This is a genomic window from Pseudomonas putida, from assembly GCF_022627325.1.
Lineage (GTDB): Bacteria > Pseudomonadota > Gammaproteobacteria > Pseudomonadales > Pseudomonadaceae > Aquipseudomonas > Aquipseudomonas putida_X.
Window position 1 is genome coordinate 1 of record NZ_JAETZZ010000006.1, and the last position, 55,573, is coordinate 55,573.

Below are 55,573 nucleotides of genomic sequence, written 5' to 3' on the forward strand. Positions count from 1 at the left end.
TCGGACTGGTCTCGATACTGGATACGATCAACCGGCTTAGCCGCATAGCCTGAACCGCCGTGTACGGAACCGTACGCACGGTGGTGTGAGAGGACGGCGGGTGTGAACCCGCCTCCTACTCGATTGTGGGGAGGAAATATGCATTTGGGCTGCCAGGTGCTTGCCTTGGCTTTTCCAGCGCTCTTGAGATCGAGCGCCGCCCGCGCGGCGCTCGATTTGCGCGCCACCTCAGCGCGTAAGTCATGCACCTTGATGGACGAACGTATTTACAAATGGATGCATTGAGAAATTGACTGACGCAACTGGACGGCCATAGCCTCAGGTAGTACGGAAGCGTATCGACAGCCGTTGTCAGTTGTTGGATGTTCAAGCAGCCTGCGAGTTTTTGGGCATTACAGAACAAACATTGAGCCAGTAGGCACCGCTCCCCAATGACTACCTAGCCCTTCTTGCCCTCGACTGACTTGAAATGCTGGCCATAATCATTTTGCCGTTCGCACCCTTGTTTATAAGGATCCATGTCGCAGGCAAATTTCAGGTCCTGCTGATTGGGCAACAGAAAGAAATCTCCATTGGTGCAACCCGAGAGAAGCAGCATCAGCATCCATACCGACTTTTTCATTGCATATCCTTGAACAGGGCAAATCCCTTCGATTTTCTCCAGGCAATGATACGTGCGATCACACCCATGGCGCAGCCCTCGAGTTCGTTTGCCGGGTAATAGAGCAGATCCGAGCCGCTCGGGTGCTCGGTCATGTCGATAAAGTGTTCAAGCAATCGGTCCTGCCAGGCCGAGGTGCCAGAGGCCTGGAGCAGTTCCTCGATCACCGCCTTGAACTCGGCGCAGGTGTAATCGGCAAGGCTGTGCTTTTGACTGATCACCACTGCACCTCCGACGATAGCGCGTATTGCAGGACGCTCATGATTCGCAGGTTTTCAGCGTCGTACATTGCACCGCCCAAGGTGGGTGGGTCGAGGTGGCAGAGCTGATAGTTGCGCACGGCTTTGGCGGTTTCGCCGAACGGGGCGCGGGGTGGCCAGCCTTGTTTGATGCGGTTGAGTTGCGAGGTGACGAATTGATGAGAGTAGACCGGGTCCTCGGCGACGGCCATCCAGAAGGACTCGGAAAATTCGTCGAAGTTGGCGAAGCTTTGTTCTGCCAGCTTCTGTGCGATGTACTCTGGAAGGTGCATAGCCATGAAAGCGTTTCTCTCTTGAAGTGATGCATGGATCATGACTGTGTTTGTTTGGGTTGGAAATGTTCACCGTACTGCACTGAGTGTGAGGATTTTTCTAAAGGTTTGTAGGAAAATTCTTGCTCTAATTAGGGTGCCCCGCCGAAGCGGGGGTATATGGTTTAGTTATCCTTGAATCCGGGCTTTCCGTTAGCTGCACGCCAAGTTTTGATAATGTTCAGGACCGCTTCAGGCTCACCTTGCTCATCATTCTCGGGCCAGTAAATCAGGTCGGTTCCGCTAGGATGCTCGGTTATTGCAGAAAAGTGCTCCAGCAAAGGATCTAATACGTCATCCGGCTCCTCGGTATTGGCCCGGTATATTTCCTTTAGGAATTCAATGAATTCCAGCTCTGTATAGTCGTGGTAGTTGGTCTTAAGGCTCATGGTTTGTCTCCATAATGAATCCTATGATGAGCTGCTGGTGTCACAACCCTTAAGTTGTCAATGTCGTAGACCGCACCCCCTTCGCTGATGGGTACTACATGGTGTAGTTCAAAACTCTTCTTTTTCCCGTAAGCATCAGAGTAACGTGACCTAGGTGCGTTCCCTCTTTCCCGCATGCGGCTAAGGTTCTGTTTGGAAAATTGCTTTGAAAGCTCGGGATCATTTGCAACGATTTTCCAGAGTTTTTCTCGAAAAGCATCGTAGCTCGGAAATTCAATACCTCTAAGCTGATCGGCAATATGTGCCGGTATCGGCGCGCCTCCTTCACGGGCGGCCTCACCAAGCCAGATCCCTGTTACTTGTGCACCGACGCCTGTGACGGTACCTGGCTCATACCTTGGACTCTTGAAAACCACCAGAATAGGCGGCAATCCCGAGTCGATCGGGAAGGTGATGATCAGCCGTTCCTGATCGAGCAGATCCAGTGCCGGATAACCTTCCGTTTCATTACTTACAGGATTCAGGCTACTGCCAGTGTAAACAATCGTGCCCGGTGGAGCGGGTGGCAGGCTGGTGGAGCTACCTTCACCACCTCCGGGCGGGCTGGCGGGGGTCCAGGTCAGGATGCGCTGCGGGTTTTCAAGTACAAGGCTGTAAACCTGCCGTTCTGTATCAAACGTGGCCGCTCTTACGGCCACTGCTTTCCCACCGGGCACCACGTATAGGCCGATGTTATTCCCTTCTTCACTGCCAGCCAGTAAGTAAGGAACGTCTACGCTGGCTGACGAAAGTGCAAGGGCTGCCAGGTCAGGCCCGCCCGGCGGAGAAAGGCTGGAAAGAGGAGTGCTGATCAGGTAGCGCCTTTCAGCGTTACCGAGCGTCGAAGGCCATGCTGCCGAAAGAATGGCTACAGCCAAGGTGGCCGAAGGGGCAGCCAATCGACTTACTGCAGCGACGATCGTAGCGCGAAGGGCAACTGACGCGACCTCGACAGCGAAGCTCGCTGCCCCAATCGGAATGACGGTAGTCGCAGATGCAACAGAATGGGTGTCGTTGATATAGCTGATGCTTCTGCGTGCTACTTCCTGCCTGTGGCGTTCAGCCTCGGCAGCCAGTCGCTTCGCCTCGGCCGCTTGTCGTGCAGCTTCCTCTGCCGCCAGGCGTTCAGCTTCCGCCTTCTGACGTTCCACCTCTAGCTGACTGGCATGCTGGGCGCGTAATTGTTCAACTTCATTGGCGCGACGAACCAGATTCTGCGTACTGCTGGAGTACGCGCCGAGAAACCTGATCGACTCGCTCAGTGCCAGGGCTTGGTGATACTCCTTCCAGCGTGGACCGGCTCGTCTTAAACGTTGTTCGTCGACAAGATGCAAAAGTGCTTCAAGCTGAGGCTTTGACAGGGGGCCGTTGATCTGCGGGTTTTTTTGTTTAAATGTCGGGATCTGAGATTGCTTGGCTTGCACCATGCGTGTGGCGGTTGCCAAATAAGCATTGAGTGTTTGGGCTAGCGTCCATGAGCTGTCGATAGTGGTCTGCTGGCTCAATTCATGCTGCAGAACATTGGGTAAGCAATTGAAGTAAATCTGCCGTTCGGCAATGATTTGCGTTGTTCTACGCTCGGCAGCCTTGATGAGGTCAACCGGAGGGTGGCTCAGTTCCGCTCCATCCACTTGCGCTGCCACGGCACTGAGGTCGTCAGCCAACGCTTGGTGCTTGTGGGCTTCGATGTGTAATTTATAGGCACCCTCCCAGGATCGCTGTAATCGCGAAGAAAACGCCCTTGCGAACGCTTCATCCCTTTCAGTGAATACTCCAGGCTCCAGCAGCCTGCTCATCATCGAGTCGGCGCGCTTATAAAACGCTAGGGCGCCGTAATATGCGTTGGCATTTGGCACAATTTGCAGGTAGCCATCGCGGATTTGAGTGATGCGCGAGGTTAAAATTTTCTGTTGTGCTATCGCTTGGGAAAGTGGGTCAGGGAAGTTGGAAGCTTCAGTTGAAATTTGGAGCTTTAAGGCTCCCACTGTTTCTGGAAGTTTACTTAATTGCGGGGCATATTGCTCTTCGTAGTCTTTTTCAATAATTTGATATTCTTCGCTTAAGACCCTGCGCGCGGATATGATCCTTGAAATGTCTGACCGACTGGGGCTGGTTCCTCTTGGGGTTCCTTGGTTGAGCCCCCAGCCGCCGTAGCCTGGTCCCCCGCCGCCGGACAAAGGAGGGAGCGGTGCTCGGTCTGGGGCCTCCTCGTTCATCCAGAGCCCCTCATTCAGATTCAGCGCATTGCGGGAATCACGGAAGGGTTCACCAAATTTGATAGTGTCATCTTGAGCCATGTAGTCATCCTCCTGATCGCTACATGGCAAGCGTGCTACGGCTGGTTTTTCGTGTATGTCAGGCGCGGCTTGTCAATCGGTAGGAGACTTCCCACCGACTTGAAAGATCTGATTCAAATGTGTACTTCAGATACAGGAATTACCCGTTTTTCCTTAACGGCCTTGTAGGAAAAGCTCGAATAGATCTCTTTCACCCCCGGCAACCGCTGCAGCACTTCCCGGGTAAATTCCCCAAACGATTCCAGGTCCCGCGCCAGTATCTCCAGCAGAAAGTCATACCGCCCAGAGATGTTGTGGCAAGCCACAATCTCGGGAATCTCCATCAGCCTTTGCTCGAACGCCAGAGCCATCTCCTTGGTATGCGAATCCATCATGATGCTGACAAACGCCGTCACCCCAAACCCCAGCGACTTGGGCGACAAGATGGCCTGGTAACCGGTGATATAACCGTTGTCTTCCAGCAACTTGACCCGTCGCCAGCAAGGCGAGGTCGTCAGCGCGACCTGGTCGGCGAGTTCGGAGATGGTAAGGCGGGCATTGTCCTGCAAGGCCGCGAGCAGAGCGCGGTCGGTACGGTCGAGGCTTGAAGGCATGATTTGCCCTCCTGGTGTTGTATTTGTTGTTTTCTTTCCAAAACAGGCGCGAATGTGTGGGCAATTTTGGAAAATTTCAGGCAGCTCGGTGGCATAAGCTTATAACAAACCACCAGAGGCTGTTGCCATGCGCGACTCCCATAACAACACCGGTTTTTCCACCCGCGCCATCCACCATGGCTACGACCCGCTTTCCCACAACGGTGCCTTGGTGCCACCGGTTTACCAGACTTCAACCTATGCCTTCCCCAGCGTTGAATACGGCGCGGCGTGCTTTGCCGGGGAGGAGGGTGGGCATTTCTACAGCCGTATTTCCAACCCGACCCTGGCCTTGCTGGAGCAGCGCATGGCTTCACTGGAGGGGGGCGAGGCGGGCCTGGCGCTGGCGTCGGGCATGGGGGCCATCACCTCGACGCTATGGACCCTGTTGCGCCCCGGTGACGAGCTGCTTGTCGGGCGCACGGTGTATGGCTGCACCTTTGCCTATATGCACCATGGCATCGGCGAGTTCGGGGTAAAGGTCCGCCATGTCGACCTCAATGACGCCAAGGCGCTGAAGGCCGCGATCACCCCTAAAACCCGGGTGATCTATTTCGAAACGCCGGCCAACCCGAACATGCAACTGGTCGATATTGCGGCAGTGGCTGAAGCGGCGCGGGGGCATGACTTGCATATCGTGGTCGACAACACCTATTGCACGCCGTACCTGCAGCGGCCATTGGAGTTGGGCGCCGATCTGGTGGTGCATTCGGCGACCAAGTACCTCAGTGGCCACGGTGATATCACGGCCGGGCTGGTGATAGGGCGCAAGGCACTGGTGGATCGGATTCGCCTTGAAGGCCTCAAGGACATGACCGGTGCGGTGTTGTCGCCGCACGATGCCTCATTGCTGATGCGCGGCATCAAGACCCTGGCGCTGCGCATGGATCGTCACTGCGCCAATGCCCAGCAAGTAGCCGAATTTCTCGCGCGCCAGCCCCAGGTGGAGCTGATCCAGTATCCAGGGCTGCCATCGTTTGCCCAATACGAGCTGGCGCAGCGGCAGATGCGCTTGCCGGGCGGGATGATTGCTTTCGAACTCAAGGGCGGGATCGAGGCTGGGCGGCGCTTCATGAATGCGCTGCAACTCTTTGCCAGGGCGGTGAGCCTGGGCGATGCCGAGTCGCTGGCGCAGCATCCGGCGAGCATGACCCATTCCAGCTATACGCCCGAAGAGCGGGCGCATCATGGCATCTCAGAGGGGCTGGTGCGGTTGTCGGTGGGGTTGGAAGATGTGGAGGACTTGCTGGCAGATATCGAGCATGCGCTTAAGGCCAGCCACCAGGCTGGCTGAACTGGCCTTTCGCGGATAAAACCGTATACCTGCACTGCGCAGTCGCTATAACGTGCGTGGCCTCAGATTTCGTCTGGGTCATTGAGATAAGCGGCGTTTCTTTCAAGGATGTTCAGGCGTAACTCAAGAGGTTGCTGACCCTGCTTGCAGATGTAGGTAAACGGCACCCCATTGAAAGTACGCAGCATAAGAGGGGTTCGTCTTCCAGCAGGTGCCAGGCGCACGATTGCTTGGTCGGCGAGGTCTTCGAAGGGAATTGGCGTATCGTCGCAGTCGAGTAAGTCGAACAGCGTTGGGTAGGCACCCTTCAGTGGCGAGCGGAAAGCACCCACGCAGTCCTCGTCATGTATGTACAGCGCATGCCCGTGACGCACTTCTGAACGGACAAACAGCCGGTAGCCGTTATCTACCCGGCGGAAGTAAAGTTTCAAAGGCGGACAACTGACTGTGTTCGATACGTGGCCGAGGTAATGTGACTCGTCTCGTTTGACTGGTTGTTCAATTTTCTTTGGCTCATCTTTTCGGCGCGCTTCATTTTGTCCGGCTCGGCGAAGGGCTCTGCGAAATGTTCGACTGGCAAATCCGGCCGTCGCCAGGCCGCCCGCAGTCAGGCTGCCAGGGGGGCTCGTTGAAGTTTTTTCCAGTTCGGCGGGCCCACTGTGCAGTACGTCGAGGAAGTGCAACGTGCCATCCACGACTTCGACGGTGGCAATGAAAGAGCGTTGTCGATTAGTCAGCATAGGTCTACTCCGGTTGAGGGACTTATGCAGGATCCTGAAGTACTTGATTGGCCGGCAGTAGGAAATGCGGCCTGAGGCGGGGTGAAGAAGGCTGAACCTTTGCGGCAGGTTTGTCTGGAGGGGTGAAGCAGGAGGAGCGGCTAGCCACTCCTCCCTGGCAATCGATCAGCGCTTGAGCCCGTAGCTCTCGTCGAGCATGCCCGGCGAGTTCGGCGACTTCGGTGCATAGTCGCGTGGCACTTCAGCAGTGTCCTTCGGCGGGGTCAGGCGGTCACGTGGACCTTGGGTGCCTTCAGAGTGCAGGGCAGCCAGCAGGCGCTGACGGGTGACATCGTCAAGGGCCAGGTTGTTGGCGCCTTCGGCAAGGTGATCCTGCACGTCCTGGTAGCTCTGGGTCAGTTTCTTGACCAGCATGGCGGTGCTGTTGAAGTGGGTGACCACTTCGTTCTGGTAACTGTCGAAACGCTTCTGGATGTCATCCAGTTGGCGCTGGGTATTGCTGGGCGCCGCATTGGGCAACAGGCGGGCCACGATGAAACCGACCGCCACACCGATGACCAGGGCCAGGGTTGGCAACAACCAAACAAGGAGCGAGAGTTCCACGAGTCCTTCCTCTATAAACGGCTTTGCTTTACGTTAACGGCTCAGACCTGCGCTGTATACCGCGAGCGATCGCAAATCAGAACAGAATTCCTCACCTAGACGAATCGACCCTCTTCGAGGTCACGGAGTAGTGCCTTGCTTGTCCGCGAAACCCCCTTGTTCATCGATGGCCCGATCGGCCAGCTGGAAGCCTTGTACCTGGACGTGGCCGATGCCCGCGGCGCGGTGTTGATCTGCCACCCCAACCCGGTCCAGGGCGGCACCATGCTCAACAAGGTGGTCTCGACCCTGCAGCGCACCGCCCGCGACGCCGGCTACGTGACCCTGCGCTTCAACTATCGCGGCGTCGGCCAGAGTGCCGGCAGCCATGACATGGGCGCCGGTGAGGTGGCCGATGCCGAGGCGGCGGCGGCCTGGTTGCGTGCCAAGCACCCCGAGCTGCCGTTGGTATTGATGGGCTTCTCGTTCGGCGGCTTTGTCGCCACCAGCCTGGCCGGTCGCCTGGAAGCCCAGGGTGTGACGCTGCAGCAGCTGTTCATGATCGCCCCGGCGGTGATGCGCCTGACCGCAGAGTTCCCGCTGCCGCAGCGCTGCCCGATTGCCGTGGTGCAGCCTGACGCCGACGAAGTCGTCGATCCGCAACTGGTTTACGAATGGTCCGACGCACTGGGGCGCCCCCATGAGCTGCTGAAAGTGGCAGAATGCGGACACTTCTTCCATGGCAAGCTGACCGATCTGAAGGATCTGCTGCTGCCGCGCCTTTCGAACTGAGCCAAGCCTGAATAAGCGAACACCCATGACCACGCGCATCCTCACCGGTATCACCACCACCGGCACCCCGCACCTGGGCAACTACGCCGGCGCCATCCGCCCGGCGATCGTCGCCAGCCAGCAGCCGGGTGTCGACTCGTTCTATTTCCTAGCCGACTACCACGCCCTGATCAAGTGCGACGACCCGTTGCGCATCCAGCGCTCGCGCCTGGAAATCGCCGCCACCTGGCTGGCCGGTGGCCTGGACCCGGCCAAGGTGACTTTCTACCGTCAGTCCGATATCCCCGAGATCCCCGAGCTGACCTGGCTGCTGACCTGCGTCGCCGCCAAGGGCCTGCTCAACCGTGCCCACGCCTACAAAGCCTCGGTGGACAAGAATCTGGAAACCGGCGAAGACCCGGATGCTGGCGTGACCATGGGCCTGTACAGCTACCCGGTGCTGATGGCTGCAGACATTCTGATGTTCAACGCCAACAAGGTGCCGGTCGGCCGTGACCAGATCCAGCACGTGGAAATGGCCCGCGACATCGGCCAGCGCTTCAACCACCTGTTCGGCCAGGGCAACGACTTCTTCGCCCTGCCCGAAGCGGTGATCGAGGAGAGCGTGGCGACCCTGCCGGGCCTGGACGGTCGCAAGATGTCCAAGAGCTACGACAACACCATCCCGCTGTTCACCAGCGCCAAGGACATGAAAGACGCCATCTCGCGCATCGTCACCGATTCGCGCGCACCTGGCGAAGCCAAGGATCCGGACAATTCGCACCTGTTCACCCTGTTCCAGGCCTTCTCGACGCCGTCGCAGTGCGCCGAGTTCCGCGAAGAGCTGCTGCAGGGTCTGGGCTGGGGCGAAGCGAAGCAACGCCTGTTCCAGCTGCTCGACGGCCAGCTGGCCGAGAAGCGCGAGCACTACCACCAGCTGATCTCGCGCCCGGCAGACCTGGAGGACATCCTCCTCGCCGGTGCCGCCAAGGCCCGCAAGATCGCCACCCCGTTCCTCGAGCAACTGCGTGAGGCCGTAGGCCTGCGTTCGTTCCGCAGCAGCGTGCAGGCCAGCACCGAAGTGAAGAAGAAAGCCGCCAAGAGCGCGCGCTTCGTCAGCTTCCGTGACGAAGACGGTAGCTTCCGTTTCCGCCTGCTGGCAGCCGATGGCGAGCAACTGCTGCTGTCGCGCAGCTTCGCCGACGGCAAGAGCGCCGGTGCCGTGAGCAAGCAGCTGCAGCAGGGCGGTGAAGCCGACGTGCGTGTTGACGGCCTCGGCTTCAGCCTGTGGCTGAACGACGAGCAGGTTGCCGACGGGCCGCAGTTCGACACAGCTGAAGCCCGTGATTCGGCCATCGAAAGTCTGCGTGTAGCGCTTCAGCCGCAACAAGACTGAGGCATATTGCCTGTAGGAGCGGGCTTGCCCGCGATCACCGGCGAAGCCGGTGCCATACAGCGTAAAAGTGCCTTGAATGAGGCATATTGACGCAAGTCGCATTGCCATTAAGCGGGCCTGTCGCTACAGTGACGGCCCGTTTTTTGTTGCCTCGCTAACGAAATCATGACGCCCCTAGAACGATATCAAGCAGATCTGAAACGTCCCGACTTCTTCCATGACGCGGCGCAGGAAACTGCGGTACGTCACCTGCAGCGTCTGTACGACGATCTCGTGCACGCGCAGAACAACAAGCCGGGCATGTTCGGCAAGCTGTTCGGCAAGAAGGAGCAGACGCCAGTCAAAGGCCTGTACTTCTGGGGTGGAGTAGGGCGCGGCAAGACCTATCTGGTCGACACCTTCTACGAAGCGCTGCCGTTCAAGCAGAAGATGCGCACGCACTTCCACCGCTTCATGAAGCGCGTCCACGAGGAAATGAAGACCCTCAAGGGCGAGAAGAATCCGTTGACCCTCATCGCCAAGCGCTTCAGCGAAGAAGCCAAGGTGATCTGCTTCGACGAATTCTTCGTCTCCGACATCACCGATGCCATGATCCTCGGCACCCTGATGGAAGAGCTGTTCAAGAACGGCGTCTCGCTGGTGGCGACCTCCAACATCGTCCCTGACGGCCTGTACAAGGACGGCCTGCAGCGCGCACGCTTCTTGCCGGCCATCGCCATGATCAAGCAGTACACCGATGTGGTGAACGTCGACAGCGGCGTCGACTACCGCCTGCGCCACCTGGAGCAGGCCGAACTCTTCCACTTCCCGCTCAATGATGCGGCGCACCAGAGCATGCGCGCCAGCTTCAAGGCGCTGACGCCCGAGTGCACCCAGGCCGTCGAAAACGACGTGCTGATGATCGAAAATCGCCCGATCAATGCCCTGCGCACCTGCGACGACGTCGCCTGGTTCGACTTCCGCGCACTGTGCGACGGGCCGCGTAGCCAGAACGACTACATCGAATTGGGCAAGATCTTCCATGCCGTGTTGCTGAGCAACGTGGAGCAGATGGGGGTCACCACCGACGACATCGCCCGCCGCTTCATCAACATGGTGGACGAGTTCTACGACCGTAACGTCAAGCTGATCATCTCGGCCGAGGTGGAGCTGAAGGACCTGTACACCGGCGGGCGCCTGAGCTTCGAGTTCCAGCGGACCCTGAGCCGTTTGCTGGAAATGCAGTCGCACGAATTCCTGTCTCGCGCTCACAAGCCATAAGATCTTGGGGCCGCTTTGCGGCCCTTTCGCGACACAAGGCCGCTCCTACAGGAGATCGCATAACCCTTGTAGGAGCGGCCTTGTGTCGCGATGGGCTGCAAAGCAGCCCCATGGGCCTCAAGCCTCTTGCATGAACTGCTGCCGATATTGATTCGGCGACAACTCCGTGTGCTGGCGGAACAACCGCGCAAAGAAACTCGCATCGTCATAGCCGACCTCATAACTGATGGTCTTGATGCTCTTGCGCGTGCTCGACAGCAGCCCCTTGGCTGTCTCGATGCGTAACCGCTGCAGGTAGTGCAGCGGCTTGTCACCGGTCGCCCCCTGGAAGCGGCGCATGAAGTTGCGGATGCTCATGCCATGGTTGCGGGCCACGTCCTCGAAGCGGAACTTGTCGGCGAAGTGCTCCTCCAGCCAGTGCTGGATCTGCAGGATGATCAGGTCCTGGTGCAGCTTCTGGCCACCGAAGCCCATGCGCCCTGGCGTGTAGTTGCGCTGCACTTCGTAGAGAATGTCGCGGGCCACGGCGCGCGCCACATTGGCCCCGCAGAAGCGCTCGATCAGGTAGATGTAAAGGTCACAGGCTGAAGTAGTGCCGCCGGCGCAGTACAGGTTGTCGGCGTCGGTCAGGTGCTTGTCCTGATTCAGGCGGATCTTCGGGTAGCGCTCGGCAAAGCTGTTGAAGAAGCGCCAGTAGGTGGTCGCCTCCTTGCCATCGAGCAGGCCGGATTCGGCCAGCCAGAACACACCGCTGGCTTCGGCACACAACACGGCGCCACGGGCGTGCTGCTCGCGCAGCCATGGCAGCACCTGTGGGTAACGTTGCTGGAGGTTGTCGAAATCTTCCCAGAAGGCCGGGAGGATGATCACGTCGGCATCATCGAGGCCGCCATCGACCGGCAACTGCACATTGCTGAAGCTGTCCACCGGCTTGCCATCGGGGCTCACCAGGCGAATCTCGAACATGGGCTGCAAGCCCAGGCCCAGTTGCTTGCTGTAGCGCAGGCTGGCGAGATGGAAGAAATCCTTGGCTTGCATCAGGGTCGAAGCGAACACCTTGTCAATGGCCAGGATGCTGACGCGCCGCAACGACGCGGAGGGTTGGGTAAACATCATTGTCATTGTTCTTATAGGGTAGAGTGGTCAATCACCGGCTGGATCGTCTTATGTTTTTTGTCGAGCTGCAAGCTTCGAGCTGCAAGCGGCAAGAAAAAAGCAGCGAGTGCAACACTCACTCTGACTTGCAGCTTGCAGCTTCGCTCAAGGCGCGGGGTTGGGCTGCTCCTGATGAATCGCTTCGATCGCCGCCAGTAGCTCATCGCTCAGGTTCAGCTCCAGGCTGTTGAGGTTGCTCTGAAGTTGCACCAGGTCGGTGGCACCGATGATGTTGCTGGTCACGAAGGGCTGGCGGGTGACGAATGCCAGGGCCATCTGCGCCGGGTCCAGCCCGTGTGCCTGGGCCAGTTGCACATAACGGCTGCAGGCCGCCACTGTCTGTGGGTTGGAGTAACGGGCGAAGCGGCTGAACAGGGTCAGGCGACCATTTTCTGGTCGGGCGCCATTTTCGTATTTGCCCGACAGCATGCCGAAGGCCAGCGGCGAGTAGGCCAACAGGCCGCACTGCTCGCGGATGGCCACTTCCGCCAGGCCCACTTCGAAGCTGCGGTTGAGCAGGTTGTACGGGTTCTGTATCGACACCGCCCGGGGCCAGCCGCGGGTTTCGGCCAGGTTCAGGAACTTCATGGTGCCCCACGGCGTTTCGTTGGATAGGCCAATGTGGCGGATCTTGCCTGCCCGCACCTGCTCGTCGAGCACCTCGAGGGTTTCTTCCAGCGGGGTGAACAGGTCATGCGCTAGGTGCTGGTAACCCAGCTTGCCGAAGAAATTGGTGCTGCGCTCCGGCCAGTGCAGCTGATACAGGTCGATACGGTCGGTTTGCAGCCGCTCAAGGCTTGCATCCAGCGCCGCGACGATATGCTGGCGGTTGTGCTTGAGCTGGCCGTCGCGGATATGGCTGATACCGTTGCCGGGGCCTGCGACCTTGCTGGCGAGAACCCAGTCATCGCGGTCGCCGTGCTGGCGGAACCAGTTGCCGATGATGCGCTCGGTGGCGGCATAGGTCTCCGGGCGCGGCGGCACGGGGTACATTTCTGCGGTGTCGATGAAGTTGACCCCGCTGGTTTTGGCCAGCTTGATCTGGGCGAAGGCCTCGGCCTCATCGTTCTGCTCGCCCCAGGTCATGGTGCCCAGGCACAGGGCGCTGACATCGAGATCGGTACGGCCAAGCTTGCGGTATTCCATCGGGAAAACACTCCTAGGCAAAGACACCCATAAAAGCAGGTTGAAATTTTTCGCGCAATCTGGATAATTCGGCACCTCTCCGTGTGGCGGAAGTGATGCACCACCACGCAGGAAGAACCCCGTCGAACATTGGCGTGCCCGACCCGAGCCCCCAAAAGCGTCTGTGTTCGGCTGCGCGTTTGCCCTTGGCAAGCTGTGCACTATCCAGTAAGATTCGCCGTCTATTTTTCGCTGGGCGGCCTCTGAGGCTTTAGAGAATGAAAACTTTTACTGCTAAACCGGAAACAGTAAAGCGCGAGTGGTTCGTAGTCGACGCCGCTGGCCAGACCCTGGGTCGTCTGGCTACCGAAATCGCTAGCCGTCTGCGTGGCAAGCACAAACCAGAATACACCCCTCACGTTGACACCGGCGACTACATCGTCGTTATCAACGCCGAGCAAATCCGTGTAACTGGCGCCAAGTCTTCCGACAAGATGTACTACTCCCACTCCGGCTTCCCGGGCGGTATCAAGGAAATCAACTTCGAGAAGTTGATCGCCAAGGCCCCTGAGCGTGTTATCGAAACCGCGGTCAAAGGCATGCTGCCGAAGAACCCGCTGGGTCGCGACATGTACCGTAAGCTGAAAGTGTACGCGGGTGCTGCTCACCCACACACTGCTCAGCAGCCTCAAGAACTGAAGATCTAACGGGATAGTTCATTATGTCGGCGACTCAAAATTACGGCACTGGCCGTCGCAAGACCGCAACCGCTCGCGTTTTCCTGCGTCCGGGTACTGGTAACATCTCCATCAACAACCGTCCTCTGGACACCTTCTTCGGCCGCGAAACCGCTCGCATGGTTGTTCGCCAGCCGCTGGAGCTGACCGAGAGCACCGAGAAGTTCGACATCTACGTCACCGTTGCCGGTGGTGGTGTCAGCGGTCAAGCCGGTGCGATCCGTCACGGTATCACCCGCGCTCTGATGGAATATGACGAAACCCTGCGTGGCGCTCTGCGTCGTGCTGGCTACGTCACCCGCGACGCTCGTGAAGTCGAGCGTAAGAAAGTGGGTCTGCGTAAAGCGCGTAAGCGTCCTCAGTACTCCAAGCGTTAATACCGCTTCGGCAGTCGAAAAAAGCCCGGTTCCTTGGAACCGGGCTTTTTTTATGTCTTGAACTAACCTGTCAGCATGCCCGTGGTGTCCTGCCGCATAGACGCAGATCAAGCAAAGCGAGGGTTGTAGCCCATACCGGGGTTAATCACCTTGTCACTGTGTGGATTTGTTTCTTACCATGGCGGCCAATTTTGGGTGCCACAGACATTACCTAAGTACAGGCCTGATTCAACAGGCCAAGCAAGCTGATGGGAGAGGACTGAATGAGCAATGACGGCGTCAACGCAGGCCGGCGCCGCTTCCTCGTAGCCGCGACATCCGTGGTCGGGGCAGCGGGGGCAGTGGGGGCTGCGGTACCGTTCGTAGGGTCATGGTTTCCCAGTGCCAAGGCGAAGGCGGCTGGTGCACCGGTGAAGGTCAACATCGCCAAGGTTGAACCTGGGCAGCAGATGGTGGCGGAGTGGCGCGGTCAGCCAGTGTTCATCGTGCGGCGAACGGACGAGATCCTGGGGAACCTCAAAAAGGTCACAGCCGAGCTCGCCGACCCTGAATCGAAGGCCTCCGTGCAGCCGGAGTACGTCGACCCCCAGGTGCGCTCGATCAAGCCGGAAATCCTCATTCTCGTAGGCCTGTGCACCCACCTTGGCTGCTCGCCGACCTTCCGCCCGGAAGTCGCGCCCGCCGACCTTGGGCCGAAATGGGTGGGGGGCTACTTCTGCCCCTGCCACGGCTCCCACTACGACTTGGCCGGGCGTGTCTACAAATCGCAGCCAGCACCTCTCAACCTGCCAGTGCCACCGCACTCTTACGAGTCGGATGACATCGTCGTCATCGGCGTCGACCAGGAGAAAGCATGATGAGCAAGTTCATGGACTGGATTGATGCTCGCTTCCCCGCCACCAAGATGTGGGAAGATCACCTGAGCAAGTATTACGCGCCCAAGAACTTCAATTTCCTGTATTTCTTCGGCTCGCTGGCCCTGTTGGTGCTGGTCAACCAGATCGTCACCGGTGTATGGCTGACCATGAGTTTCACGCCCTCGGCGGAAGAGGCCTTCGCGTCCGTCGAGTACATCATGCGGGACGTGGAATACGGCTGGATCTTGCGCTATTTGCACTCCACCGGCGCCTCGGCGTTCTTCGTGGTGGTCTACCTGCACATGTTTCGCGGCCTGCTCTATGGCTCCTACCAAAAGCCACGGGAGCTGGTCTGGCTGTTCGGTATGCTGATCTACCTGGCGCTGATGGCCGAGGCCTTCATGGGCTATCTGCTGCCCTGGGGGCAGATGTCGTACTGGGGAGCCCAGGTGATCATCTCGCTGTTCGGTGCAATCCCGGTGATCGGCGACGACCTCACCCAGTGGATCCGCGGTGACTACCTGATTTCTGGCATCACCCTCAACCGCTTCTTTGCGCTGCACGTAGTAGCCCTGCCGATCGTCATTCTCGGGCTGGTCGTGTTGCACATCCTCGCCTTGCACGAGGTGGGCTCGAACAACCCGGACGGGGTCGATATCAAGAAGAAAAAGGACGAAAACGGTATCCCGCTGGATGGTATTCCGTTCCACCCGTACTACACCGTCAAAGACATCGTCGGCGTGGTGGTGTTCCTGTTCGTCTTCTGTGCGGTAGTGTTCTTCTTCCCGGAAATGGGCGGCTACTTCCTGGAAAAACCCAACTTCGAACAGGCCAATGCGTTCAAGACGCCCGAGCATATCGCGCCGGTCTGGTACTTCACGCCGTTCTACGCGATTTTGCGTGCGGTGCCCGATAAGCTCATGGGCGTAATCGCCATGGGGGCGGCGATCGCCGTGCTGTTCGTGTTGCCTTGGCTCGACCGAAGCCCGGTACGCTCAATGCGCTACAAGGGCTGGATCAGCAAGGTCTTCCTGCTGGTGTTCTGCATTTCCTTCGTCATCCTCGGCATTTTGGGGGTGCTGGCACCTACCCCAGGCCGCACGCTGCTGTCGCAGGTGTGCACCGTGCTGTACTTCGCCTACTTCCTGTTGATGCCGTTCTACACAAGGCTTGAGAAGACCAAACCGGTTCCGGAAAGGGTGACTGGCTGATGAAAAAGTTGATTGCAGTATTTTTGCTGGCAGTGATGCCTGCCTTTACCTTTGCTGCCGGATCGGGGCTGGAGCTGGACAAAGTCGATATCGACCTGACGGACAAGGCTGCGATGCAGGATGGTGCGCGCACTTTCGCCAACTATTGCATGGGTTGCCACAGCGCCAAGTTCCAGCGTTACGAGCGCGTAGCCGATGACTTGGGAATACCCCATGAGCTGATGCTCGAGAAACTGGTGTTCACCGGGGCCAAGATCGGCGACCACATGAACATCGGCATGAAGCCCGATGATGCCAAGACCTGGTTCGGTGCTGCGCCGCCTGACCTGACCCTGGTTGCCCGGGTGCGGGGTACCGATTGGCTGTACACCTACCTGCGCAGCTTCTATGAGGACAAATCGCGGCCTTATGGGGTCAACAACAAGGTATTCCCGAATGTCGGCATGCCCAATGTGCTGGTCGGGCTGCAGGGTAACCAGGTGATCGGGTGCAAGCAGGTGCAGAGGGTGGTCGATGGCAAGAAGCAATTCGACCCCTTGACCGGCAGCCCTTTGACCCATGAAGCGTGTGACCAGCTGACCATCACGCCGAATTCCGGTACCCTGACGCCTGAGCAGTTCGACGAGAAGGTCAAGAACCTGGTGACCTTCCTGGCCTATTCGGCCAACCCGGTCAAACTGGAAAGCCAGCGCATCGGCACCTATGTGTTGCTGTACCTGGCCTTCTTCTTCGTGTTCGCCTACTTGCTCAAGCGCGAATACTGGAAGGACGTGCACTGATCACGCAGTAGTTTCTGGTAGTTGAACGCGCCCTGGGCGCCCCCTCGTCTAAGCGAGGGGGCCTCCAGGGCGCGTTTGCATTTGCAGTTTCACAAGCATCCCCATGCGAGGAGGCGCTACATGGGCGCGACCATCAGGTTAGCCTGCTATTCCGACCCCGCTGATCATTATTCTCATCGGGTACGCCTGGTTCTCGCCGAGAAAGGTGTCAGCGTGCAGATCATCGACGTCGATCCCGGTCGTCTGCCACCCAAGCTGGGTGAAGTGAACCCTTACGGCAGCGTGCCGACCCTGGTCGATCGCGACCTGGCGTTGTATGAATCGACCGTGGTGATGGAGTACCTCGAGGAGCGTTATCCGCATCCGCCCCTGATGCCGGTGTATCCGGTGGCGCGTGGTAACAGCCGCTTGTTGATGCATCGCATTCAGCGTGATTGGTGCGTGCTGGCCGATACCGTGCTCGACTCGCGCAGCAGTGATGCCGCCCGTGCCGAGGCGCGCAAGGCGCTGCGTGAGAGCCTGACGGGCGTCTCGCCCTTGTTCAACGAGTTCGCTTGCTTCATGAGCGATGAGCAAAGCCTGGTCGATTGTTGTCTATTGCCCATACTCTGGCGTTTGCCGGTACTGGGTATCGAATTGCCGCGGCAAGCAAAGCCGCTGCTGGATTACATGGAGCGACAGTTCGCCCGCGAGCCTTTCCTGGCGAGCCTGTCTTCCGTTGAACGTGAAATGCGCAAGCTTTAAGGAGCCGTTGATGAACTCCAGTCGCCCCTATCTGGTTCGAGCACTGTACGAGTGGATCGTCGACAACGATTGCACGCCCCATATGCTGGTCAATGCCGAATACCCGGCAGTCCAGGTGCCGCAAGGTTTCGCCAGTGACGGCCAGATCGTCCTGAACATCTCCCCAAGTGCCGTGCGCAGCCTGCACATGGACAACGATGCGGTGAGCTTCGAAGGGCGCTTCGGTGGTGTTGCCCACTCGTTGTTCGTGCCGGTCGGCGCAATTCTGGGCATCTATGCCCGCGAGAACGGCCAAGGCATGGTCTTCGAGCTGGAGCCTCCGTTGATGGACGGTGAAGAGCCGGAAGATGAGGGTGTCGAGCCGGACGACGACGGCCCGCCGGAAGGGGGTGGCCAGCCGCCGCGTCCGTCTGGTCGGCCGAGCCTGAAGGTGGTCAAGTAACGAAAAAAGGCGATCCGTCAGGGTCGCCTTTTTCTTTGCTGCGCGGTGACGGTTACAGGTCGCTGATGGTGCGGATCTGGTCACGGTTAACGCGGGTCTGTTTACCGTCGAGCTGCTGGAATTCGTAGAAGCCGGACTCCTGATCGAACGTCGGCTCGTCAACGGTCTGGAACTCGCGACCGTCGTTCAGGGTAATCAGGCTAGGGGTGGAGCAGCCGGCCAGGGTGGCGAAGGCGCCGATCAGTAGGGCGGGCAGCAGAAGCTTTTTCATACGGTGTTTCCTGAAGTTGCGAAGGTAGAGCGATCAGGTTGCCTGTACCAGCGCCCAAGGGCCGGTGCAGGCAAGGGTGTCAGTCGATGTACTCGAACAGCTTGACGATCTTTTGCACGCCCGACACGCCCTGTACCACGGCGGTGGCGGAGTTGGCTTCCTGCTGAGTAACCAGGCCGAGCAGGTAGACGATTCCGTTCTCGGTAATCACTTTGATGCGCGAGCTGGGCACGGCATTGTCGGTGAGCATCTGGGTCTTGATCTTGGTGGTCAGCCAGGCGTCGTTATTGCGTGCAAGGATCGAGGAGGGTTGCATTACCTGCAGCTCGTTATGCACCCGCTTGACCCGCTGCACCTGGCTGGCGGTCTGCTCGGCCAGGCTCTTGAGGTCGGCGCGCGGGGTTTGGCCGGCGAGCAGGACAATGCCGTTGTAGCTGCTGACGACGATGTGTGAGCCTTCGTCCAGATCAGGGCTGGCTTTCGCGATGTTTACCGAGGCCTTGGTTTCGATCAGCGAGTCATCGATCTTGCTGCCGATGGTGCGAGTGCCGCGATCATCCTCGATAGGCGAATTGCGGGTCGAGGTCAGTACCGAGCTGCAGCCGGTGACGCTCAGGCACAGGGTCAGGGCCATCAGGCCGAGGCGCTTGGGGATCATTCTTCACTCCCGAACAGTTGGCTGTCGATCAGATCACACAGGCAGTGGATCGCCAGCAGGTGGACTTCCTGGATGCGTGCAGTGACCGTCGAGGGTACGCGGATCTCTACGTCCTCGGGCAACAGCAGCGAAGCCATGCCGCCACCGTCACGCCCGGTCAATGCTACGACAATCATTTCGCGATCATGTGCCGCCTGGATCGCTTGAATCACGTTTGCCGAGTTGCCGCTGGTCGAAATCGCCAGCAGCACGTCGCCGGGCTGGCCGAGGGCGCGAATCTGCTTGGAGAAGATTTCGTTGTAGCTGTAGTCGTTGGCAATCGAGGTCAGCGTCGAGCTGTCGGTGGTCAGGGCGATCGCCGGCAGGCTCGGACGCTCACGCTCAAAGCGGTTGAGGAGTTCCGACGAAAAATGCTGGGCGTCGCCGGCCGAGCCGCCGTTGCCGCAGGCGAGCATCTTGCCCTCGTTGAGCAGCGCATTGACCATGACCAGGCTGGCCTGCTCGATGTGCGGTGCCAGGATGTCCATTGCCTGTTGCTTGGTATCGATGCTGGCCTGGAACAGCCGGCGAATTCGGGATTGCATGTCCATCTGGTGACCTTAAGTGGGGCGGTGGCCTTTGCTACACGCAACAGGGACCAGCCCGCGAAACATAGAGCAATAAAAGGGGAGTGGGTTCAGCATTCGAAGGCGTTTTTCAGCCATTGAAGCGGCCTGCCTGCGTGGTGGCTACCCTGCAAGGCGACAACATCGAAGCGGCACGGGTGGTTGGCCCAGCAAGACTCCTTCAGCAGAAAAAGGCTGGCGGCATGCACCAGTCGCTTCTGCTTGCGCCCGTCGATACTGCCGAGGGCGCCACCGAAGCCCGCGTGCAACCGATAGCGGACTTCGACGAATACTACTGTATCGGTGTCGAGCATGACCAGATCAAGCTCGCCACCTTTGCATCGCCAATTACGCGTCAGCAGTTGCAGGCCTTGCCCTTGAAGAAATTCAAGGGCTTGGTTTTCTGCGGCATGGCCGGCGCTGGTTGGCGATGCGTGGGGCATCAGCGGAGGGTATCGGGCAGGCGCTTGACCTGGCCGCCAGAGAATTCAGCCCACGGCAGCTGGCGCTCGATGCGCTGGCTGGCGTTCATGCTCAGGCTGCCCGACAGGCCCTGCACACGGTTGTCCGGCAGCGCTTTGAGCTGGCCCAGGCGGGGCGCCAGGCTATAGGCGTCTACACCCATGGCATACAGCCGGCCCAGGCTGCCAGCGGCTTGTGGCCACTGCTGGACCACCTGCTGACGCAGGCTGTTGGTGGTGTCGAGCAGCCACGGGGTTTCGCAGAAACGGATGCCGTTCATGTCCTTGTACTGGTTGACGTCACCGCTGGCGCTGTACAGGTTCGAGGTGGCGTAGACCGGAACGTCGCCAGCGTACTGGAAGTTCAGGGTTGGCTTGATCTGCTGCGCCTGTTGCGGGGTCGAGGCGAGGAAGATGAAGTCGATGTCCTGGCGGCGCGAGGGTTGCGCAGCAATGGTGCCGCCCACGGTGCTCTGCAGGCTCTGTGCGCGGCCTTCGCTCTGGCGCAGTTGGAACAGATTGGCGATCTGTTGGGCCAGGGCAACTGGCTGGGCGATGCGTTCGGCGGCGAGGATGGTGCCGCCATTGCCTTCCCAATCCTGGCGGAACGCGGCAAGCACGCGGTCGCCCCATTCACCGCTCGGCACCAGGGCCACCGCGCGAACCATGCCATCGGCGCGGGCGCGGCGCGACACTTCGCGGGCTTCGTCCTCAGCAGCCAGGCCGAACTGGAAAAGTTGTGGCGGGGCGGTCTGGCCGGCGTCAGCGTAATTCAGGGCGAGGGTGGTGATGGGCAGCTGGGCATTGGCGGCCAGTTTCTTGACCAGTGCTTTTTCCAGCGGGCCGACTACCAGTTGCACGCCATCGGCCTGGGCCTGGCGATAGAAGTCATCCAGCGAGCCGATGCGTGAGCTGTCATACACCTGTACGGCCGGCGCTTGCTGGCCCGCCTGCTGGGCCTGGAAGTGCGCGGCCATGAAGCCGTCACGCAGGGCGCGGGCGACACCGGCAAGCGGGCCTTCCTGTGGTAGCAGCAGGCCGATCTTGGTCAGCGGCTGGCTTGCCAGCTCCTTGAGCTTGACCAAGGCCGATGGCAGCTGCAGTGCCGCGGGATGGTCTGGGTGTTGCTGGCGCCAGGTCTCGATCGCGGCCTGCTGCTGCTCCAGCGTGCCTGCGCTTTTCACGGCCAGGGCCAGGCGGGTCCAGCCGACCAGGGTCTGGTCGCCAGCGGGCTGCTGCAGTTGCTCTGCCGGCAGCGAGGCGACCAAGGCCCAGATCGCGTCATTGTTGGCGGCGGCAGCCTGGCCGCTGAGCAGTGGGGCCAGCATCACGCGCTGTTGCGCAGCGGCCAGGGCTTGACCGTCGGCTTCCAGGGCGGCGGCGTGGACGCTATACGTGCGCACCTGCTGCTCTGCCGGCAATTGGCCGAGGTGCTGCAGGCTAGGGTGCGACAAGGCGCTGAGGGCGGCTTTGGGCTGGTTGCGGCTCATGGCCAGTTCGGCGCCCAGTGTGGCGGCGAAGATCTGCTGGGCAGGCTTGAGCGTATCCATGGGGACCTGCTCGAGAATGCGTGCCGCGCGCGGGTAGTCCTTCTGCTTGTATGCCAGGTCGGCAGCGCTCAGGCGCAGCAGGGCGGCATCTTCGGCAGACGTGCTGGCCGCCGCTTTTTCGAGCAGTTGCTCGATGCTGGCGTCCGGCGTGCGTGGCAGCTCTCCGAGGCTGGATGAGGGCGAGCTGGCGCAGGCTGCCAGCAAGGCAGCGAGGCAGAGGGCTGTGAGCAGCCGCAGGCAAGCGATCATGTAAAGGTCCTGTTACTCGATCAAGTTGGCCGGCAATTGTACCCAAGCGTTGGCCGGGGCGCGATGTTGCTGAACGCGAACCTTCACTATAGGTGTACCTGAGGTGGCTGCTGGTGAAGTTCTTTGCGCCCTGTTACCGGCGCTCGGGCTACAATGGCGCCTTTGATCCGAAAGGCAGGTGTGCGCAGTGACTGATGTGGCAGGGGCTTCGAAATCCACCGTGGGGACGCTGTACGTGGTCGCGACCCCCATTGGCAACCTCGACGACATGAGCGCCAGGGCGTTGAAGGTGTTGGCTAACGTCGCCCTGATCGCCGCCGAGGACACCCGGCACTCGATCCGCCTGCTGCAGCATTTCGGCATCGATACGCCGCTGGCAGCCTGTCACGAGCACAATGAACGGGACGAAGGCGGGCGTTTCATCACCAAGCTTCTGGCCGGTGAAGATGTGGCGCTGGTTTCCGATGCCGGTACGCCATTGATTTCCGACCCTGGTTACCACCTGGTGCGCCAGGCGCGAGCCGCCGGCGTCGATGTGGTGCCTGTGCCTGGCGCCTGTGCGCTGATTGCCGCGCTTTCGGCGGCCGGGCTGCCCTCTGATCGGTTCATTTTCGAAGGCTTCCTCCCCGCCAAAAGCGCAGGCCGCCGTGCCCGGCTCGAACAGGTGAAGGAAGAGCCGCGTACGTTGATTTTCTACGAGGCGCCCCATCGCATTCTTGAGTGTCTGGAGGACATGGCGCTGGTGTTCGGTGCCGAGCGCCCGGCGTTGCTCGCGCGTGAGCTGACCAAAACCTTCGAGACCCTCAAAGGCTTGCCGCTCGGGGAGCTGCGCGAGTTCGTGGCGGGTGACAGTAACCAGCAGCGCGGCGAGTGCGTGGTGTTGGTCGGTGGCTGGAGTGCGCCGGAGGGTGAGGCGGCGATCAGCGTCCAGGCGCAGCGTGTACTGGACCTGCTTTTGGCCGAATTGCCGCTCAAGCGTGCGGCGGCCCTGGCGGCGGAGATAACCGGCGTGCGCAAGAACCTGTTGTATCAGGCGGCACTGGAAAAGCAGAAAGCGCAGTAGTGGCGCTTTGATATAATTGCGGTATTGCTTGTTCTTGAGCGCAGCTGCCGTTAACCTTGGCGCCGGAGAGTCGATCGGACAGTCGCTGCCCGCTTTGGTTCCGCAACTTTTGTTGCGTAACGGCGGGGGGAGGAAAGTCCGGGCTCCATAGGGCAGAGTGCCAGGTAACGCCTGGGAGGCGCGAGCCTACGGAAAGTGCCACAGAAAATAACCGCCTAAGCACTTCGGTGCCGGTAAGGGTGAAAAGGTGCGGTAAGAGCGCACCGCACGTCTGGCAACAGTTCGTGGCTAGGTAAACCCCACTCGGAGCAAGACCAAATAGGGTTCCATCAGGCGTGGCCCGCGTCGGAACCGGGTAGGTTGCTAGAGGCGTCCAGTGATGGCCGTCGTAGAGGAATGACTGTCCTCGACAAAACCCGGCTTACAGATCGACTCTCCACCTCTCCTCCCTTCTGCTTGATCGATGGCAGAGCGCGTTTGTAATACCGAAAAGATCTTACTCTTCATAAATCACTTTAAGTTCAAACGGTATCCGTTTGAGTGGGTTTGATTTTTCACGTTTTTTTTTACCCTCTGTAGTCCTTCCTCCTTCCTTTATTGAGCTAAATCTCGGTCCTGTAAGGGTTTTCCCTATGAACGCGCCTTGACGGTGCAGCGGACGGATTCCTATAGTGTGCGCAAGTGGCAGAAAGTGGGATGAAGTGGGTTTTCTGGCACAAAAAAGCTACCATTGTGGGGAATCGCAGCCGTGTTCCGCGGAGCCAACGCCGTCAGCCTCGATGCCAAGGGCCGTCTCGCCATGCCGAGCCGGTACCGTGACGAGCTCGATTCGCGTTGCCATGGTCAGCTGATCGTGACCATCGACGCCGTCGACCCCTGCTTGTGCGTTTACCCCCTCGATGAGTGGGAACAGATTGAAGCCAAGTTGCGTGCCTTGCCGTCGTTGCGTGAGGAAAACCGCCGCCTGCAGCGTTTGCTGATCGGTAATGCGGTTGACCTGGAGCTCGACGGCAGTGGCCGTTTCCTGGTACCGCCCCGCCTGCGGGAGTACGCCAAGCTGGACAAGAAGGCGATGCTGGTGGGGCAGCTGAACAAATTCCAGCTGTGGGATGAGGATGCCTGGAACGCAGTTTCGGCAGCCGACCTTGCAGCTATCCAACAACCGGGCGCCATGCCCGACGATTTACGTGACCTGATCCTGTGACCATAGATAGCGGCTTCAACCACATCACCGTCCTGCTCGACGAAGCTGTCGAGGCATTGGCCCTGCGCGCCGACGGTTGCTATCTCGACGGCACCTTCGGCCGCGGCGGGCACAGCCGTCTGATCCTCAGCAAGCTCGGGCCGGATGGTCGGCTGCTGGGCTTCGACAAAGATCCTCAAGCGATTGCCACGGGGCAAGCGCTGGCGGCCGAAGACGGCCGCTTTGTCATTGTGCAGCGCAGTTTTGCCGAACTGGGCGCTGAAGTGGCCGAGCGAGGCCTGGCTGGCAAGGTCAGCGGTATCCTGCTCGATCTGGGCGTGTCCTCGCCCCAGCTGGACGACCCCGAGCGGGGCTTCAGTTTCCTCAATGACGGCCCGCTGGATATGCGCATGAACCCCGACCAGGGCATCAGCGCTGCCGAGTTCATCGCCACCGCGCCGGTCGAGGAAATTGCCCGCGTGTTCAAAGAGTATGGCGAGGAGCGTTTTGCCGGCCGCATGGCGCGCGCCGTGGTAGAGCGCCGCGAAAAGCAGCCGTTCACCCGGACTGCGGACCTGGCCGAAGTGCTCAAGGTCGCCAACCCTGCCTGGGAAAAGGGCAAGAACCCGGCAACCCGTGCCTTCCAGGGCCTGCGCATTCACGTCAACAACGAACTGGGCGATCTTGAGGCCGGCCTTGAGGCTGCACTCGAGGCGCTGGAAGTCGGCGGCCGTCTGGCGGTGATCAGCTTCCATTCGCTGGAAGACCGTATCGTCAAGCTGTTCATGCGCAAACTGGTCAAGGGTGAAGCGGACAACCTGCCGCGCAACCTGCCGGTTCAGCACAAGGCCTTCGAGCCGAAAATCCGTCTGATCGGCAAGGCTCAGTTTGCTTCCGAAGCCGAGCTCAAGGCCAACCCGCGGTCGCGCAGCGCCGTGATGCGGGTGGCGGAGAAGCTTCGGTGAGCCGGCTATTTGCCAAGCCTTTGCCAGGCGGAAGCTTCCTGATGCTTCTGCTGTTCGTTGGCGTGCTTGTTTCGGCCATTGCCGTGTCGTACAGCGCCCATTGGAATCGCCAGTTGCTCAACACCCTGTACGGCGAGTTGAATGAGCGCGACAAGGCCCAGGCCGAGTGGGGCCGGCTGATCCTCGAACAAAGCACCTGGACCGCTGCCAGCCGCATCGAGAACCTGGCTTCCGAGCAACTGAAGATGCACGTGCCTGCCGCCGACGAAGTACGGATGGTGGCGCCATGATGAAGCTCGAAGGTGCACTCTACCCCTGGCGCTTCCGCGTGGTGATCGGCCTGCTGGCGTTGATGGTCGGCGCCATCTGCTGGCGCATCATCGACTTGCAGGTGGTCGACCGTGACTTCCTCAAGGGCCAGGGCGATGCCCGCAGCCTGCGTCATATTCCTATTCCGGCACACCGAGGTCTGATTACCGACCGTAATGGTGAGCCCTTGGCCGTCAGTACGCCTGTCACCACCTTGTGGGCCAACCCCAAGGAAATGCAAGCGTCCAAGGACCGCTGGCCGCAACTGGCCGCCGCATTGGGGCAGAACGCCCAGCAGCTGAGCGAGCGCCTGACCCAGCAGGCCAGCAAAGAATTCATCTACCTGGTCCGCGGCCTGACCCCGGAGCAGGGGCAGCATGTGCTCGACCTGAAAGTGCCGGGTGTATACGGCCTCGAAGAATTCCGCCGCTTCTATCCCGCCGGTGATGTCACCGCTCACATGGTCGGTTTCACTGACCTGGATGACCATGGCCGCGAAGGGGTAGAGCTGGCCTACGATGAGTGGCTGGCCGGGGTGCCCGGCAAGCGGCAAGTGATCAAGGACCGGCGTGGCCGCTTGATCAAAGACATTCAGGTAACCAAGAACGCCAAGGCCGGCAAGACCTTGGCGTTGTCCATCGACCTGCGCCTGCAATACCTGGCCACGCGCGAGCTGCGTAACGCAATCGCCGAGCAGGATGCCAAGGCCGGCAGCCTGGTGATCATGGACGTCAAGACCGGTGAGGTCCTGGCGATGGTCAATCAGCCGACCTACAACCCCAACAACCGCCGCACCATGTTCCCGTCGGCGATGCGTAACCGGGCGATCATTGACGTGTTCGAGCCAGGCTCTACGGTCAAGCCGATCTCCATGAGCGCCGCATTGGAGAGTGGGCGCTGGAAGCCCACCGACAAGGTCGAAGTCTACCCGGGCAGCCTGCAGATCGGCCGCTACACCATCAGGGACGTGTCCAGGAGCGAGGGTCCGATCCTCGACCTGACCGGCATCCTGATCAACTCCAGTAACGTGGGCATGAGCAAGATCGCCTTCGATATCGGCGGCGAAGCCATCTACCGGGTCATGTCCCAGGTCGGCCTTGGCCAGTACACCGGCCTTGGGTTCCCGGGCGAGCGGGTTGGCAACCTGCCCAACCATCGTGAGTGGCGCAAGGCCGAAACCGCGACCTTGTCCTATGGCTACGGCGTCTCGGTTACCGCCTTGCAGCTGGTGCATGCCTATGCGGCGCTGGCCAACGACGGGAAGATGGTGCCGCTGTCGATCCTCAAGGTCGACAAGGTCCCGGAGGCAGTCCAGGCCATTCCAAAGGACACCGCCAAAACCGTGCAAGGCATGTTGCAGCAAGTGATCGAGGCGCCGCGTGGGGTGTTCCGCGCCCAGGTGCCGTTCTATCACGTGGGCGGCAAGTCTGGTACCGCGCGGAAAGCCACAGTGGGCTCCAAGGGCTACACCGAAAACGCCTACCGCTCGCTGTTCGCCGGCTTCGGCCCGATGAGCGACCCGCGTTACGCCATTGTCGTGGTCATCGACGAGCCGAGGAAAGGCGGTTATTTCGGTGGCCTGGTATCGGCGCCGGTGTTCAGCAATGTCATGTCGGGCACCCTGCGGCTGATGAATGTGCCGCCAGACAACCTGCCACCGCCTGCCGACCCGCAACAAGTCAATGCAGCACCCGCCAAGGGAGGGCGTGGATGATGACAATGCCACTGAGCAAGCTTTTCGCCCACGCCAGTCGCGACCCGCTGATCCGTGAGCTGACCTTGGACAGCCGTGCTGTGCGCGCAGGTGACCTGTTCCTGGCCGTGCCGGGCGCCAAGGTCGATGGCCGTGACCATATCAGCGACGCGCTGGCCCGCGGTGCCGCTGCGGTCGCCTACGAACAGCAGGGCACCCATGTGCTGCCGATCACCGATGTGCCGCTGATCCCGGTCAAAGGCCTGATCGCTCAGCTGTCGGATATTGCCGGCCGCTTCTACGGCGAGCCGAGCCGTCAGCTGAACCTGGTCGGGGTTACCGGTACCAACGGCAAGACCAGCGTCACTCAACTGGTGGCCCAGGCGCTAGATGCGCTTGGCCAACGGTGCGGCCTGATCGGTACCCTGGGTACCGGATTTTATGGTGAGTTGCAGAGCGGCCGGCTGACCACGCCAGATCCGATTGCGGTGCAGTCGACGCTGTACGACCTGAAAAAGGCCGGGGCCAAGGCCGTGGCGATGGAAGTATCCTCGCATGCCCTGGAACAGGGGCGTGTCGCCGCGCTGGAATTCGATATCGCGGTGATGACCAACCTGTCCCGTGATCATCTGGACTATCACGGCAGCATGGAGGCCTACGAGGCCGCGAAGGCCAAGCTTTTCGCCTGGCCTAGCCTGCGTTGCCAGGTGGTCAACCTGGATGACGGTTTCGGCCGTCGTCTGGCGGCTGATTTTGCCCGTCGTCCGAGTGTCGACCATATCGAGACGCGTCTGCTCAGCTACAGCCTGGAAAACCCCGACGCTTCTTTGTATTGCCGTGAAGCCAGGTTCGATGACGATGGCGTACGGGCCATCATCGTCACCGCCCAGGGTGAGCGTACCTTGCGCAGCCAACTGCTGGGCCGTTTCAACCTGAGCAACATGCTCGCGGCCGTGGCGACCTTGCTCGCGCTGGATTATTCGCTGGACGAAATCCTCAAGGTCACCGCGCAGTTGAAAGGCCCGGTGGGGCGCATGCAGCGTCTTGGCGGCGGTCAGAAGCCGTTGGTGGTGGTCGATTACGCGCACACCCCTGACGCCCTGGAACAGGTACTCCAAGCCCTGCGCCCGCACGCCCACGGTCAGTTGCTGTGCCTGTTCGGTTGTGGTGGCGATCGCGATCGGGGCAAGCGTCCGCTGATGGCCGAAGTGGCCGAGCGCCTGGCTGATCGTGTACTGGTCACTGACGATAACCCTCGTACCGAAGACCCGCAGGCGATCTTCAACGACATTCGCCCCGGTTTTGTCCGCCCCGCCGACGTCGAGTTCGTCGCGGGCCGCGGCGAGGCCATCGCACACCTGATCGCTTCTGCTGCCGCTTCGGACGTCATCGTCCTGGCAGGCAAGGGGCATGAGGATTACCAGGAGATCAATGGCCAACGCCATGATTTCTCTGACTTGGTCGAAGCCGAAAAGGCACTTGCAGCCTGGGAGGCTCCACATGCTTAAGCCCATGACACTCAGCCAGCTGACCGCAGCGCTGAGCGCTCGCCTGGTCGGCGCCGACGCCAGCTTCAGCGGTGTCAGCATCGACAGCCGCAGCGTCGGCGCCGGGCAGTTGTTCGTCGCCCTGGTGGGGCCGCGTTTCGACGGCCACGACTACCTGGCCGATGTGCAGGCCAAGGGCGCCGTGGCAGCGCTGGTGGAGCGTGAAGTGGCCGATGTCGACTTGCCGCAGCTGGTGGTTGCCGACGGCCGTCTGGCCCTTGGCCAGCTCGGTGCGCTGAACCGTGCCAGCTACGACAAGCCGGTGGTCGCCATCACCGGCTCCAGTGGCAAGACCACGGTCAAAGAGATGCTTGCCTGCATCCTGCGTACCCGTGGCCCTGTTCATGCCACCCGTGGCAACCTGAACAACGACCTGGGTGCACCGCTGACCCTACTGGAAATTGCCCCCCAACACAGCGCCGCCGTCATCGAGCTGGGCGCTTCGCGCATTGGCGAGATCCGCTACACCGTGGGCCTCACCCAGCCACAGGTAGTCATCATCAACAATGCCGGTACAGCCCACGTCGGCGAGTTCGGCGGGCCAGAGAAGATCGTTGAAGCCAAGGGCGAGATTCTCGAAGGGCTGGGCGAGGGCGGCACTGCCATCCTCAATCTGGACGACAAGGCCTTTGCCATCTGGAAGGCGCGCGCGGGTGCCCACAAGGTCATCAGTTTTGCCCGCAGCGACGCCCGCGCCGACTTCCATGCCACCGACATCGGTCGCGACGCGCGGGGTTGCCCGTCGTTCACACTGCACGGCGCCGGTGCATCGGTGGCCGTGCAGCTCAATGTGCTCGGTGAGCATAACGTCAGCAACGCCCTGGCCGCTGCCGCCGCCGCGCATGCCGTTGGTCTGACCCTGAGCGGCATTGCCGCGGGCCTTAACGCCATGCAGCCGGTCAAGGGCCGTACCGTGGCGCAAATCGCCCCGAGTGGCGTGCGCGTGATCGATGACAGTTACAACGCAAATCCCACCTCGATGTGCGCGGCCATTGATATACTCGCCGGCTTTTCCGGGCGCACCGTTCTGGTGCTGGGGGATATCGGCGAGCTGGGGCAGTGGGCGCAAGAAGGTCACCATCAGGTGGGCGATTACGCTCGCGGCAAGGTCGATGCCCTGTATGCAGTGGGTACCAACATGACACATGCGGTCAAGGCGTTCGGCGCCAATGGCCGTCATTTCGCAACTCAAGCTGAGCTGATCGAGGCCGTTCGCGCCGAAACTGCCAGCAATACCACTATCTTGATCAAGGGCTCGCGCAGCGCTGCGATGGAAAACGTCGTGGCTGCACTGTGCGGTGCCAGCGGGGAGAAACATTAATGCTGCTGCTGTTGGCTGAGTATCTGCAACAGTTCCACAAAGGCTTCGCGGTCTTCCAGTACCTGTCCCTGCGCGGGATCCTTGGCGTACTGACCGCGCTGTCGCTGGCGCTGTGGCTGGGCCCGTGGATGATCCGTACCCTGCAGATCCGCCAGATCGGTCAGGCCGTCCGTAATGACGGCCCGCAATCGCACTTGTCCAAATCCGGCACGCCAACCATGGGTGGTGCCTTGATCCTGTCTGCCATTGGCATCAGCACCCTGCTGTGGGCCGACCTGTCCAATCGCTATGTGTGGACGGTACTGATCGTCACGCTGCTGTTCGGCGCCATCGGCTGGGTCGACGACTACCGCAAGGTGATCGAAAAAAACTCGCGCGGCCTGCCTAGCCGCTGGAAGTACTTCTGGCAGTCGGTGTTCGGCCTGACGGCGGCGATCTTCCTGTACCAGACGGCTCCCACCACTGTCGAAACCACCCTGATCGTGCCATTCCTCAAGGATGTCACCATCCCGCTGGGCATCGGCTTCGTCATCCTGACCTACTTCGTCATCGTCGGCTCCAGCAATGCGGTCAACCTGACCGATGGCCTCGATGGCCTGGCGATCATGCCGACGGTAATGGTCGGTGGTGCGCTGGGCATCTTCTGCTACCTGTCGGGTAACGTGAAGTTCGCTGAGTACTTGCTCATTCCTTATGTACCGGGCTCGGGTGAACTCATCGTGTTCTGCGGCGCGCTGATCGGCGCCGGCCTGGGCTTCCTGTGGTTCAACACCTATCCGGCCCAGGTGTTCATGGGCGACGTCGGTGCGCTGGCGCTGGGCGCCGCGCTGGGCACCATCGCCGTGATCGTGCGCCAGGAAATCGTGCTGTTCATCATGGGCGGCATCTTCGTGATGGAAACCCTGTCGGTGGTGATCCAGGTCGCCTCCTTCAAGCTGACCGGCAAGCGCGTGTTCCGTATGGCACCGATTCACCACCATTTTGAACTCAAGGGCTGGCCTGAGCCGCGGGTGATTGTCCGTTTCTGGATCATCACCGTGATTCTGGTGCTGATCGGCCTTGCAACCCTGAAACTGAGGTAGACGAGCGTGTCACTGATCGCTTCCGACCAATTCCGCATCGTTGTCGGCCTCGGCAAGAGCGGCATGTCCCTGGTTCGCTTCCTGGCGAACCAGGGCATTGCCTTTGCGGTCGCCGACACCCGCGAGCAACCGCCGGAACTGGACACCCTGCGCCGTGATTACCCGCAGGTGGAAGTACGCTGTGGTGAACTGGACGTGGATTTCCTGTGCCGCGCCAACGAACTGTACGTGAGCCCCGGCCTGGCACTGGCCACGCCGGCCCTGCAGCAGGCGGCGGCGCGTGGCGTGAAGCTGTCCGGTGACATCGAACTGTTCGCCCGCCATGCCAAGGCGCCGATCGTGGCCATCAGTGGCTCCAATGCGAAAAGCACGGTAACCACCCTGGTCGGCGAGATGGCTGCCAAGGCCGGCAAGCGCGTGGCCGTCGGCGGCAACCTGGGGACACCTGCCCTGGACTTGCTCAGCGATGACATCGAGCTGTACGTCATGGAACTGTCCAGCTTCCAGCTGGAAACCACCGACCAGCTCAATGCCGAAGTGGCCACCGTGCTGAACATCAGCGAAGACCACATGGACCGCTACAGCGGCCTGCCGGCCTATCACCTGGCCAAGCACCGGATATTCCGTGGCGCGCGCCAGGTGGTGGTCAACCGCCAGGATGCCCTGAGCCGGCCGTTGCCGGTCGAAGGGCGCCCGTGCTGGAGCTTTGGCCTGAATCAGCCGGACTTCAAGGGTTTCGGCCTGCGTGAAGTCGAGGGTGAGAAGTACCTGGCTTTCGAGTTCCAGGCATTGCTGCCGGCCCGTGAGCTGAAAGTGCGTGGTGCCCACAACCAGAGCAACGCATTGGCGGCCCTGGCCCTGGGGCATGCTGCCGGTCTGCCGTTCGAGCCGATGCTCGAGGCCCTGCGCGAATTCGGCGGCCTGCCTCATCGTTGCCAGTGGGTGCGTGCGCGCAACGGTGTGAACTGGTACGACGATTCCAAGGCGACCAACGTCGGCGCGGCCCTGGCCGCCATCGAAGGCCTGGGCGCGGATATCGACGGCAAGCTTGTGCTGATCGCCGGTGGCGACGGCAAGGGTGCCGATTTTGCCGCCTTGCGTGAACCGGTAGCCCGCATGTGCCGCGCCGTTGTGCTGCTCGGTCGCGATGCGCAGCGCTTGGCCGAAGCGCTGGGTGATGGCGTGCCGCAGGTGCGGGTCAAGACGCTGGACGAAGCCGTGCAGCAATGCGCCGAGCTGGCCCTGCCGGGGGACGCCGTGTTGCTGTCGCCGGCGTGTGCCAGCCTGGACATGTTCAAGAACTTTGAAGAACGCGGGCGGCTGTTCGCCCAGGCGGCGGGAGGGCTGGCATGATCTTCGGCATCCTCAAGCCGTACCCGTCGCCGCTGGTCAGTGGCCGTGGCATCGACCTCGACTTCGCCTTCCTGGCTGGCTGCCTGGCGCTGCTGGGCCTGGGCCTGGTGATGATCACGTCGGCGTCGTCGGAAGTGGCCGCAGCACAGTCAGGTAACCCGCTGTACCACATGTACCGCCATCTGGTTTACGTGGCCATTGGCCTTGTCGCCTGTGGTGCGACGCTGCTGGTACCGATCGCCACATGGCAGCGCATGGGCTTCATGATGCTGGTGGGCGCCTTTGGCCTGCTGGTACTGGTGCTGGTGCCTGGCATCGGTCGTGAGGTGAACGGCTCGATGCGCTGGATCGGCTTCAGCTTCTTCAACGTCCAGCCTTCGGAGATCGCCAAGGTCTTCGTGGTCATTTATCTCGCCGGCTACCTGGTACGTCGGCAGACCGAAGTACGCGAAAGCTGGATGGGCTTTTTCAAACCGTTCATCGTGCTGCTGCCAATGGCCGGCCTGCTGCTGATGGAGCCGGACTTCGGTGCCACCGTGGTCATGATGGGCGCTGCTGCGGCCATGCTGTTCCTCGGCGGCGTAGGGTTGTTCCGCTTCAGCCTGATGGTGGCGCTGGCGGTGGTCGCCGTATTCGTACTGGTGCAGGCGCAGCCGTACCGGATGGCGCGCCTGATCACCTTTACCGACCCCTGGTCCGACCAGTTCGGCTCTGGCTACCAGTTGACCCAGGCACTGATCGCTTTCGGCCGCGGCGAGTGGCTGGGCGTAGGGCTGGGCAACAGTGTGCAAAAGCAATTCTACCTGCCTGAGGCGCACACCGACTTCGTGTTCTCGGTACTGGCCGAGGAGTTGGGCGTGGTCGGTTCGCTGGTGACCATCGCGCTGTTCGTGTTCGTGACCGTTCGCGCGCTCTATATCGGCCTGTGGGCCGAAAAGGCCAAGCAGTACTTTGCCGCCTATATGGCATTTGGCCTGGCATTCCTGTGGATTGGCCAGTTCCTGATCAACATTGGCGTGAACGTCGGCTTGCTGCCGACCAAGGGCCTGACCTTGCCTTTCCTCAGTTACGGGGGCAGTTCCCTGGTGATCTGCTGTGCCTGCGTCGGTCTGTTGCTGCGTATCGAATGGGAAAGCCGCACGCACCTGGGCAGCGAGGAGCACGAATTCAGCGAAAGCGATTTTGCCGAGGAGACCAGTCATGGCCGCTGACGGCAAAAACGTACTGATCATGGCGGGCGGCACTGGGGGCCATGTGTTCCCGGCCCTGGCGTGCGCACGTGAGTTCCAGGCGCGCGGCTATACCGTGCACTGGCTGGGCACCCCCCGTGGCATCGAGAATGAACTGGTCCCTCAGGCCGGCTTGTCGCTGCACCAGATCCAGGTCAGCGGTTTGCGTGGCAAGGGCAAGCTGTCGCTGCTCAAGGCGCCGTTCACCCTGGTCAAGGCCGTGCTCCAGGCGCGGCGGATCATTGGCCAGCTCAAGCCGGTCTGCGTGATCGGCTTCGGTGGCTATGTGACCGGCCCTGGCGGCGTCGCCGCGCGCCTGTGCGGTGTGCCGCTGGTGATTCACGAACAGAACGCCCGCGCCGGTACCGCCAATCGCTTGCTGGTGCCGTTGTCGGCACGCGTTTGCGAGGCTTTCCCAGGCACCTTCGAAGCGGGCGACAAGCTGCGTACCACCGGCAACCCGGTGCGCCCCGAGCTGTTCATGGACGCGCAGCGTGCGCCCTTGGGCGAGCGCCGTGCCCGCCTGCTGGTCATGGGTGGCAGCCTGGGTGCGGAACCATTGAACAAATTGTTGCCTAAGGCCCTGTCCGAGGTGCCCGCTGACCTGCGGCCCGAGGTGTTCCATCAGGCCGGCAAGCACCACGCGCCGATCACCGCCGAGCGCTATCAAGAAGCGGGTGTCGAGGCTCAGGTAGAGCCGTTCATCACGGACATGGCCCACGCCTACGGCTGGGCTGACCTGGTGGTGTGCCGGGCCGGTGCCCTGACCGTCAGCGAGCTCGCGGCGGCCGGCCTGCCTTCGATGCTGGTGCCTTTGCCCCATGCCATCGACGACCACCAGACCCATAACGCCCAATATCTGGCTCGGGAAGGCGCTGCCTTCCTCATGCCACAAGCGACAACTGGCGCAGCGCAACTCGCTGAACGCCTGAACGAGGTGCTGATGCAACCCGAGAAACTCAACACCATGGCACGCACCGCAAGGAGCCTTGCCAAACCATCCGCAACCAGCACCGTGGTCGATATCTGCCTGGAGGTGGCCCATGGTTGAAAGCCAGAAAGCCATGCCCCAGCCAAAGATGGGCCGCATTCATCGCATCCACTTCGTCGGTATCGGCGGCGTGGGTATGTGCGGTATTGCTGAAGTGCTGCTGAACCTGGGCTACGAAGTGTCCGGCTCGGACCTCAAGGTGTCGCCGGTCACCCAGCGCCTGGAGTCGTTCGGTGCCGAGATCTTCGTTGGCCACCGCGCCGAAAACGCCGCCAATGCCGATGTGCTGGTGGTGTCCAGCGCCATCAACCCGGCCAACCCGGAAGTCGCCACTGCGCTCGAGCGGCGTATCCCGGTGGTGCCGCGTGCCGAAATGCTCGCAGAGCTGATGCGCTATCGCCATGGCGTGGCGGTTGCCGGCACCCATGGCAAAACCACCACCACCAGCCTGCTGGCCTCGGTGTTTGCCGCAGGTGGGCTGGACCCGACTTTCGTGATCGGTGGCCGCCTGACCGCTGCCGGCACCAATGCGCAGTTGGGTACCAGCCGCTACCTGATCGCTGAAGCCGACGAAAGCGATGCCAGCTTCCTGCACCTGCAGCCGATGGTTGCCGTGGTCACCAACATCGACGCCGACCACATGGCCACCTACGAGGGTGACTTCAACAAACTGAAGAAAACCTTCGTCGAGTTCCTGCACAACCTGCCGTTCTATGGCCTGGCCGTGATGTGCCTGGACGATCCTGTGGTGCGCGAGATCCTGCCGCAGGTCAAGCGCCCGACCGTGACCTACGGTTTCAGCGAAGAGGCCGACATCCGGGCGATCAACGTCAGCCAGAAGGGCATGCAGACCCACTTCACCGTGCTGCGCCGTGATCGTGAGCCGCTTGAAGTGTCGGTCAACATGCCGGGCAACCACAACGTGCTCAATGCCCTGGCGACCATTGCCATCGCCACCGACGAAGGTATCAGCGACGAAGCCATCGTGCAGGGGCTTTCCGGCTTCCAGGGCGTTGGCCGACGGTTCCAGGTATACGGCGAACTGCCGGTTGAAGGCGGCAGCGTGATGCTGGTCGACGACTACGGCCACCACCCGACCGAAGTGGCGGCGGTGATCAAGGCCGTGCGCGGTGGCTGGCCAAGCCGTCGCCTGGTCATCGTCTACCAGCCACACCGATACAGCCGCACCCGTGACCTGTATGACGACTTCGTGCAGGTACTGGGCGATGCCAACGTGCTGCTGCTGATGGAGGTGTACCCGGCCGGTGAAGAGCCGATACCCGGTGCCGACAGCCGTCAGCTGTGCCACAGCATTCGCCAGCGCGGCAAGCTGGACCCGATCTACATCGAACGTGGCGCCGAGCTGGCGCCGCTGGTCAAGCCGCTGCTGCGTGCCGGTGACATCCTGCTGTGCCAGGGTGCCGGCGATGTCGGTGGCCTGGCCCCGCAATTGATGAAAAGCCCGCTGTTCGCTGGCGCCAAGCAGGAGAAGTCTAAATGACCAGCGCCTACGAAAAACTGCATTCGACCCTGGACGTCAAGGCGTTCGGCCGCGTCGCTGTCCTCTACGGTGGCAAGAGCGCCGAGCGTGAAGTCTCGCTCAAGTCGGGCGCTGCCGTGATCGAGGCGCTGCGCAGCGCCGGTGTCGACGTGGTCGCCATCGACGTGGGCGACGACCTGCTGGCCCGCCTGCAAAGCGAGAAGATCGACCGCGCCTTCATCATCCTGCACGGCAGGGGTGGCGAGGATGGCAGCATGCAAGGGCTGCTGGAGTGTCTGGGTGTCCCTTACACCGGCAGTGGCATCCTCGCCTCGGCCCTGGCGATGGACAAGCTGCGGACCAAACAGGTGTGGCAAAGCCTGGGCATTCCGACCCCGCGTCATGCCGTGCTGGCCAGCGCAGAAGATTGTGTTGCAGCCGGTACGGAACTGGGCTTCCCGCTTATCGTCAAACCTGCCCATGAAGGCTCTAGCATCGGCATGGCCAAGGTGAACAGCGAGCAGGAACTGGTTGCTGCCTGGCAAGACGCCGCCCAATACGATTCTCAGGTGCTGGTCGAGCAATGGATTCACGGCCCGGAGTTCACCATCGCCGTTCTGCGTGGCCAGGTGCTGCCGCCGATCGCTTTGGGCACCCCGCACGTGTTCTACGACTACGACGCCAAATACATCGCCAATGACACCCAGTACCGCATCCCGTGCGGGCTGGACAGTGCCAAGGAACAGGAGCTCATCGACCTGACCGCACGCGCCTGCAATGCCATCGGCATTGAAGGCTGGGGCCGTCTGGACGTGATGCAGGACGAGCAGGGCCGGTTCTGGCTGCTCGAAGTAAACACCGCACCGGGCATGACTGATCATAGCCTGGTGCCCATGGCGGCCCGCGCGGCCGGCCTGGACTTCCAGCAGTTGGTGCTGGCGATCCTGGCCGAAAGCGTAGCGACGCGAGGTTAACAAACCATGCAAGGCGCAATGATACGTCAGCAGCAACCCGTTACCGGCCGTAGCAAGCCGGTGCCGCGTGGTGCCAGCCGACTGGTGGCCGACGAGCCCGTATCGGCGCGCCTGCCGCGGCCCAGCCTGGGCGGCCTCAAGCGCCTGCTGTGGCCGGTGTTGCTGGTGGCCGCAGGCTTTGGCGCCTACGAGGGCGCCATTCGCCTGATGCCGTACGCCGACCGGCCGATCACCAAGATCGACGTGCAGGGCGACCTCAGTTACATCAGCCAACAGTCGGTGCAGCAGCGGATCGCGCCATACGTGGCAGCGAGCTTCTTCAGCGTCGACCTGCCAGCGATGCGAGCCGAGCTCGAGCAGATGCCATGGATCGCCCACGCCGAAGTACGGCGGGTTTGGCCGGACGAGGTGGTGATTCGCCTGGAAGAACAGTTGCCGGTCGCCCGCTGGGGGGAAGAAGCCTTGCTCAACAACCAGGGCCAGGCCTTCACCCCGCGCGAGCTGGCCAACTATGAGCATCTTCCGCAGTTGGCCGGGCCGCAGCGTGCCCAGCAGCAAGTCATGCAGCAGTATCAGGTATTGAGCCAGATGCTGCGCCCCCTGGGCTTTTCCATCGCTCGCCTGGAGCTGCGCGAGCGTGGCAGCTGGTTCCTGACCACCGGTGCGGGCAGCACCGGGCAGGGCGTCGAGCTGCTGCTGGGGCGCGATCATCTGGTGGAGAAAATGCGCCGTTTCATTGCCATTTACGACAAGACACTCAAAGAGCAGATCACCAACATTGCCCGCATTGATCTGCGTTATGCCAACGGACTTGCCGTTGGTTGGCGGGAACCGAACGCACCGACGACGGCCCAACCCGCCGTTGCGAAGAATTAGAGAGAGGCAGGACCATGGCAAACGCGCATAGCGGCAAAATGATCGTCGGGCTGGACATTGGCACCTCCAAGGTGGTGGCGCTGGTGGGTGAAGTTGGCGAAGACGGTACCCTGGAGATCGTCGGGATCGGTACCCACCCTTCTCGCGGCCTGAAGAAGGGCGTGGTGGTGAACATCGAATCCACCGTGCAGTCGATCCAGCGCGCAGTGGAAGAAGCACAGCTGATGGCTGGTTGCCGCATCCACTCGGCTTTCGTCGGTGTGGCCGGTAACCATATCCGCAGCCTGAACTCCCACGGCATCGTCGCCATCCGCGACCGCGAGGTCAGCCTTGCCGACCTCGAACGTGTGCTGGACGCTGCACAGGCCGTGGCCATTCCGGCTGACCAGCGCGTGCTGCACACCCTGCCGCAAGACTACGTGATCGACAACCAGGAAGGCGTGCGAGAGCCGCTGGGCATGTCGGGTGTGCGCCTGGAAGCCAAGGTTCACGTGGTCACCTGCGCGGTCAACGCGGCGCAGAACATCGAGAAATGCGTGCGCCGTTGTGGCCTGGAAATCGACGACATCATCCTCGAGCAACTGGCCTCGGCCTACTCGGTGCTGACCGACGATGAGAAAGAGCTCGGCGTGTGCCTGGTGGACATCGGTGGCGGCACCACCGACATCGCCATCTTCACCGAAGGTGCGATCCGCCATACGGCGGTCATCCCGATTGCCGGTGACCAGGTCACCAACGACATCGCCATGGCCCTGCGTACACCCACCCAGTACGCCGAAGAAATCAAGATCCGTTACGCCTGCGCCCTGGCCAAACTGGCCGGCGCCGGCGAGACCATCAAGGTGCCGAGCGTGGGCGACCGCCCACCGCGCGAACTGTCGCGCCAGGCCTTGGCTGAAGTCGTGGAGCCTCGTTACGACGAGCTTTTCACGCTGATCCAGGCCGAGCTGCGCCGCAGCGGCTACGAGGACCTGGTGCCGGCCGGCATCGTCCTCACCGGCGGCACCGCCAAGATGGAAGGCGCCGTAGAGCTGGCAGAAGAAATTTTCCACATGCCGGTACGCCTGGGCGTACCGCACAGCGTTCGGGGGCTGAGCGACGTGGTGCGCAACCCGATCTATTCCACCGGCGTGGGCTTGCTCGCGTACGGCCTGCAGAAGCAGTCCGAAGACCTGCCCCTGACCGGTAACAGCAGCAGCAACAGCTATGGCGATGAACCGAAGGCCCCAGTGCTTGAGCGCTTCAAGCGGTGGGTTCAGGGCAACTTCTAAGTTTCAAAGCAGTAGTGGTAGGCGCGACAACTAGAGAACTGAAAGGAGAGGGAAAATGTTCGAGCTCGTAGACAACGTCCCGCAAAGCCCGGTCATCAAAGTGATCGGTGTCGGCGGTGGCGGCGGCAACGCCGTCAACCACATGGTCAAGAGCAGCATCGAAGGTGTGGAGTTCATCTGCGCCAACACCGATGCTCAGGCGCTGAAAAACATCGGCGCGCGCACCATCCTGCAATTGGGTACCGGGGTCACCAAGGGCCTGGGTGCCGGTGCCAATCCGGAAGTCGGCCGTCAGGCTGCGCTGGAAGACCGTGAGCGCATCGCCGAGGTGCTGCAGGGCACCAACATGGTGTTCATCACCACCGGCATGGGCGGCGGTACCGGTACCGGTGCGGCGCCGATCATCGCCGAAGTGGCGAAGGAAATGGGCATTCTCACGGTTGCCGTGGTGACCCGTCCGTTCCCGTTCGAAGGTCGCAAACGTATGCAGATCGCCGATGAAGGCATCCGCATGCTGGCCGAGAGCGTCGACTCGCTGATCACCATTCCCAACGAGAAGCTGCTGACCATCCTGGGCAAGGATGCCAGCCTGCTGTCCGCCTTTGCCAAGGCTGACGATGTACTGGCCGGTGCCGTTCGCGGTATTTCCGACATCATCAAGCGCCCTGGCATGATCAACGTCGACTTCGCCGACGTGCGCACCGTGATGGGTGAGATGGGCATGGCGATGATGGGTACCGGTTGCGCCAGCGGCCCGAACCGTGCTCGCGAAGCCACCGAGGCGGCAATTCGCAACCCGCTGCTCGAAGACGTCAACCTGCAGGGCGCTCGCGGCATCCTGGTGAACATCACCGCAGGCCCTGACCTGTCGCTGGGCGAGTACTCCGATGTGGGTAGCATCATCGAAGCCTTCGCCTCCGACCACGCGATGGTCAAGGTCGGCACCGTGATCGACCCGGACATGCGCGATGAGCTGCACGTGACCGTGGTGGCCACTGGCCTGGGCGCGCGCATCGAGAAGCCGGTCAAGGTGGTCGACAACACCCTGCAGACCGCTCAGCAGGCGTACGAGGCCTCTAACCCGGCCCCTGTTCGTCAGGAGCAGCCAGCGGTCAATTACCGTGACCTGGAGCGTCCGACCGTGATGCGCAACCAGGCCCACGCAGGCGCTGCCGCAGCAGCTAAACTCAACCCTCAGGATGACCTGGATTACCTGGATATCCCGGCCTTCCTGCGTCGTCAGGCCGATTAATGGAATTTATCAGGGGTATAAGGGTGATTGGTGTTCAGCAAAGGCCGGGTCTGTTATCATCCTCAGCCTTTGTTGATACCTGTTCGCAATTTGCGCTGAAGCGGCCAATGCCATGATTAGACAACGCACCCTGAAGAATACCATCCGTGCCACAGGCGTCGGCCTGCACTCCGGGGAGAAGGTCTATCTGACCCTCAAGCCTGCGCCTGTCGATACCGGCATCGTCTTCCGTCGCGCCGACCTCGACCCTGTGGTCGAGATCCCGGCACGTGCGGCCAACGTCGGTGAGACCACCATGTCCACCACGTTGGTCAACGGTGGCGTCAAGGTCGATACCGTCGAGCACCTGCTTTCCGCCATGGCGGGGTTGGGCATCGATAACGCCTACGTCGAGCTCTCCGCCTCGGAAGTTCCGATCATGGATGGCAGCGCCGGTCCCTTCGTATTCCTGATTCAGTCTGCCGGCCTGGAAGAACAGGAGGCAGCCAAGAAGTTCATCCGCATCCTGCGTGAAGTGACAGTGGAGGAGGGCGACAAGCGCGCTACCTTCCTGCCTTTCGAGGGGTTCAAGGTGAGCTTCGAGATCGACTTCGATCACCCGGTCCTCAAGGGCCAGACCCAGAGCGCCGTCGTCGACTTCTCCAGCACCTCGTTCGTCAAGGAAGTCAGCCGCGCCCGCACCTTCGGTTTCATGCGTGACATCGAGTACCTGCGCAAGCACAACCTTGCGCTCGGTGGCAGTGTCGAGAACGCCATCGTCGTCGATGAGACCGGCGTACTTAACGAAGACGGCCTTCGCTCCGAAGACGAATTCGTCAAGCACAAGATCCTCGACGCCATCGGCGACCTGTACCTGCTGGGCAACAGCCTGATTGGCGAGTTCAAGGGCTACAAGTCCGGGCACGCGCTGAACAACCAGCTGCTGCGTAAGCTGATCGAGGAAACCGACGCCTGGGAAGTGGTCACTTTCGAAGATGCCAGTACGGCACCGATCTCTTATATGCGCCCTGTTGCGGCCGTGTAAGTTCGAACACTCTCTCTAGTGATTGAGGCCACCTTCGGGTGGCCTTTTTTATGTGCTGAGTTTCCCAGGCATCCTTGGGGGCGTCATGCGTCGTCGCTATCTGTGTCGTGGGCGCTCAGGACAGCATGCGTTTTCAGCAGGATGAAATCGATGTAACTGTGGTCCTGCGAGGTGAATTCCACGCGTGTGATTGGCTTGCCGCTGGGCGAGCGGAACCTCACCAGGAAGTGCTGGGGTGTGCCGTCACTCTCAAGGTTGATTGTTCTCAGCGGATCTGTCTCAGTCGAGGTGAAGAAACTTACTGACCCTGTGTAATGAATCAGGCTCCAGGCGAACGCCATGTACCCATATTCACCGTTCAGGTCCAGTGCTACTTTACTCTCGTCCGAGCTTTGGCCTTTGGAGAGCACAAGTGCCTTTCCTTCCGCCCTGTTTTCAACGGGTTGATTGACGATCTCAATGCCAGTTTTAGCTCCATACTTGCTGCTCACATGGCGCAGCGTTAGGTGCGGAAGTACGAGTGATTGCCCGGGTAGAATAAGCTGTTCGCCTTCAGGCTGTTCTTCGAAATTGATGTGAAGTACGTGCGGATAAATGCGGATATCGTCGAGAGCGAAATGCACATGTGTATTGTCAGGTTCGAAGCTGCCAAGCGTCAGGGTATGAGTCGGGGCGGTAGCGCGGAAGTCGACAACGAAACGTTGCCAGTCGTGGTGGTTTTCAAGCGTTGAGTGGTGCTGGACAGTGTCGTCTATGTACCAGGTGAGGTGCGGGACGGGGTCCTTGGGGAACCGCTTGACACGCAGGCTGATGGAGTAGAGGTGTCCCGGGATCAGGCCGCTTATTGTCTTCTGGATCAGCAGCACGCCATCATGTTGGGGAAGCGGTGGAAGGTTCGCTGGCGAGTTATATTCAACATAGATATTGCTTTCATTTGCGGTGTTGAATGTGAGTGAGTGCTTGCTGCGAATGGCGTTCCAGCCGTTGTATTCTTTTTCAGTGAAAGTTGTGTGTTCGCTATAGTCGGTCGTGGGCATGGTCATGGCGCAGCTCCTAGGTTGAGAACGCTCAATAAACCATCTCCAAAATTTACCGGCTACTGGTAAAATTATCAGTCGCAAAATACCGTTTTTTGCGTGTTTTATGCTGAAGGCTTTGTGGCGCGTGAAGCATTGCTGGCCAAACGCTCCAGTGCCGCGCGCAACTTTTCGTCGGTAATGCCTTCGGCAGAACCGCGAATGCTCTGCGCGGCATTGACGGACAACTCCGTGGTATTTGTACCGCGTTTGGCCGGCACCAGCGGTGGCTGCACTTTAAACAGGATGCGCCTGAGGTTGCCGAACGCCTCCATGGCCTGCAATGCCGCCAGCAGGCGCTTCTGCTGATAGCGCAGGCGTGTGGCCCAGTGCCCGTCCGTCACCACCAGCAACAGTGTGCCATCGCGCCACGAAGCCACATGGCAGTGCTCGCGGGCAGCCGGTTGCAACTGGCTTTCCAGCAGGCGCTGCAGGTGCGCCAGGCGTTCGGCCTGGTTCAGCAACAGGCGCAGCGGGCGCACCTGGCGCAGCAGTGCCGAAGGAGGCTGGGCGGGGGAGGGTTTGTAGGCCATTGGGCGTCGCATCGGGTTACAAGACTGGCAGTCTAACACCTCCACCGGCCTCCCTGCCGGCGCCCTGGCCATCGCACGCCGGCCGGACAAGAGTCATTCTCGATACGTTTCATGATGCTCCGGGTTGAACTCAGCGAAAATGCCCTTATCTTAGAAAACGCCCCGCCTAAGCGCTGTGCCAGCATCGTGGAAATCCACCACTTTCCTCACCATCGTTTCCGGGTAGAATGCTCGTTCGCATGCGGCCCAAGGGCTGCACGGGCGACTCATGGGGCCGCCCTCCATCCCTACGTGTGGAAGATCCTGCCGATATGTTTGCGCCTTTGTTAAAGAAACTTTTTGGAAGCAAGAACGAGCGTGAAGTGAAACGCATGCTCAAGACGGTGAACATCGTCAATGCCTTCGAAGAGAAAATGGTCGCCCTCTCCGATGAGCAACTGCGCGCCAAAACCGCAGAGTTCAAGGAGCGTCTGGCCAAGGGCGAGACACTGGACCAACTGCTGCCTGAAGCCTTCGCCGTGGCCCGTGAAGCCGGCAAGCGCGTGATGGGCATGCGCCACTTCGATGTTCAGCTGATCGGCGGCATGACCCTGCACGAGGGCATGATCGCAGAAATGCGCACCGGTGAAGGCAAGACCTTGGTCGGTACCCTGGCCGTTTACCTCAACGCCCTTTCCGGCAAAGGGGTGCACGTGGTCACGGTCAACGACTACCTGGCCCGCCGCGACGCCAACTGGATGCGCCCGTTGTATGAGTTCCTCGGCCTGTCGGTCGGCATCGTCTCGGCCTTCCAGCCGCCAGAGGAAAAACGCGCTGCCTATGCGTCCGATATCACCTACGGCACCAACAACGAATTCGGTTTCGACTACCTGCGCGACAACATGGCTTTCAGCCTGGACGAGAAATTCCAGCGTGAACTGAATTTCGCCGTGATCGACGAAGTCGACTCGATCCTCATCGATGAAGCCCGTACGCCGCTGATCATCTCCGGCCAGGCCGAAGACAGTTCCAAGCTGTACATCGAGATCAACCGCCTGATCCCGCGCCTGACCCAGCACATCGAAGAAGTCGAAGGCCAGGTCACCCAGGAAGGCCACTTCACCATCGACGAGAAAAGCCGCCAGGTCGAACTCAACGAAGCCGGTCACCAGTTCATCGAAGAGATGCTCACCCAGTCCGGCCTGCTGGCCGAAGGCGAGAGCCTCTATTCGTCGCACAACCTGGGCCTGCTGACTCATGTCTATGCCGGCCTGCGTGCGCACAAGCTGTTCCACCGCAACGTCGAGTACATCGTTCAGGACGGTCAGGTCCTGCTTATCGACGAGCACACCGGCCGGACCATGCCTGGCCGTCGCCTGTCCGAAGGCCTGCACCAGGCCATCGAGGCGAAAGAAAACCTGAACATCCAGGCCGAGAGCCAGACCCTGGCGTCGACCACCTTCCAGAACTATTTCCGCCTGTACACCAAGCTGTCCGGCATGACCGGTACCGCTGACACCGAAGCGTTCGAGTTCCAGTCGATCTACGGCCTGAACGTGATGGTGATCCCGCCGAACAAACCGCTGGCGCGTAAGGATTTCAACGACCTGGTGTACCTGACCGCGGACGAGAAGTACGCCGCGATCATCGCCGACATCAAGGAAAGCATGACCCAGGGCCGTCCGGTGCTGGTGGGTACTGCGACCATTGAAACCTCCGAGCACATGTCGAACCTGCTGAAGCAGGAAGGCATCGAGCACAAGGTCCTGAACGCCAAGTACCACGAAAAGGAAGCCGAGATCATCGCGCAAGCGGGGGCTCCGGGTGCACTGACCATCGCCACCAACATGGCCGGTCGTGGTACCGACATTCTGCTGGGGGGTAACTGGGAATCCGAAGTGGCTGCCCTGGAGAACCCAAGCCCCGAGCAGATCGCCCAGATCAAGGCCGACTGGCAGAAGCGACACCAGCAGGTGATCGAGTCCGGTGGCCTGCACGTGATCGCCTCCGAACGCCACGAGTCGCGCCGTATCGACAACCAGCTGCGTGGCCGTTCCGGCCGTCAGGGCGACCCGGGTTCCAGCCGCTTCTACCTGTCGCTGGAAGACAGCCTGATGCGTATCTTCGCCTCCGATCGGGTGAAGAATTTCATGAAAGCACTGGGCATGCAGTCCGGTGAGGCCATCGAACACCGCATGGTCACCAACGCCATCGAAAAGGCGCAGCGCAAGGTCGAAGGCCGCAACTTCGATATTCGTAAGCAACTGCTCGAATACGATGACGTGGCCAACGAACAGCGCAAGGTGATCTACCACATGCGCAACAGCCTGCTGGCTGCCGAGAACATCGGTGACACCATCGCCGAGTTCCGCCAGGAAGTGCTCGATGCCACCATCAACCAGCACATCCCGCCGCAGTCGCTGCCCGAGCAGTGGGACGTGGCCGGCCTGGAGGCTTCGCTGGCCAGCGACTTCGCCATCAAGCTGCCGATCCAGCAGTGGCTCGACGAGGACGATCACCTCTACGAGGAGACCCTGCGCGAGAAGCTGTTGAAGGAAATCACCGACGCCTACAACGAGAAGGAAGATCAGGCCGGCATCGACGCCCTGCGTACCTTCGAGAAGCAGATCCTGTTGCGCGTGCTGGACGACCTGTGGAAAGACCACCTGTCGACCATGGACCACCTGCGCCACGGCATTCACCTGCGTGGTTACGCGCAGAAGAACCCGAAGCAGGAGTACAAGCGCGAATCCTTCACCCTGTTCCAGGAATTGCTCGAGTCGATCAAGCGCGACACTATCCGTGTGCTGTCACACGTTCAGGTACGCCGCGAAGACCCGGTCGAAGAAGAAGCCCGACTGCGCCGCGAAGCCGAAGAACTGGCCAGCCGCATGCAGTTCCAGCACGCCCCTGCGCCCGGCCTTGAGAGCGAGCAACTGAGCGAAGAAGGTGCCGAAGTGGCGGTCGCCGTGGCTCCGGTACGCAACGATCAGAAGCTGGGCCGCAACGAGCCGTGCTGGTGTGGCTCGGGCAAGAAGTTCAAGCATTGCCATGGTCAGATCGAGTGATCTGAACGGGCGTTTGTAAAAGCCGGGGGCCGCAGTGCGGCCCTTTCGCGACACAAGGCCGCTCTCACACATCGCGTTCGCCCTCGGGTTGGCGCGGTCCCTGTAGGAGCGGCCTTGTGCCGCACATGGGGCGCGAAGCGGCCCTGCTCTTCCCTTATCACTTCACCGTTTTTCTAGGAGCGCTCTAATGGCTGTTGGTCTTGGTCCTTTGCCCACCCTGCATCCGGTTCCGGGTTTTGAACTCGGCATCGCTTCTGCCGGCATCAAGCGCCCAGGGCGCAAGGATGTGGTGGTCATGCGCTGCGCCGAGGGCTCCAGCGTGGCAGGCGTATTCACCCTCAACGCCTTTTGCGCAGCACCGGTGATCCTCGCCAAGCAACGCGTTCAGGGCACTGTGCGTTACCTGCTGACCAACACTGGCAACGCCAACGCAGGTACCGGTGCGCCGGGGCTGGCCGCCGCTGAGCGTACCTGCGCCAAGCTGGCGGAACTGGCCGGCGTGCCTGCCGAGTCGGTGTTGCCATTCTCCACCGGTGTGATCGGAGAGCCGCTCCCGGTCGAAAGGATCGAAGGTGCGTTGCAGGCCGCTCTGGACAACCTGTCGGAAAACAACTGGGCTGAAGCCGCCACGGGCATCATGACCACCGACACCCTGCCCAAGGGTGCCAGCCGTCAGTTCCAGCACGAAGGCGTCACCGTGACCGTCACCGGTATCAGCAAAGGCGCCGGCATGATCCGCCCGAACATGGCCACCATGCTCGGCTATATCGCCACCGACGCCAAAGTCGCCCCGGCCGTGCTCAAGGACCTGATGCTCGACGGCGCCAACAAGTCGTTCAACCGCATCACCATCGATGGCGACACCTCGACCAATGACTGCTGCATGCTGATCGCCACGGGCAAAGCGGGCCTGCCGGAAGTCACCGAGGCCAGCGGCGCGTTGTTCGACGCACTGAAGAAGGCGGTGTTCGAAGTGTGCATGGAAGTGGCCCAGGCCATCGTCCGTGACGGCGAGGGCGCTACCAAGTTCGTGACCGTGCAGGTCAATGGCGGTGGCAACCATCAGGAATGCCTGGATGTCGGTTACGCCGTGGCTCACTCGCCGCTGATCAAGACCGCGCTGTTCGCCTCCGACCCGAACTGGGGCCGCATCCTCGCTGCCGTAGGGCGCGCCGGTGTGCCTGCGCTGGATGTAAGCCTGATCGACGTGTACCTCGACACTGTGTGTATCGCCAGCAAAGGCGGCCGCAGCCCGAGTTATACCGAAGAGCAGGGCTCGGCGGTGATGGCCCAGGAAGAGATCACCATCCGTATCGAGCTGGGCCGTGGCCAGTGCAGCGAAACCATCTGGACCACCGACCTGTCCCACGAATACGTGAAGATCAACGCCGAATACCGTACCTGATCCAACGGCCTCATCGCCGGCGCGCCGCCTCCCACAGTCATTGCACTGAGCAGCAGGGAGCCGGCTAGCCGGCGACAGGCTGCACTGCAGCCTCAGGCCCACCGACATTGCCACATCATCGGAGCCGACCCATGAGCTATCACCTGATCATCGGCGACAAGCTGTATTCTTCCTGGTCGCTACGCGGCGCCCTGGCGCTTGAGCTGGCCGGCGTTCCCTATGAAGAGACCCTGATCAAACTCGACCAGCCCGACACCCGTCAGCGCCTTCTCGCATTTTCCTCCACCGGCAAGGTGCCGCTGCTCAAGACCGAGCACGGGGTGATCGCCGACTCCCTGGCCATCGCCGAATACCTCAACGAGCAACACCCTGAGGCGCAGCTGTGGCCTGTCGATATTGCCGCCCGTGCCCAGGCCCGTTCGGCCTGCGCGCAGATGCACAGCGGTTTCGTCGCCCTGCGTGGCGCCATGCCGTTCGATCTTTCCCGGGACGAGGCGCTGGAAAACATCCCGCTGGATGTGCAGGTGGATATCGACCGTATCGTCGCGCTGTGGTCCGAATGCCGTCTGGTGGCCAAGGACAGTGGCCCGTTCCTGTTCGGCAAGCCGACCCTGGCCGATGCCTTCTTCGCTCCGGTTGCCGTGCGTTTGCGCGCTTACCGTGTAGAGGTGCCAGCGCAGGCTGCGAGCTATGTCGAAACCATTTACCAATGGCCAGCCTTCAAGGCCTGGCAGCAAGCAGGCCTGGCGGAGCGTGAAGGGTGAAACGGATTCATGTAGCAGCAGGTGTCATTCGCGGTACAGACGGCCGCATCCTCATTGCCCGACGCGCCGGCAGCCAGCATCAGGGCGGCCTGTGGGAATTCCCCGGCGGTAAGGTGGAGGAGGGCGAAAGCGTCGAAGCGGCGCTGGCTCGGGAGCTTCGCGAAGAGCTGGGAATCCAGGTGACCCGTTCTCGGGCGCTGATCAAGGTCAGCCACGACTACCCGGACAAGCAGGTATTGCTCGATGTCCGTGAGGTCGAAGCGTTCACCGGCGAACCCCATGGCGCTGAAGGCCAGCCGCTGGCCTGGGTGTCGCCAAGGGACTTGCCACAGTATGAGTTCCCCGAGGCCAACAAGCCGATCGTGGCCGCCGCGCGCCTGCCCGATCAGTACTTGATCACCCCGGACGGCCTGGACGTGCCCGAGCTGCTCAAGGGGATACAGAAGGCAGTCGCCGCCGGTATCCGCCTGATCCAGTTGCGTGCGCCGGACATGTACGACCCCAAGTACCGCGATGTGGCGGTGGATGCAGTGGGGCTATGTGCGGGCAAGGCCCAGTTGATGCTCAAGGGGCCGCTGGAGTGGTTGGGCGACTTCCCCTCGGCTGGCTGGCACCTGACGGCTGCGCAACTGCGTAAATATGCCGCCAAGGGTCGGCCTTTCCCTAAAGAGCGTTGGCTGGCAGCGTCCTGCCACAGTGCTGAAGAGCTGGCGCTGGCTGAGCAGATGGGCGTGGATTTCGTCACGCTGTCGCCAGTGCAGGCGACGCAGACCCATCCTGACGCCGCGCCGCTGGGGTGGGATGAGGCTCAGCGCTTGATTGCCGGCTTCGGCAAACCGGTGTTCCTGCTCGGTGGTGTAGGGCCACAGGTGCGTGAGCTGGCCTGGGAAGCCGGGGCGCAAGGTGTTGCCGGGATTCGGGCCTTTTGGCCTGAGACCTGAGCCGGCTTATCGCAGGGGCTGCCACGCAGCCCCTTGCGGTTTCAGCCTGCTGGCTTTTGCGCAGCCTGCCACAACACCTCGGCAATGCCTTGCCGCCGCCCGATGATCCGCGCCGCCACGAACAGCAGATCGGAAAGGCGATTGATATACGCCAGCCCCACACCGTCCAGAGGCTCAACCGCATTCAATTGCTGGCAGCGTCGCTCCGCACTGCGCGCCAGGCTTCGGCAGACGTGCGCCTGGGCGACCAGCGCCGAGCCACTGGGCAGGATAAAGTTCGTCAGCGGTCCCAGCTCCTCGTTCCACTCATCGATGGCGGCCTCAAGCCGTTGCACCTCGGCCTCGTTCAATGCCTTGTAACTGGGCATCGCCAACTCGCCGCCGAGGTCGAACAGGCGATGCTGGCAAGGCGCCAGAACCTCGCTGACCTCATCCAGGCCTTGTTCTGCCAAACCGGCCAGCAACAGCCCAAGCTGGCTGTTGAGGCTGTCCACCTCGCCGATGGCCTCGATCCGCGGATGGTCCTTGGGCACTCTGCGCCCATCGCCCAGGCCGGTTTCACCTGAGTCGCCGGTGCGGGTGTAGATCTTCGACAGGCGATAGCCCATGTCATGTCTCCGTCTGATTCGGGGCCGCCGCAGAGGGCTGACCGAGGGGCAGGCGCAGGGTGAAGCAAGTGCCCTGGCCGGGCGTGGAATGCACTTCCATCTGCCCCTTGTGGTTATTGGTGATGATGAAGTAGGAAACCGACAACCCGAGCCCGGTGCCCTGGCCGATTTCCTTGGTGGTGAAGAACGGCTCGAAGGTGCGCTTGCGGACTGCTTCGGGCATGCCGACGCCGTTGTCCTCGACCTGGATCTCGGCCCACGGGGGGCTGAGCCGGGTGCGCAAGGTGATCCTTCCTGGCTCGCAGGGTTGAGGCCGTTGGTGAATGGCTTGGGCGGCATTCTTCAGCAGGTTGAGCAGCACTTGCTCCAGCTCGTTGGCGGTGCACGGCACCGGCCCCAGGTTGGGATCGAACTGACGGACAATGGCCTGGCCTTTGAAATCGAAACCGATGGCCAGGTCGAAGTCGTTACCGGCGATTTCAACGGCCTGGTCGATCAATGCCGGCAGGTCACAGGGCGCCAGTTGGCGGTTGCTGCGGCGGCTGAAACTGAGCATATGAGTGACGATCTTGGCCGCCCGGGCGCCGGCCTGCTGAATGCCATCCAGCAGTTGCGGTACTTCGCGGCTCTCCAGGTAGCGATTGACGCTGGGCAGGTCGATGCCCAGCTCGTCGGCTTGCTCCTGGTTGCGTGGCAGCTCCGGTGACAATCGCCTGCGGATGTTCTGCACGTTATGCAGGATCGCCCCCAGGGGGTTGTTGATTTCGTGCGCCATGCCGGCCGCCAGGCCGCCGACCGAAAGCATCTTTTCAGATTGCACCATCATCTCCTCCAGCGACAGGCGCTGGGTGATGTCGTCGATGCGGATGACCACGCCGCGACCGCCGCCACCCATCAGTGGATAGAAGGTCAGGGCGTAGTGGCGCACGTCATCGCCTTTGGCCCAGGTCACCCGCTCGATCTTGGCGACACGGTGTTTTTCCACGGTTTCCTTGAGCTGCGGCAGGAACGGCTTGAGCGGCTCGAAAGCGATGAAGATCGGCTGATTCAGCGCTTCGTCCAGCGGCGTGCCGGAGAGCACCGTGGCCTCGTGATTCCACTGGGTGACATAGAGCTGCTCGTCGAGGGCGATCAGCGCCGAAGGCATGGAGTCGATGATGCTGTTGAGATAATTCTGAAAGCCGGTGAGTTTTTTCTCGATCTTGCTGCGCACCTGGACTTCCAGTTCCAGCTTGCGGTTGGTATGGCGGGTTTCCTCGGCCAGGCCCTGGGCCTGATCGTAAGCGTCCTGGAATTCGTCGCGGGTGCGCTTGAGTTGCTGCTCGCGCGCCTCGATGCGCGACAGCATGGTGTTGAAGGCGTCGGCGAGGCTGCCGATCTCATCGTCGTTGCCCCGTTTGGCGCGCAGCGCGTAGCTTTCTTCGCGGGTGACCTGGCGGCTGAGTTCTTCGAGCTGATTGATCGGCTGCGTGATCAGGCGCTTGATCTGCCGGGCGATGACCAGCCATAACAGAATGCTGAATACGAGGATCGCCAGGCTGGCACTCAGAGTGCCCGTATAGAACGCGGTGGGCAGTTCGCTGCTGGCCACCAGCAGCAGGTGTGCAGGCGGGCGGGCATCACGGGGGATACGGATCAGTTCGGTGCTGCGAAATTCCATCAAGCGCCAGCTGTCGATGTTTCGATAACGCTTGGGCAGGGCAAGCGGGTCGCCATGTTGCAACTGGGCCAGCATGCGACCATCGCCACCATAGACCGCCGCAGCGCGCAGCGGCGTATAGCTGTCCAGCTCTTTGAGCAGTGCCGTGGCAGCGTCCGGGGATTCGCCGGCACGTGCAGCCAACTGAGGGTTGGCGACCAGGCGGCCGATGGTCTGCAACGCTTGCGGCGCCATGCTCTCCTGGGTGATCCAGTAGGCGGCGCTGATGAAGGTCAGGTTGGCCACCAGCAGGATGGTCACCAGCAGCACCAGCAGGGCGGCCAGCAGCTTCTGCCCGACCGGGAGGTTTTCCAGGCGTTGGCGCAAGGTCATGGGCTAGGCAATGTCCGTATCCGGTTGAAAGGGCGCGTCAGGCGCTTGGCAAGCCACGTGCACGCAGGTTATCGACCAGGCTCTGGTGCAGGTGTTCCAGCCGAGGCAGCACCATGCCATGGCGCGTGGCTGCGCGGCAGGCGTGGCCAAGCAGGTAGTGCACCTCGGTACGCCGGCCAGCACGCACATCCTGATACATGGAAGAGTAGTTGGCTGACGTGGCGAGAATCACCCGATGGACTTCTTCGCCCAGATCATCGGCAGCTTGGGGCTGGCCACAGCGGCCCAGCAGCTCGCCCAGTTCTGCTATCAGCCCATCGACTTCGCCAAGATGCCCCAGCAGCCCGCCGTTCTGGCAGTCATGCAGTACGGTCAGGGGGTTTATCGCGCAATTGAGCGCAAGTTTGCGCCACAGGCGGGTCAGTATGTCCACGGTCCATTGAGCCGGGATGCCGGCGTCGTTGAGCTCGTCGAACCACTCCGGCGCGGCGGGGTTGGCCGGGTCGCCCAGCCAGTTGAAACCGTGGCCGGCGAAACGTACCCGCCAGTCGTCCTCGCGGAACGCACCCTCGGTGCTGGAGGCGAAGATGCAGCGGGCCAGCGGTACCTGATCGGCGACTTCGTCCTGGCTGCCCAGGCCGTTCTGCAGCAGCACGATTTCAGCGCCAGCGGCCAGGCGCGGGGCCAGCTGTGCGATGGCAGGTGCTGCGTCGTAGGCCTTGCACGCCACCAGCAGGCGGTGCACCGGCCCGTTGGCATCGGCTGTTTCGGCAGAGATCGCGTAATGATTGGCGTGGTCCTGTTCGACCAGGGTCAAGCCGCCAGCCTGTTCATAGGCCTGCAACCGCTGACGATCGCGCAGAATCAGGCGCACCGCCTTGCCGGCGCGTGCCAGCCGGCAAGCCCAGAGGGTGCCGAGGCTACCGGCGCCGAGAATATGCCAGGTGCTGCTCATCTGCGTTTCGCAACCCGTTATAATAAGCCCGCATTTTAACCTTCAAACCCCGACGCGCTCCATCTTCAGACTGAGCGCGCTTTTATTTTATGGAGAACAACCATGCCTTCGTTCGACGTGGTATCGGAACTGGACAAGCACGAAGTGCAGAACGCTGTCGAAAACGCCATCAAGGAGCTCGACCGTCGTTACGACCTCAAAGGCAAGGGCAGCTTTGAGTTCAAGGACAAGGAACAGACCGTGCTGCTGACTGCCGAGGCTCAGTTCCAGCTCGAGGCGATGATCGAAATCCTGCGCCTGGCGCTGGTCAAGCGCAAGATCGACGTCAAGTGCCTGGAAGTCAAAGACGCCTACGCCTCGGGCAAGGAAATGAAGCAGGAAGCCACGTTCCGCGAAGGCATCGACAAAGAGCTGGCCAAGAAAATCGTCGCCCACATCAAGGATGCCAAGCTCAAGGTCCAGGCTGCCATCCAGGGTGAGCAGGTGCGGGTGACCGGCAAGAAGCGTGATGACCTGCAGGAAGCCATCGCTGCCTTGCGTGCCAAAGAGTTCGACATGCCGCTGCAGTTCAACAACTTCCGCGACTGATCCTGGTGTCACCAGGAACCCCGATGGCGCAATGATGTCCATGGGGGCCATGGCCGCTGATCGTGTGGTGGCCGGTTTTACGTGTACGTGCCGTTCGGTACCAGGAGATGAACATGGATTTGAACGCTGAAGTCGATCAGCTGGTCCGCCAGTCGCAGACCTGGATCCCTTTGATCATGGAATACGGCAGCCGTGTGCTGCTGGCACTGCTGACCCTGGCGGTCGGCTGGTGGATCGTCAACAAGGTCAGCGCCCGCCTGGGCAAACTGGTGGGGCTGCGTAACGCCGACCTGGCGCTGCAGGGCTTCATCAGCACCTTGGCCAACATCGTGCTGAAAGTGCTGCTGTTGGTCAGCGTGGCGTCGATGATCGGCATCGAAACCACCTCCTTCGTCGCTGCCATCGGTGCCGCCGGCCTGGCCATCGGCCTGGCCTTGCAGGGCAGCCTGGCGAACTTCGCCGGCGGCGTGCTGATCCTGATGTTCCGCCCGTTCCGCATCGGCGACTGGATCGAGGCGCAGGGTGTAGCGGGAACGGTAGACAGCATTCAGATCTTTCACACTGTGTTGCGCACCGGTGACAACAAGACAGTGATCATGCCTAACGGCAGCCTGTCCAACGGCATCATCACCAACACCAACCGTCAGCCGACCCGCAAGGTGGTGTTCGACGTGGGTGTGGATTACGAGGCCGACCTGCAGGTGGCGCGCAACGTCCTGCTCGAGCTTGCGCAGGACCCTCGCGTGCTGGCTGACCCTGCGCCGCAGGCCGTGGTGTCGACCCTGGGTGACAGCTCGATCACCGTTTCGCTGCGCCTGTGGACCAAGACCAGCGATTACTGGGATGTGATGTTCATGCTCAATGAACATGCGCGTGATCGCCTGAAGGCTGAAGGCATCGACATTCCGTTCCCGCAGCGGGTGATTCGAGTGGTCCAGGAGTCTGCCGTGCAGTAACGCTTCAGGTTCTGACAAAGGGGCCGCTGTGCGGCCCAATCGCCGGCGAGCCGGCGCTCACAGGTAATGCACTGCGCCGGATGTTTGCAGTGAGCCTGTGGGGGCCGGCTTGCTGGCGATTGGGGCGCGCAGCGGCCCCTTGTCGTTACACTTGTTCACAGCCAAGCCGCGTCATTTCTGGCATATAGCCTAGCCCCACCTGCCTTTGCACCGATACTCACCATGAAACCATTGCTGTACATCACCCCTCTCAGAGCCCTGTTGTTCGGCCTGACCCTGGCCCTGTTCGAACTGCTGACCTACCTTGCCAGCGACGCTGTCATGCCGGCCATGCCGGTGGTGGTCGACCACCTGAACGCCAGCCCCGAATACATCCCCCACGCATTGAACCTGTACCTGCTCGGTGGTGTGGTATTGCAGTGGCTGATCGGCCCGCTGGCCGACCGTTATGGTCGTCGTCCACTGCTGCTGGCCGGTTGCGCGCTGTTTGGTGCCGCTTGCCTGGCCACCTATTGGGTGCAGGACATTGGCCTTTTCAACCTGCTGCGGCTACTGCAGGGCATCGGCCTGGGCTTTGTGGTGACGGTCAGCTACCCGGCCCTGAACGAAGCGTTCAGCGAGGCCGATGCGGTGCGGATGATGGCGTTGCTGGCCAATATTGCCTTGCTGTCGCCACTGCTCGGCCCGCTGGTGGGTACCTTGATGTTGCAATGGCTGGACTGGCGCTGGCTGTTCGTGGCGTTCGCCGCTGGTGCGGTGCTGGTGTGGGGGCTGCTGTACCGCTTGATGCCGGAGACCTTAGGTGTGGAGCGGCGCGACGGCTCCCGCCTGCCGTTCACGCCGATTCACCTGCTGCCGCTACTGGCGGGCTATGGCCAGTTGCTCGCCAACCGGCGTTTCGTCGCCGGCAGCGCGGCGTTGGGCCTGGTGGGCCTGCCGCTGATCGGCTGGATCGGCCTCTCTCCCGTGTTGCTTATCCACGACGAGGGGCTCAGCACGATGGAATACGCCCTGTGGCAGTTGCCGGTATTCGGCGGGCTGATCCTGGGTAACCTGATCATCAACCGCATCGCTGACCGCTATCCGCTGCCGGCGCTGGTGCGCGGCGCGCTGTGGCCGTACCTGGCAGGTTTGGGCCTGATGGTGCTAGCCACCTGGTACTGGCCCAGCGTGACCAGCGTGGTGGCGGGCATGTCGCTGTA

The 55,573-nt window shown here is 61.2% G+C and carries 55 protein-coding genes and 1 other RNA gene (1 of these 56 cut by a window edge); 36 read left to right on the forward strand and 20 right to left on the reverse strand.

All coding sequences use genetic code 11. The features are described 5' to 3' along the window. Positions 1 to 439 precede the first annotated feature (439 nt). From JNA92_RS10990 to JNA92_RS11015, 6 genes are all read right to left on the reverse strand, one after another. Positions 440 to 622 carry a hypothetical protein gene (locus JNA92_RS10990; protein WP_241804694.1) on the reverse strand — a complete coding sequence of 61 codons (183 nt, stop codon included), beginning with the start codon at positions 620 to 622 and terminating at the stop codon, positions 440 to 442. Then, entirely contained in the window at positions 619 to 882 is a 264-nt protein-coding gene (locus tag JNA92_RS10995; protein ID WP_241804695.1) for a bacteriocin immunity protein, read from the reverse strand. The genes JNA92_RS10990 and JNA92_RS10995 overlap by 4 nt, the downstream gene beginning before the upstream one ends. Then, the gene (locus tag JNA92_RS11000) at positions 879 to 1,235 is read right to left on the reverse strand and encodes an S-type pyocin (protein ID WP_347269618.1); all 357 of its coding nucleotides are present in this window, start codon (positions 1,233 to 1,235) and stop codon (positions 879 to 881) included. The genes JNA92_RS10995 and JNA92_RS11000 overlap by 4 nt, the downstream gene beginning before the upstream one ends. Before the next feature lie 122 nt (positions 1,236 to 1,357). Then, on the reverse strand, positions 1,358 to 1,621 hold the full coding sequence (locus JNA92_RS11005; RefSeq protein ID WP_241804697.1) for a bacteriocin immunity protein: 264 nt from the start codon (positions 1,619 to 1,621) through the stop codon (positions 1,358 to 1,360). Next, positions 1,618 to 3,957, reverse strand: coding sequence for an S-type pyocin domain-containing protein (locus tag JNA92_RS11010; RefSeq protein ID WP_241804698.1), 2,340 nt, complete (start codon positions 3,955 to 3,957; stop codon positions 1,618 to 1,620). Before JNA92_RS11010 ends, JNA92_RS11005 begins: the two co-directional genes overlap by 4 nt. A gap of 113 nt (positions 3,958 to 4,070) precedes the next feature. Then, on the reverse strand, positions 4,071 to 4,550 hold the full coding sequence (locus tag JNA92_RS11015) for an Lrp/AsnC family transcriptional regulator (RefSeq protein WP_241804699.1): 480 nt from the start codon (positions 4,548 to 4,550) through the stop codon (positions 4,071 to 4,073). 127 nt (positions 4,551 to 4,677) lie between these two features. On the opposite strand from JNA92_RS11015, the gene JNA92_RS11020 reads away from it, so the two are divergent. Then, on the forward strand, positions 4,678 to 5,883 hold the full coding sequence (locus tag JNA92_RS11020; protein ID WP_241804700.1) for a methionine gamma-lyase: 1,206 nt from the start codon (positions 4,678 to 4,680) through the stop codon (positions 5,881 to 5,883). Positions 5,884 to 5,945: 62 nt separating this feature from the next. Here the strand turns inward: JNA92_RS11020 and JNA92_RS11025 are convergent, their stop codons facing one another. Continuing rightward, positions 5,946 to 6,623, reverse strand: coding sequence for a hypothetical protein (locus JNA92_RS11025; RefSeq protein ID WP_241804701.1), 678 nt, complete (start codon positions 6,621 to 6,623; stop codon positions 5,946 to 5,948). A gap of 165 nt (positions 6,624 to 6,788) precedes the next feature. Then, a complete protein-coding gene (locus JNA92_RS11030) occupies positions 6,789 to 7,226 on the reverse strand; it encodes a YhcB family protein (protein WP_241804702.1) in 438 nt (145 codons plus the stop codon). Between the two features lie 135 nt (positions 7,227 to 7,361). Between JNA92_RS11030 and JNA92_RS11035 the strand changes: the two genes are divergently transcribed. The 3 genes from JNA92_RS11035 to zapE all read left to right on the forward strand — a co-directional run bounded on the left by JNA92_RS11035 (position 7,362) and on the right by zapE (position 10,632). After that, positions 7,362 to 7,997: an alpha/beta hydrolase gene (locus JNA92_RS11035; RefSeq protein ID WP_241804703.1), complete on the forward strand. Its 636-nt coding sequence runs from the start codon at positions 7,362 to 7,364 to the stop codon at positions 7,995 to 7,997. Positions 7,998 to 8,022: 25 nt separating this feature from the next. Then, positions 8,023 to 9,372, forward strand: coding sequence for a tryptophan--tRNA ligase (locus JNA92_RS11040; protein ID WP_241804704.1), 1,350 nt, complete (start codon positions 8,023 to 8,025; stop codon positions 9,370 to 9,372). 165 nt (positions 9,373 to 9,537) lie between these two features. Next, the gene (zapE, locus tag JNA92_RS11045; protein WP_110635764.1) at positions 9,538 to 10,632 is read left to right on the forward strand and encodes a cell division protein ZapE; all 1,095 of its coding nucleotides are present in this window, start codon (positions 9,538 to 9,540) and stop codon (positions 10,630 to 10,632) included. A gap of 117 nt (positions 10,633 to 10,749) precedes the next feature. On the opposite strand, the gene JNA92_RS11050 is transcribed toward zapE, so the two are convergent. Then, complete coding sequence (locus tag JNA92_RS11050; protein ID WP_241804922.1) at positions 10,750 to 11,670, reverse strand: GlxA family transcriptional regulator; 921 nt, start codon at positions 11,668 to 11,670, stop codon at positions 10,750 to 10,752. A 222-nt stretch (positions 11,671 to 11,892) separates the two neighbouring features. Beyond that, the gene (locus JNA92_RS11055) at positions 11,893 to 12,933 is read right to left on the reverse strand and encodes an NADP(H)-dependent aldo-keto reductase (protein WP_241804705.1); all 1,041 of its coding nucleotides are present in this window, start codon (positions 12,931 to 12,933) and stop codon (positions 11,893 to 11,895) included. Positions 12,934 to 13,190: 257 nt separating this feature from the next. Between JNA92_RS11055 and rplM the strand changes: the two genes are divergently transcribed. From rplM to JNA92_RS11090, 7 genes are all read left to right on the forward strand, one after another. After that, complete coding sequence (rplM, locus tag JNA92_RS11060) at positions 13,191 to 13,619, forward strand: 50S ribosomal protein L13 (RefSeq protein WP_008097538.1); 429 nt, start codon at positions 13,191 to 13,193, stop codon at positions 13,617 to 13,619. Between the two features lie 14 nt (positions 13,620 to 13,633). Continuing rightward, positions 13,634 to 14,026 (forward strand): 30S ribosomal protein S9, encoded by a 393-nt coding sequence (gene rpsI, locus JNA92_RS11065; RefSeq protein WP_012312849.1) that lies wholly within the window; start codon positions 13,634 to 13,636, stop codon positions 14,024 to 14,026. Positions 14,027 to 14,289: 263 nt separating this feature from the next. Continuing rightward, complete coding sequence (gene petA, locus JNA92_RS11070) at positions 14,290 to 14,883, forward strand: ubiquinol-cytochrome c reductase iron-sulfur subunit (RefSeq protein ID WP_039604011.1); 594 nt, start codon at positions 14,290 to 14,292, stop codon at positions 14,881 to 14,883. Then, positions 14,883 to 16,094: a cytochrome b gene (locus JNA92_RS11075; protein ID WP_241804923.1), complete on the forward strand. Its 1,212-nt coding sequence runs from the start codon at positions 14,883 to 14,885 to the stop codon at positions 16,092 to 16,094. Before petA ends, JNA92_RS11075 begins: the two co-directional genes overlap by 1 nt. Beyond that, positions 16,094 to 16,873: a cytochrome c1 gene (locus tag JNA92_RS11080; RefSeq protein WP_241804706.1), complete on the forward strand. Its 780-nt coding sequence runs from the start codon at positions 16,094 to 16,096 to the stop codon at positions 16,871 to 16,873. The genes JNA92_RS11075 and JNA92_RS11080 overlap by 1 nt, the downstream gene beginning before the upstream one ends. A 120-nt stretch (positions 16,874 to 16,993) precedes the next feature. Next, complete coding sequence (locus tag JNA92_RS11085; RefSeq protein ID WP_241804707.1) at positions 16,994 to 17,617, forward strand: glutathione S-transferase N-terminal domain-containing protein; 624 nt, start codon at positions 16,994 to 16,996, stop codon at positions 17,615 to 17,617. Between the two features lie 10 nt (positions 17,618 to 17,627). Then, complete coding sequence (locus tag JNA92_RS11090) at positions 17,628 to 18,059, forward strand: ClpXP protease specificity-enhancing factor (protein WP_241804708.1); 432 nt, start codon at positions 17,628 to 17,630, stop codon at positions 18,057 to 18,059. A 52-nt stretch (positions 18,060 to 18,111) separates the two neighbouring features. Here JNA92_RS11090 and JNA92_RS11095 read toward each other — a convergent pair whose 3' ends face one another. The 5 genes from JNA92_RS11095 to JNA92_RS11115 form a co-directional block, all read right to left on the reverse strand. After that, positions 18,112 to 18,330 carry a YgdI/YgdR family lipoprotein gene (locus JNA92_RS11095; protein ID WP_241804709.1) on the reverse strand — a complete coding sequence of 73 codons (219 nt, stop codon included), beginning with the start codon at positions 18,328 to 18,330 and terminating at the stop codon, positions 18,112 to 18,114. 79 nt (positions 18,331 to 18,409) lie between these two features. After that, positions 18,410 to 18,988: a BON domain-containing protein gene (locus JNA92_RS11100; protein ID WP_241804710.1), complete on the reverse strand. Its 579-nt coding sequence runs from the start codon at positions 18,986 to 18,988 to the stop codon at positions 18,410 to 18,412. Further along, positions 18,985 to 19,578 carry a phosphoheptose isomerase gene (locus JNA92_RS11105; protein ID WP_008097558.1) on the reverse strand — a complete coding sequence of 198 codons (594 nt, stop codon included), beginning with the start codon at positions 19,576 to 19,578 and terminating at the stop codon, positions 18,985 to 18,987. Before JNA92_RS11105 ends, JNA92_RS11100 begins: the two co-directional genes overlap by 4 nt. Before the next feature lie 86 nt (positions 19,579 to 19,664). Then, positions 19,665 to 20,036: a YraN family protein gene (locus JNA92_RS11110; protein WP_241804711.1), complete on the reverse strand. Its 372-nt coding sequence runs from the start codon at positions 20,034 to 20,036 to the stop codon at positions 19,665 to 19,667. Next, positions 20,036 to 21,853: a penicillin-binding protein activator gene (locus JNA92_RS11115; RefSeq protein WP_241804712.1), complete on the reverse strand. Its 1,818-nt coding sequence runs from the start codon at positions 21,851 to 21,853 to the stop codon at positions 20,036 to 20,038. The genes JNA92_RS11110 and JNA92_RS11115 overlap by 1 nt, the downstream gene beginning before the upstream one ends. Positions 21,854 to 22,040: 187 nt before the next feature. On the opposite strand from JNA92_RS11115, the gene rsmI reads away from it, so the two are divergent. The 18 genes from rsmI to lpxC all read left to right on the forward strand — a co-directional run bounded on the left by rsmI (position 22,041) and on the right by lpxC (position 41,466). Beyond that, positions 22,041 to 22,916 (forward strand): 16S rRNA (cytidine(1402)-2'-O)-methyltransferase, encoded by an 876-nt coding sequence (rsmI, locus tag JNA92_RS11120; RefSeq protein WP_347269619.1) that lies wholly within the window; start codon positions 22,041 to 22,043, stop codon positions 22,914 to 22,916. A 66-nt stretch (positions 22,917 to 22,982) separates the two neighbouring features. Beyond that, positions 22,983 to 23,356, forward strand: an RNA gene (rnpB, locus tag JNA92_RS11125) — RNase P RNA component class A. Positions 23,357 to 23,664: 308 nt separating this feature from the next. After that, a complete protein-coding gene (gene mraZ, locus JNA92_RS11130) occupies positions 23,665 to 24,120 on the forward strand; it encodes a division/cell wall cluster transcriptional repressor MraZ (RefSeq protein WP_241804713.1) in 456 nt (151 codons plus the stop codon). Further along, entirely contained in the window at positions 24,117 to 25,064 is a 948-nt protein-coding gene (gene rsmH, locus JNA92_RS11135; RefSeq protein WP_418942031.1) for a 16S rRNA (cytosine(1402)-N(4))-methyltransferase RsmH, read from the forward strand. Before mraZ ends, rsmH begins: the two co-directional genes overlap by 4 nt. Then, positions 25,061 to 25,354, forward strand: coding sequence for a cell division protein FtsL (gene ftsL, locus JNA92_RS11140; protein ID WP_012312861.1), 294 nt, complete (start codon positions 25,061 to 25,063; stop codon positions 25,352 to 25,354). Before rsmH ends, ftsL begins: the two co-directional genes overlap by 4 nt. Continuing rightward, the gene (locus JNA92_RS11145; RefSeq protein ID WP_241804926.1) at positions 25,354 to 27,087 is read left to right on the forward strand and encodes a peptidoglycan D,D-transpeptidase FtsI family protein; all 1,734 of its coding nucleotides are present in this window, start codon (positions 25,354 to 25,356) and stop codon (positions 27,085 to 27,087) included. Before ftsL ends, JNA92_RS11145 begins: the two co-directional genes overlap by 1 nt. Continuing rightward, entirely contained in the window at positions 27,084 to 28,574 is a 1,491-nt protein-coding gene (gene murE / locus JNA92_RS11150) for a UDP-N-acetylmuramoyl-L-alanyl-D-glutamate--2,6-diaminopimelate ligase (protein WP_241804714.1), read from the forward strand. Before JNA92_RS11145 ends, murE begins: the two co-directional genes overlap by 4 nt. After that, positions 28,567 to 29,934, forward strand: a complete 1,368-nt coding sequence (locus tag JNA92_RS11155) for a UDP-N-acetylmuramoyl-tripeptide--D-alanyl-D-alanine ligase (protein ID WP_241804715.1) — start codon at positions 28,567 to 28,569, stop codon at positions 29,932 to 29,934. The genes murE and JNA92_RS11155 overlap by 8 nt, the downstream gene beginning before the upstream one ends. Beyond that, positions 29,934 to 31,016: a phospho-N-acetylmuramoyl-pentapeptide-transferase gene (gene mraY / locus JNA92_RS11160; protein ID WP_241804716.1), complete on the forward strand. Its 1,083-nt coding sequence runs from the start codon at positions 29,934 to 29,936 to the stop codon at positions 31,014 to 31,016. Before JNA92_RS11155 ends, mraY begins: the two co-directional genes overlap by 1 nt. A 6-nt stretch (positions 31,017 to 31,022) precedes the next feature. Further along, positions 31,023 to 32,369, forward strand: a complete 1,347-nt coding sequence (gene murD / locus JNA92_RS11165) for a UDP-N-acetylmuramoyl-L-alanine--D-glutamate ligase (RefSeq protein WP_241804717.1) — start codon at positions 31,023 to 31,025, stop codon at positions 32,367 to 32,369. Next, positions 32,366 to 33,580 carry a putative lipid II flippase FtsW gene (ftsW, locus tag JNA92_RS11170; RefSeq protein WP_277818126.1) on the forward strand — a complete coding sequence of 405 codons (1,215 nt, stop codon included), beginning with the start codon at positions 32,366 to 32,368 and terminating at the stop codon, positions 33,578 to 33,580. The genes murD and ftsW overlap by 4 nt, the downstream gene beginning before the upstream one ends. Next, positions 33,570 to 34,649, forward strand: a complete 1,080-nt coding sequence (gene murG, locus JNA92_RS11175; protein ID WP_241804718.1) for an undecaprenyldiphospho-muramoylpentapeptide beta-N-acetylglucosaminyltransferase — start codon at positions 33,570 to 33,572, stop codon at positions 34,647 to 34,649. The genes ftsW and murG overlap by 11 nt, the downstream gene beginning before the upstream one ends. Next, positions 34,642 to 36,090 (forward strand): UDP-N-acetylmuramate--L-alanine ligase, encoded by a 1,449-nt coding sequence (murC, locus tag JNA92_RS11180; protein WP_046784854.1) that lies wholly within the window; start codon positions 34,642 to 34,644, stop codon positions 36,088 to 36,090. The genes murG and murC overlap by 8 nt, the downstream gene beginning before the upstream one ends. After that, the gene (locus JNA92_RS11185) at positions 36,087 to 37,043 is read left to right on the forward strand and encodes a D-alanine--D-alanine ligase (RefSeq protein WP_241804719.1); all 957 of its coding nucleotides are present in this window, start codon (positions 36,087 to 36,089) and stop codon (positions 37,041 to 37,043) included. Before murC ends, JNA92_RS11185 begins: the two co-directional genes overlap by 4 nt. Before the next feature lie 6 nt (positions 37,044 to 37,049). Next, complete coding sequence (locus JNA92_RS11190; RefSeq protein WP_241804720.1) at positions 37,050 to 37,919, forward strand: cell division protein FtsQ/DivIB; 870 nt, start codon at positions 37,050 to 37,052, stop codon at positions 37,917 to 37,919. 14 nt (positions 37,920 to 37,933) lie between these two features. Next, the gene (gene ftsA / locus JNA92_RS11195; protein WP_012312872.1) at positions 37,934 to 39,190 is read left to right on the forward strand and encodes a cell division protein FtsA; all 1,257 of its coding nucleotides are present in this window, start codon (positions 37,934 to 37,936) and stop codon (positions 39,188 to 39,190) included. A 55-nt stretch (positions 39,191 to 39,245) separates the two neighbouring features. Then, positions 39,246 to 40,442, forward strand: a complete 1,197-nt coding sequence (ftsZ, locus tag JNA92_RS11200; protein ID WP_003251871.1) for a cell division protein FtsZ — start codon at positions 39,246 to 39,248, stop codon at positions 40,440 to 40,442. 112 nt (positions 40,443 to 40,554) lie between these two features. Then, positions 40,555 to 41,466 (forward strand): UDP-3-O-acyl-N-acetylglucosamine deacetylase, encoded by a 912-nt coding sequence (lpxC, locus tag JNA92_RS11205; protein WP_241804721.1) that lies wholly within the window; start codon positions 40,555 to 40,557, stop codon positions 41,464 to 41,466. Positions 41,467 to 41,549: 83 nt separating this feature from the next. Here the strand turns inward: lpxC and JNA92_RS11210 are convergent, their stop codons facing one another. After that, entirely contained in the window at positions 41,550 to 42,509 is a 960-nt protein-coding gene (locus JNA92_RS11210) for a hypothetical protein (RefSeq protein WP_241804722.1), read from the reverse strand. A gap of 98 nt (positions 42,510 to 42,607) precedes the next feature. Beyond that, positions 42,608 to 43,075 (reverse strand): DUF721 domain-containing protein, encoded by a 468-nt coding sequence (locus JNA92_RS11215; protein WP_241804723.1) that lies wholly within the window; start codon positions 43,073 to 43,075, stop codon positions 42,608 to 42,610. A gap of 311 nt (positions 43,076 to 43,386) precedes the next feature. Here JNA92_RS11215 and secA point away from each other — a divergent pair, with 311 nt between their 5' ends. The 4 genes from secA (at position 43,387) to JNA92_RS11235 (ending at position 49,232) form a co-directional block, all read left to right on the forward strand. After that, positions 43,387 to 46,122, forward strand: a complete 2,736-nt coding sequence (secA, locus tag JNA92_RS11220) for a preprotein translocase subunit SecA (protein ID WP_241804724.1) — start codon at positions 43,387 to 43,389, stop codon at positions 46,120 to 46,122. A gap of 187 nt (positions 46,123 to 46,309) precedes the next feature. Beyond that, entirely contained in the window at positions 46,310 to 47,527 is a 1,218-nt protein-coding gene (argJ, locus tag JNA92_RS11225; RefSeq protein WP_241804725.1) for a bifunctional glutamate N-acetyltransferase/amino-acid acetyltransferase ArgJ, read from the forward strand. Between the two features lie 131 nt (positions 47,528 to 47,658). Further along, positions 47,659 to 48,291 (forward strand): glutathione S-transferase family protein, encoded by a 633-nt coding sequence (locus JNA92_RS11230; protein WP_241804726.1) that lies wholly within the window; start codon positions 47,659 to 47,661, stop codon positions 48,289 to 48,291. Further along, positions 48,288 to 49,232: a Nudix family hydrolase gene (locus JNA92_RS11235; protein WP_241804727.1), complete on the forward strand. Its 945-nt coding sequence runs from the start codon at positions 48,288 to 48,290 to the stop codon at positions 49,230 to 49,232. The genes JNA92_RS11230 and JNA92_RS11235 overlap by 4 nt, the downstream gene beginning before the upstream one ends. 41 nt (positions 49,233 to 49,273) lie before the next feature. On the opposite strand, the gene JNA92_RS11240 is transcribed toward JNA92_RS11235, so the two are convergent. From JNA92_RS11240 to JNA92_RS11250, 3 genes are read right to left on the reverse strand one after another with little or no spacing between them, the layout of a single operon-like run. Beyond that, on the reverse strand, positions 49,274 to 49,840 hold the full coding sequence (locus JNA92_RS11240; RefSeq protein ID WP_241804728.1) for a cob(I)yrinic acid a,c-diamide adenosyltransferase: 567 nt from the start codon (positions 49,838 to 49,840) through the stop codon (positions 49,274 to 49,276). Position 49,841: 1 nt separating this feature from the next. Next, a complete protein-coding gene (locus JNA92_RS11245; RefSeq protein WP_241804729.1) occupies positions 49,842 to 51,872 on the reverse strand; it encodes a sensor histidine kinase in 2,031 nt (676 codons plus the stop codon). Between the two features lie 37 nt (positions 51,873 to 51,909). Beyond that, complete coding sequence (locus tag JNA92_RS11250; RefSeq protein ID WP_241804730.1) at positions 51,910 to 52,827, reverse strand: putative 2-dehydropantoate 2-reductase; 918 nt, start codon at positions 52,825 to 52,827, stop codon at positions 51,910 to 51,912. A gap of 102 nt (positions 52,828 to 52,929) precedes the next feature. Between JNA92_RS11250 and JNA92_RS11255 the strand changes: the two genes are divergently transcribed. The 3 genes from JNA92_RS11255 to JNA92_RS11265 all read left to right on the forward strand — a co-directional run. Beyond that, a complete protein-coding gene (locus tag JNA92_RS11255; protein ID WP_241804731.1) occupies positions 52,930 to 53,415 on the forward strand; it encodes a YajQ family cyclic di-GMP-binding protein in 486 nt (161 codons plus the stop codon). Positions 53,416 to 53,528: 113 nt separating this feature from the next. Further along, positions 53,529 to 54,371, forward strand: a complete 843-nt coding sequence (locus JNA92_RS11260) for a mechanosensitive ion channel family protein (RefSeq protein WP_241804732.1) — start codon at positions 53,529 to 53,531, stop codon at positions 54,369 to 54,371. A 222-nt stretch (positions 54,372 to 54,593) separates the two neighbouring features. Next, a protein-coding gene (locus JNA92_RS11265) for an MFS transporter (protein WP_241804733.1) crosses the window boundary here: on the forward strand, positions 54,594 to 55,573 show its 5' portion. The gene runs 265 nt beyond the window's last position; only the first 980 of its 1,245 coding nucleotides appear in the window; the start codon lies at positions 54,594 to 54,596; its stop codon lies beyond the right edge, outside the window.

What these genes read in the sequence shown, in the direction of transcription:
- zapE (WP_110635764.1), top strand. Translation starts at nt 9,538, where the DNA reads ATGACGCCCCTAGAACGATATCAAGCAGATCTGAAACGTCCCGACTTC.
- JNA92_RS11240 (WP_241804728.1), bottom strand. Translation starts at nt 49,840, where the DNA reads ATGGGCTATCGCCTGTCGAAGATCTACACCCGCACCGGCGACTCAGGT.
- ftsZ (WP_003251871.1), top strand. Translation starts at nt 39,246, where the DNA reads ATGTTCGAGCTCGTAGACAACGTCCCGCAAAGCCCGGTCATCAAAGTG.
- JNA92_RS11255 (WP_241804731.1), top strand. Translation starts at nt 52,930, where the DNA reads ATGCCTTCGTTCGACGTGGTATCGGAACTGGACAAGCACGAAGTGCAG.
- ftsA (WP_012312872.1), top strand. Translation starts at nt 37,934, where the DNA reads ATGGCAAACGCGCATAGCGGCAAAATGATCGTCGGGCTGGACATTGGC.
- JNA92_RS11015 (WP_241804699.1), bottom strand. Translation starts at nt 4,550, where the DNA reads ATGCCTTCAAGCCTCGACCGTACCGACCGCGCTCTGCTCGCGGCCTTG.
- argJ (WP_241804725.1), top strand. Translation starts at nt 46,310, where the DNA reads ATGGCTGTTGGTCTTGGTCCTTTGCCCACCCTGCATCCGGTTCCGGGT.
- JNA92_RS11230 (WP_241804726.1), top strand. Translation starts at nt 47,659, where the DNA reads ATGAGCTATCACCTGATCATCGGCGACAAGCTGTATTCTTCCTGGTCG.
- petA (WP_039604011.1), top strand. Translation starts at nt 14,290, where the DNA reads ATGAGCAATGACGGCGTCAACGCAGGCCGGCGCCGCTTCCTCGTAGCC.
- JNA92_RS11075 (WP_241804923.1), top strand. Translation starts at nt 14,883, where the DNA reads ATGAGCAAGTTCATGGACTGGATTGATGCTCGCTTCCCCGCCACCAAG.
- JNA92_RS11090 (WP_241804708.1), top strand. Translation starts at nt 17,628, where the DNA reads ATGAACTCCAGTCGCCCCTATCTGGTTCGAGCACTGTACGAGTGGATC.
- JNA92_RS11080 (WP_241804706.1), top strand. Translation starts at nt 16,094, where the DNA reads ATGAAAAAGTTGATTGCAGTATTTTTGCTGGCAGTGATGCCTGCCTTT.
- JNA92_RS11185 (WP_241804719.1), top strand. Translation starts at nt 36,087, where the DNA reads ATGACCAGCGCCTACGAAAAACTGCATTCGACCCTGGACGTCAAGGCG.
- JNA92_RS11260 (WP_241804732.1), top strand. Translation starts at nt 53,529, where the DNA reads ATGGATTTGAACGCTGAAGTCGATCAGCTGGTCCGCCAGTCGCAGACC.
- JNA92_RS11025 (WP_241804701.1), bottom strand. Translation starts at nt 6,623, where the DNA reads ATGCTGACTAATCGACAACGCTCTTTCATTGCCACCGTCGAAGTCGTG.
- JNA92_RS11050 (WP_241804922.1), bottom strand. Translation starts at nt 11,670, where the DNA reads ATGCAAGCCAAGGATTTCTTCCATCTCGCCAGCCTGCGCTACAGCAAG.
- JNA92_RS11115 (WP_241804712.1), bottom strand. Translation starts at nt 21,853, where the DNA reads ATGATCGCTTGCCTGCGGCTGCTCACAGCCCTCTGCCTCGCTGCCTTG.
- JNA92_RS11215 (WP_241804723.1), bottom strand. Translation starts at nt 43,075, where the DNA reads ATGGCCTACAAACCCTCCCCCGCCCAGCCTCCTTCGGCACTGCTGCGC.
- JNA92_RS11145 (WP_241804926.1), top strand. Translation starts at nt 25,354, where the DNA reads ATGAAGCTCGAAGGTGCACTCTACCCCTGGCGCTTCCGCGTGGTGATC.
- ftsW (WP_277818126.1), top strand. Translation starts at nt 32,366, where the DNA reads ATGATCTTCGGCATCCTCAAGCCGTACCCGTCGCCGCTGGTCAGTGGC.
- lpxC (WP_241804721.1), top strand. Translation starts at nt 40,555, where the DNA reads ATGATTAGACAACGCACCCTGAAGAATACCATCCGTGCCACAGGCGTC.
- JNA92_RS11020 (WP_241804700.1), top strand. Translation starts at nt 4,678, where the DNA reads ATGCGCGACTCCCATAACAACACCGGTTTTTCCACCCGCGCCATCCAC.
- JNA92_RS11105 (WP_008097558.1), bottom strand. Translation starts at nt 19,578, where the DNA reads ATGGACATGCAATCCCGAATTCGCCGGCTGTTCCAGGCCAGCATCGAT.
- murG (WP_241804718.1), top strand. Translation starts at nt 33,570, where the DNA reads ATGGCCGCTGACGGCAAAAACGTACTGATCATGGCGGGCGGCACTGGG.
- JNA92_RS11190 (WP_241804720.1), top strand. Translation starts at nt 37,050, where the DNA reads ATGCAAGGCGCAATGATACGTCAGCAGCAACCCGTTACCGGCCGTAGC.
- JNA92_RS11210 (WP_241804722.1), bottom strand. Translation starts at nt 42,509, where the DNA reads ATGACCATGCCCACGACCGACTATAGCGAACACACAACTTTCACTGAA.
- JNA92_RS11055 (WP_241804705.1), bottom strand. Translation starts at nt 12,933, where the DNA reads ATGGAATACCGCAAGCTTGGCCGTACCGATCTCGATGTCAGCGCCCTG.
- JNA92_RS10990 (WP_241804694.1), bottom strand. Translation starts at nt 622, where the DNA reads ATGAAAAAGTCGGTATGGATGCTGATGCTGCTTCTCTCGGGTTGCACC.
- JNA92_RS11095 (WP_241804709.1), bottom strand. Translation starts at nt 18,330, where the DNA reads ATGAAAAAGCTTCTGCTGCCCGCCCTACTGATCGGCGCCTTCGCCACC.
- JNA92_RS11110 (WP_241804711.1), bottom strand. Translation starts at nt 20,036, where the DNA reads ATGCCCCACGCATCGCCAACCAGCGCCGGCCATGCCGCAGAAAACCAA.
- JNA92_RS11085 (WP_241804707.1), top strand. Translation starts at nt 16,994, where the DNA reads ATGGGCGCGACCATCAGGTTAGCCTGCTATTCCGACCCCGCTGATCAT.
- rplM (WP_008097538.1), top strand. Translation starts at nt 13,191, where the DNA reads ATGAAAACTTTTACTGCTAAACCGGAAACAGTAAAGCGCGAGTGGTTC.
- JNA92_RS11040 (WP_241804704.1), top strand. Translation starts at nt 8,023, where the DNA reads ATGACCACGCGCATCCTCACCGGTATCACCACCACCGGCACCCCGCAC.
- JNA92_RS11005 (WP_241804697.1), bottom strand. Translation starts at nt 1,621, where the DNA reads ATGAGCCTTAAGACCAACTACCACGACTATACAGAGCTGGAATTCATT.
- JNA92_RS11000 (WP_347269618.1), bottom strand. Translation starts at nt 1,235, where the DNA reads ATGATCCATGCATCACTTCAAGAGAGAAACGCTTTCATGGCTATGCAC.
- murE (WP_241804714.1), top strand. Translation starts at nt 27,084, where the DNA reads ATGATGACAATGCCACTGAGCAAGCTTTTCGCCCACGCCAGTCGCGAC.
- JNA92_RS11250 (WP_241804730.1), bottom strand. Translation starts at nt 52,827, where the DNA reads ATGAGCAGCACCTGGCATATTCTCGGCGCCGGTAGCCTCGGCACCCTC.
- JNA92_RS11155 (WP_241804715.1), top strand. Translation starts at nt 28,567, where the DNA reads ATGCTTAAGCCCATGACACTCAGCCAGCTGACCGCAGCGCTGAGCGCT.
- mraY (WP_241804716.1), top strand. Translation starts at nt 29,934, where the DNA reads ATGCTGCTGCTGTTGGCTGAGTATCTGCAACAGTTCCACAAAGGCTTC.
- JNA92_RS11245 (WP_241804729.1), bottom strand. Translation starts at nt 51,872, where the DNA reads ATGACCTTGCGCCAACGCCTGGAAAACCTCCCGGTCGGGCAGAAGCTG.
- secA (WP_241804724.1), top strand. Translation starts at nt 43,387, where the DNA reads ATGTTTGCGCCTTTGTTAAAGAAACTTTTTGGAAGCAAGAACGAGCGT.
- JNA92_RS11010 (WP_241804698.1), bottom strand. Translation starts at nt 3,957, where the DNA reads ATGGCTCAAGATGACACTATCAAATTTGGTGAACCCTTCCGTGATTCC.
- rpsI (WP_012312849.1), top strand. Translation starts at nt 13,634, where the DNA reads ATGTCGGCGACTCAAAATTACGGCACTGGCCGTCGCAAGACCGCAACC.
- murC (WP_046784854.1), top strand. Translation starts at nt 34,642, where the DNA reads ATGGTTGAAAGCCAGAAAGCCATGCCCCAGCCAAAGATGGGCCGCATT.
- JNA92_RS11100 (WP_241804710.1), bottom strand. Translation starts at nt 18,988, where the DNA reads ATGATCCCCAAGCGCCTCGGCCTGATGGCCCTGACCCTGTGCCTGAGC.